The organism is Pseudomonas arabinosi (genome assembly GCF_047758675.1).
Lineage (GTDB): Bacteria > Pseudomonadota > Gammaproteobacteria > Pseudomonadales > Pseudomonadaceae > Aquipseudomonas > Aquipseudomonas arabinosi.
Genome location: NZ_CP180480.1, coordinates 288358 through 346028 on the forward strand (window position 1 = coordinate 288358; position 57671 = coordinate 346028).

Annotated in this window: 54 protein-coding genes (2 of these 54 only partly in view); 40 read left to right on the top strand and 14 right to left on the bottom strand. The window is 58.9% G+C overall.

Annotated features, from left to right (window positions below):
* Together choX and ACMXYJ_RS01255 are read left to right on the top strand one after the other, a co-directional pair.
* Positions 1–175, top strand: partial view of a choline ABC transporter substrate-binding protein gene (gene choX, locus ACMXYJ_RS01250; protein WP_415758513.1) — the 3' portion only. The gene continues 746 nt to the left of window position 1, outside the view; 175 of the gene's 921 nt are visible here — the last part of the coding sequence; the start codon falls outside the window, past its left edge; its stop codon occupies positions 173–175.
* Between the two features lie 91 nt (positions 176–266).
* On the top strand, positions 267–1835 hold the full coding sequence (locus ACMXYJ_RS01255; protein ID WP_415758514.1) for a SulP family inorganic anion transporter: 1569 nt from the start codon (positions 267–269) through the stop codon (positions 1833–1835).
* A gap of 116 nt (positions 1836–1951) precedes the next feature.
* On the opposite strand, the gene aroE is transcribed toward ACMXYJ_RS01255, so the two are convergent.
* Both aroE and hemF read right to left on the bottom strand, forming a co-directional pair.
* Positions 1952–2773 carry a shikimate dehydrogenase gene (aroE, locus tag ACMXYJ_RS01260; protein ID WP_415758515.1) on the bottom strand — a complete coding sequence of 274 codons (822 nt, stop codon included), beginning with the start codon at positions 2771–2773 and terminating at the stop codon, positions 1952–1954.
* A gap of 13 nt (positions 2774–2786) precedes the next feature.
* The gene (gene hemF, locus ACMXYJ_RS01265) at positions 2787–3701 is read right to left on the bottom strand and encodes an oxygen-dependent coproporphyrinogen oxidase (RefSeq protein WP_415758516.1); all 915 of its coding nucleotides are present in this window, start codon (positions 3699–3701) and stop codon (positions 2787–2789) included.
* A gap of 163 nt (positions 3702–3864) precedes the next feature.
* On the opposite strand from hemF, the gene ACMXYJ_RS01270 reads away from it, so the two are divergent.
* A complete protein-coding gene (locus tag ACMXYJ_RS01270; RefSeq protein ID WP_415758517.1) occupies positions 3865–4842 on the top strand; it encodes an NADPH:quinone reductase in 978 nt (325 codons plus the stop codon).
* 113 nt (positions 4843–4955) lie between these two features.
* Here ACMXYJ_RS01270 and ACMXYJ_RS01275 read toward each other — a convergent pair whose 3' ends face one another.
* The 3 genes from ACMXYJ_RS01275 to ACMXYJ_RS01285 all read right to left on the bottom strand — a co-directional run bounded on the left by ACMXYJ_RS01275 (position 4956) and on the right by ACMXYJ_RS01285 (position 7773).
* Entirely contained in the window at positions 4956–5513 is a 558-nt protein-coding gene (locus ACMXYJ_RS01275; protein ID WP_056738480.1) for an L-threonylcarbamoyladenylate synthase, read from the bottom strand.
* 54 nt (positions 5514–5567) lie between these two features.
* A complete protein-coding gene (gene dprA / locus ACMXYJ_RS01280; RefSeq protein ID WP_415758518.1) occupies positions 5568–6668 on the bottom strand; it encodes a DNA-processing protein DprA in 1101 nt (366 codons plus the stop codon).
* Positions 6669–6747: 79 nt separating this feature from the next.
* On the bottom strand, positions 6748–7773 hold the full coding sequence (locus tag ACMXYJ_RS01285; RefSeq protein ID WP_415758519.1) for a LysM peptidoglycan-binding domain-containing protein: 1026 nt from the start codon (positions 7771–7773) through the stop codon (positions 6748–6750).
* Positions 7774–7945: 172 nt separating this feature from the next.
* On the opposite strand from ACMXYJ_RS01285, the gene def reads away from it, so the two are divergent.
* From def to ACMXYJ_RS01310, 5 genes are all read left to right on the top strand, one after another.
* A complete protein-coding gene (def, locus tag ACMXYJ_RS01290; protein ID WP_008155676.1) occupies positions 7946–8452 on the top strand; it encodes a peptide deformylase in 507 nt (168 codons plus the stop codon).
* A 57-nt stretch (positions 8453–8509) separates the two neighbouring features.
* The gene (gene fmt, locus ACMXYJ_RS01295; RefSeq protein WP_415758520.1) at positions 8510–9469 is read left to right on the top strand and encodes a methionyl-tRNA formyltransferase; all 960 of its coding nucleotides are present in this window, start codon (positions 8510–8512) and stop codon (positions 9467–9469) included.
* Positions 9466–10776, top strand: coding sequence for a 16S rRNA (cytosine(967)-C(5))-methyltransferase RsmB (gene rsmB / locus ACMXYJ_RS01300; protein WP_415758521.1), 1311 nt, complete (start codon positions 9466–9468; stop codon positions 10774–10776). The genes fmt and rsmB overlap by 4 nt, the downstream gene beginning before the upstream one ends.
* A gap of 22 nt (positions 10777–10798) precedes the next feature.
* Positions 10799–12172, top strand: a complete 1374-nt coding sequence (trkA, locus tag ACMXYJ_RS01305) for a Trk system potassium transporter TrkA (RefSeq protein WP_056738489.1) — start codon at positions 10799–10801, stop codon at positions 12170–12172.
* A gap of 161 nt (positions 12173–12333) precedes the next feature.
* Positions 12334–12627, top strand: coding sequence for a tetratricopeptide repeat protein (locus ACMXYJ_RS01310; protein ID WP_415760663.1), 294 nt, complete (start codon positions 12334–12336; stop codon positions 12625–12627).
* Here the strand turns inward: ACMXYJ_RS01310 and ACMXYJ_RS01315 are convergent, their stop codons facing one another.
* From ACMXYJ_RS01315 to ACMXYJ_RS01325, 3 genes are all read right to left on the bottom strand, one after another.
* Positions 12628–12867, bottom strand: a complete 240-nt coding sequence (locus ACMXYJ_RS01315; protein ID WP_008155688.1) for a PilZ domain-containing protein — start codon at positions 12865–12867, stop codon at positions 12628–12630.
* A gap of 71 nt (positions 12868–12938) precedes the next feature.
* On the bottom strand, positions 12939–13826 hold the full coding sequence (locus ACMXYJ_RS01320; protein WP_415758522.1) for a lysophospholipid acyltransferase: 888 nt from the start codon (positions 13824–13826) through the stop codon (positions 12939–12941).
* 40 nt (positions 13827–13866) lie between these two features.
* Entirely contained in the window at positions 13867–14424 is a 558-nt protein-coding gene (locus ACMXYJ_RS01325; RefSeq protein ID WP_415758523.1) for a DNA-3-methyladenine glycosylase I, read from the bottom strand.
* 81 nt (positions 14425–14505) lie between these two features.
* Between ACMXYJ_RS01325 and glyQ the strand changes: the two genes are divergently transcribed.
* From glyQ to ACMXYJ_RS01345, 4 genes are all read left to right on the top strand, one after another.
* On the top strand, positions 14506–15459 hold the full coding sequence (gene glyQ / locus ACMXYJ_RS01330) for a glycine--tRNA ligase subunit alpha (RefSeq protein ID WP_008155694.1): 954 nt from the start codon (positions 14506–14508) through the stop codon (positions 15457–15459).
* A complete protein-coding gene (gene glyS / locus ACMXYJ_RS01335; protein WP_415758524.1) occupies positions 15456–17510 on the top strand; it encodes a glycine--tRNA ligase subunit beta in 2055 nt (684 codons plus the stop codon). Before glyQ ends, glyS begins: the two co-directional genes overlap by 4 nt.
* Positions 17511–17514: 4 nt before the next feature.
* Positions 17515–18054: a D-glycero-beta-D-manno-heptose 1,7-bisphosphate 7-phosphatase gene (gene gmhB, locus ACMXYJ_RS01340; protein WP_415760664.1), complete on the top strand. Its 540-nt coding sequence runs from the start codon at positions 17515–17517 to the stop codon at positions 18052–18054.
* Between the two features lie 82 nt (positions 18055–18136).
* The gene (locus ACMXYJ_RS01345; RefSeq protein ID WP_415758525.1) at positions 18137–18916 is read left to right on the top strand and encodes a lysophospholipid acyltransferase family protein; all 780 of its coding nucleotides are present in this window, start codon (positions 18137–18139) and stop codon (positions 18914–18916) included.
* 274 nt (positions 18917–19190) lie between these two features.
* Here the strand turns inward: ACMXYJ_RS01345 and gyrB are convergent, their stop codons facing one another.
* The 4 genes from gyrB to dnaA are packed head-to-tail and all read right to left on the bottom strand — an operon-like array spanning position 19191 to position 25407.
* A complete protein-coding gene (gene gyrB, locus ACMXYJ_RS01350) occupies positions 19191–21614 on the bottom strand; it encodes a DNA topoisomerase (ATP-hydrolyzing) subunit B (protein WP_415758526.1) in 2424 nt (807 codons plus the stop codon).
* Positions 21615–21619: 5 nt separating this feature from the next.
* Positions 21620–22723, bottom strand: a complete 1104-nt coding sequence (gene recF / locus ACMXYJ_RS01355; RefSeq protein ID WP_007969883.1) for a DNA replication/repair protein RecF — start codon at positions 22721–22723, stop codon at positions 21620–21622.
* A gap of 20 nt (positions 22724–22743) precedes the next feature.
* Entirely contained in the window at positions 22744–23847 is a 1104-nt protein-coding gene (gene dnaN / locus ACMXYJ_RS01360) for a DNA polymerase III subunit beta (RefSeq protein WP_008155702.1), read from the bottom strand.
* Positions 23848–23886: 39 nt separating this feature from the next.
* Positions 23887–25407 carry a chromosomal replication initiator protein DnaA gene (dnaA, locus tag ACMXYJ_RS01365; protein WP_415758527.1) on the bottom strand — a complete coding sequence of 507 codons (1521 nt, stop codon included), beginning with the start codon at positions 25405–25407 and terminating at the stop codon, positions 23887–23889.
* Between the two features lie 567 nt (positions 25408–25974).
* Here dnaA and rpmH point away from each other — a divergent pair.
* From rpmH to ACMXYJ_RS01495, 26 genes are all read left to right on the top strand, one after another.
* Entirely contained in the window at positions 25975–26109 is a 135-nt protein-coding gene (gene rpmH, locus ACMXYJ_RS01370) for a 50S ribosomal protein L34 (RefSeq protein WP_003213577.1), read from the top strand.
* Positions 26110–26125: 16 nt separating this feature from the next.
* Positions 26126–26527 (top strand): ribonuclease P protein component, encoded by a 402-nt coding sequence (gene rnpA, locus ACMXYJ_RS01375; RefSeq protein ID WP_031319201.1) that lies wholly within the window; start codon positions 26126–26128, stop codon positions 26525–26527.
* Entirely contained in the window at positions 26520–26765 is a 246-nt protein-coding gene (gene yidD, locus ACMXYJ_RS01380) for a membrane protein insertion efficiency factor YidD (protein ID WP_074872215.1), read from the top strand. Before rnpA ends, yidD begins: the two co-directional genes overlap by 8 nt.
* 2 nt (positions 26766–26767) lie before the next feature.
* Entirely contained in the window at positions 26768–28453 is a 1686-nt protein-coding gene (yidC, locus tag ACMXYJ_RS01385) for a membrane protein insertase YidC (protein ID WP_415758528.1), read from the top strand.
* 79 nt (positions 28454–28532) lie between these two features.
* A complete protein-coding gene (gene mnmE / locus ACMXYJ_RS01390) occupies positions 28533–29903 on the top strand; it encodes a tRNA uridine-5-carboxymethylaminomethyl(34) synthesis GTPase MnmE (protein WP_415758529.1) in 1371 nt (456 codons plus the stop codon).
* Between the two features lie 551 nt (positions 29904–30454).
* Positions 30455–32353, top strand: coding sequence for a tRNA uridine-5-carboxymethylaminomethyl(34) synthesis enzyme MnmG (gene mnmG, locus ACMXYJ_RS01395; RefSeq protein ID WP_415758530.1), 1899 nt, complete (start codon positions 30455–30457; stop codon positions 32351–32353).
* A complete protein-coding gene (gene rsmG, locus ACMXYJ_RS01400) occupies positions 32350–32994 on the top strand; it encodes a 16S rRNA (guanine(527)-N(7))-methyltransferase RsmG (RefSeq protein ID WP_033059687.1) in 645 nt (214 codons plus the stop codon). Before mnmG ends, rsmG begins: the two co-directional genes overlap by 4 nt.
* 18 nt (positions 32995–33012) lie before the next feature.
* Positions 33013–33810: a ParA family protein gene (locus ACMXYJ_RS01405; protein ID WP_415758531.1), complete on the top strand. Its 798-nt coding sequence runs from the start codon at positions 33013–33015 to the stop codon at positions 33808–33810.
* A 9-nt stretch (positions 33811–33819) separates the two neighbouring features.
* The gene (locus ACMXYJ_RS01410) at positions 33820–34692 is read left to right on the top strand and encodes a ParB/RepB/Spo0J family partition protein (RefSeq protein ID WP_008027541.1); all 873 of its coding nucleotides are present in this window, start codon (positions 33820–33822) and stop codon (positions 34690–34692) included.
* 148 nt (positions 34693–34840) lie between these two features.
* Positions 34841–35248, top strand: coding sequence for a F0F1 ATP synthase subunit I (locus tag ACMXYJ_RS01415; RefSeq protein WP_007948092.1), 408 nt, complete (start codon positions 34841–34843; stop codon positions 35246–35248).
* Between the two features lie 16 nt (positions 35249–35264).
* Positions 35265–36134, top strand: a complete 870-nt coding sequence (gene atpB / locus ACMXYJ_RS01420; protein WP_347803508.1) for a F0F1 ATP synthase subunit A — start codon at positions 35265–35267, stop codon at positions 36132–36134.
* A 133-nt stretch (positions 36135–36267) separates the two neighbouring features.
* Complete coding sequence (atpE, locus tag ACMXYJ_RS01425) at positions 36268–36525, top strand: F0F1 ATP synthase subunit C (RefSeq protein ID WP_002555987.1); 258 nt, start codon at positions 36268–36270, stop codon at positions 36523–36525.
* Between the two features lie 56 nt (positions 36526–36581).
* Positions 36582–37052 carry a F0F1 ATP synthase subunit B gene (locus tag ACMXYJ_RS01430; RefSeq protein WP_008027535.1) on the top strand — a complete coding sequence of 157 codons (471 nt, stop codon included), beginning with the start codon at positions 36582–36584 and terminating at the stop codon, positions 37050–37052.
* 12 nt (positions 37053–37064) lie between these two features.
* Entirely contained in the window at positions 37065–37601 is a 537-nt protein-coding gene (locus tag ACMXYJ_RS01435) for a F0F1 ATP synthase subunit delta (RefSeq protein ID WP_033059683.1), read from the top strand.
* A gap of 21 nt (positions 37602–37622) precedes the next feature.
* Positions 37623–39167 (top strand): F0F1 ATP synthase subunit alpha, encoded by a 1545-nt coding sequence (gene atpA / locus ACMXYJ_RS01440; RefSeq protein ID WP_008155713.1) that lies wholly within the window; start codon positions 37623–37625, stop codon positions 39165–39167.
* A gap of 50 nt (positions 39168–39217) precedes the next feature.
* The gene (gene atpG / locus ACMXYJ_RS01445) at positions 39218–40078 is read left to right on the top strand and encodes a F0F1 ATP synthase subunit gamma (protein ID WP_415758532.1); all 861 of its coding nucleotides are present in this window, start codon (positions 39218–39220) and stop codon (positions 40076–40078) included.
* Positions 40079–40105: 27 nt separating this feature from the next.
* Positions 40106–41485: a F0F1 ATP synthase subunit beta gene (atpD, locus tag ACMXYJ_RS01450; protein ID WP_149628570.1), complete on the top strand. Its 1380-nt coding sequence runs from the start codon at positions 40106–40108 to the stop codon at positions 41483–41485.
* A 45-nt stretch (positions 41486–41530) separates the two neighbouring features.
* Entirely contained in the window at positions 41531–41956 is a 426-nt protein-coding gene (locus ACMXYJ_RS01455; protein WP_033059677.1) for a F0F1 ATP synthase subunit epsilon, read from the top strand.
* Between the two features lie 116 nt (positions 41957–42072).
* Positions 42073–43440, top strand: coding sequence for a bifunctional UDP-N-acetylglucosamine diphosphorylase/glucosamine-1-phosphate N-acetyltransferase GlmU (gene glmU, locus ACMXYJ_RS01460; RefSeq protein WP_415758533.1), 1368 nt, complete (start codon positions 42073–42075; stop codon positions 43438–43440).
* A gap of 200 nt (positions 43441–43640) precedes the next feature.
* Entirely contained in the window at positions 43641–44417 is a 777-nt protein-coding gene (locus tag ACMXYJ_RS01465) for a DeoR/GlpR family DNA-binding transcription regulator (protein WP_415758534.1), read from the top strand.
* Between the two features lies 1 nt (position 44418).
* Entirely contained in the window at positions 44419–46251 is a 1833-nt protein-coding gene (gene glmS, locus ACMXYJ_RS01470; protein ID WP_415758535.1) for a glutamine--fructose-6-phosphate transaminase (isomerizing), read from the top strand.
* Positions 46252–46329: 78 nt separating this feature from the next.
* Positions 46330–47232: a LysR family transcriptional regulator gene (locus ACMXYJ_RS01475; RefSeq protein ID WP_415758536.1), complete on the top strand. Its 903-nt coding sequence runs from the start codon at positions 46330–46332 to the stop codon at positions 47230–47232.
* Positions 47233–47363: 131 nt separating this feature from the next.
* Entirely contained in the window at positions 47364–47990 is a 627-nt protein-coding gene (locus tag ACMXYJ_RS01480) for a glutathione S-transferase family protein (RefSeq protein WP_415758537.1), read from the top strand.
* Positions 47991–48053: 63 nt separating this feature from the next.
* Positions 48054–50084, top strand: a complete 2031-nt coding sequence (locus tag ACMXYJ_RS01485; protein WP_415758538.1) for a pyridoxamine 5'-phosphate oxidase family protein — start codon at positions 48054–48056, stop codon at positions 50082–50084.
* 50 nt (positions 50085–50134) lie between these two features.
* On the top strand, positions 50135–51331 hold the full coding sequence (locus ACMXYJ_RS01490; RefSeq protein ID WP_415758539.1) for a DUF3142 domain-containing protein: 1197 nt from the start codon (positions 50135–50137) through the stop codon (positions 51329–51331).
* Positions 51318–53432 (top strand): hypothetical protein, encoded by a 2115-nt coding sequence (locus tag ACMXYJ_RS01495; RefSeq protein WP_415758540.1) that lies wholly within the window; start codon positions 51318–51320, stop codon positions 53430–53432. The genes ACMXYJ_RS01490 and ACMXYJ_RS01495 overlap by 14 nt, the downstream gene beginning before the upstream one ends.
* A gap of 3 nt (positions 53433–53435) precedes the next feature.
* Here the strand turns inward: ACMXYJ_RS01495 and ACMXYJ_RS01500 are convergent, their stop codons facing one another.
* Positions 53436–54065, bottom strand: a complete 630-nt coding sequence (locus ACMXYJ_RS01500) for a LysE family translocator (RefSeq protein WP_415758541.1) — start codon at positions 54063–54065, stop codon at positions 53436–53438.
* Between the two features lie 145 nt (positions 54066–54210).
* Here ACMXYJ_RS01500 and ACMXYJ_RS01505 point away from each other — a divergent pair, with 145 nt between their 5' ends.
* Positions 54211–54687 (top strand): Lrp/AsnC family transcriptional regulator, encoded by a 477-nt coding sequence (locus tag ACMXYJ_RS01505; RefSeq protein ID WP_415758542.1) that lies wholly within the window; start codon positions 54211–54213, stop codon positions 54685–54687.
* 124 nt (positions 54688–54811) lie between these two features.
* Here ACMXYJ_RS01505 and lpdA read toward each other — a convergent pair whose 3' ends face one another.
* Positions 54812–56212: a dihydrolipoyl dehydrogenase gene (lpdA, locus tag ACMXYJ_RS01510; protein WP_415758543.1), complete on the bottom strand. Its 1401-nt coding sequence runs from the start codon at positions 56210–56212 to the stop codon at positions 54812–54814.
* Between the two features lie 215 nt (positions 56213–56427).
* Between lpdA and hflK the strand changes: the two genes are divergently transcribed.
* A protein-coding gene (gene hflK / locus ACMXYJ_RS01515) for a protease modulator HflK (RefSeq protein WP_415760665.1) crosses the window boundary here: on the top strand, positions 56428–57671 show its 5' portion. The gene runs 715 nt beyond the window's last position; the window shows 1244 of its 1959 coding nt (coding positions 1–1244); its start codon is at positions 56428–56430; its stop codon lies beyond the right edge, outside the window.

The window sequence follows — 57671 nt, forward strand, 5'->3', positions numbered from 1 at the left end:
CACCCAGGACATGGAGAACAGCATCATGGCCGACGTGGTGAACAAGAAAGTCAGCAATGCTGATGCGGCCAAGGCGTGGATCAAGGCTAATCCGGCGGTACTGGATAAGTGGCTGGACGGGGTGAAGACAGTGGATGGGAAGGATGCGTTGGGGGCGGTGAAAGCCAAACTCTGAACCCTCGCCACCGATCGTTCCCACGCTCTGCGTGGGAACGATCAACGGCTAGTCCTGCTACCCTTGCGCAAAATCCCACCCGAGAGGACCCATGGCCTTCCCAAGCCGCCATTCGCTCTTCCCCTTCCTCAGCTGGATGCCCCGGCAAACCCGCGCCAGCGTCGGTCGTGATCTGATCGTCGGCCTCAGCGGTGCGATTCTCGCGTTGCCGCAATCCATTGCCTACGCGCTGATCGCCGGTCTCCCACCTGAATACGGTCTGTACGCAGCGATTATCCCGGTGCTGATCGCCTGTCTCTGGGGTTCTTCGTGGCACTTGATCTGCGGTCCTACGGCGGCAATTTCTATTGTCTTGTACGCCAGCGTCAGTCCGCTGGCCGTTCCTGCGTCAGAGGACTACGTCACCCTGATCCTGTTGCTGACGCTGCTGGCCGGCATTTTCCAGTGGCTGCTCGGTTTGCTGCGCTTCGGCGCCTTGGTGAATTTCGTCTCGCACTCGGTGGTGCTGGGTTTCACCCTCGGCGCGGCGGTGGTGATTGCCATCGGCCAACTGCCGAATCTGTTGGGGCTGGAATTGCCCAACCAGGCAACAGCGCTGAACAGCTTGATGATGCTGTTCAGTCACCTCGGCGAAGTGGATAAACCGTCGCTAATGCTGGGCCTGGCGACGGTCGTCGTGGGCGTGATCCTCAAATTGCTCCTGCCGCGCTGGCCAACGCTGTTGATCACCCTGGCGCTGAGCGGATTGCTGGTCTGGTTCTGGCCATCGATGCTCGGCCATGTGAAGTTGGTCAGCGCATTTGTCGGCCGACTGCCGCCCTTAAGCCCATTGCCGCTGGATCTGGACCTGATTCTGCGCTTGCTACCCAGCGCGGTGGCGGTGGGCATGCTCGGGCTGGTCACCAGTCTGTCGATTGCCCGCTCCTTGTCGGCCCGCTCCCAGCAGTTGCTCGACGCCAATCAGGAAGTCCGCGCCCAGGGTTTATCGAACATGGTCGGTGCGTTTTTTTCCGGATCGCTGTCAGCCGGCTCCTTCACCCGCTCGGGCTTGAGCTACGAAGCAGGTGCCTGCTCGCCAATGGCCGGGGTTTTTTCGGCGGTGTGGGTGGCGCTGTTCGCCATCTTCGGTGCGAATTTGATCGCGCACATTCCAATCCCGGCCATGGCCGGCAGCATTCTGTTGATCGCTTGGGGGCTGGTGGATCATCGCGGCATTCGCGCGTTGTTGCGGGTCAGCCGCGCCGAGTTCCTGGTCATGGCGCTGACCTGTGTCGCCACGCTGCTGCTGGAATTGCAGACCGCGATCTACGCCGGGGTGCTGGCCTCGCTGTTCTTCTACCTCAAACGCACCTCGCAACCGCGGGTTCAGCATTGGCGAGATGGGGATGAAGACATTCTGCGGGTTGGCGGTTCGATCTTTTTTGGCGCCAGCCATTACCTGCAAGTACGCCTGCAACGGATGCACGGCGCGCGCGTGGTGATCGAGGCGCAACAGATCAACTTCATCGACTATTCAGGCGTGGAGATGCTGCATCAGGAAGCGCGACGGCTGCTGCGGCAGGATCGCAGCCTGACCCTGCGGCGCGCGCGGCCGCAGGTGGTGGAAGAGTTGCGGAAGCTGGAAGGGGCGGAGAAATGCCCGATCCGGTTTGAGGACTGATCCGAAATCGGTGTCGCGGCCATTCGCGAGCAAGCCCGCTCCCACATTTGATCTGTGGCGTTCACAAAACCAATGTGGGAGCGGCGGTGCGACGATTCGACTTGCTCGCGAAGCTTTTAACGGGCCAATTGGCGGCGAAGCTCGGCGAGCACCGGCGCGGTGTCCGGGCGTACGCCGCGCCACAGGAAGAAAGCCTCTGCCGCTTGTTCCGCGAGCATCCCCAAGCCATCCATCGACACCGCCGCGCCATGTTCACTGGCCCAACGGCAGAACGAGGTCGGCTCCTTGCCGTACATCATGTCGTAGCACACGGTCTTGCCCGGCTCGATCAAACTGCTGGCAATCGGCGGTACATCCCCTGACAGACTGGCGGACGTCGCGTTGATGATCAGGTCCACCGACTCCTTCAACCAATCAAAACCACTGGCTGACACCGGCCCCAGGTCCGCGAACAATTCAGCCAACAGTTCGGCTTTTTCCACCGTGCGGTTGGCGATAATGACCGAGGCGGGTTGCTCGGCCAGCAATGGCTCCAGCGCACCGCGCACTGCGCCGCCAGCACCGAGCAGCAGGATGCGTTTGCCCTTGAGGCTGAAACCGGCATTGACCGTCAGGTCCCGCACCAGTCCGGCGCCATCGGTGTTGTCGCCCAGCAGGCTGCCATCGGCCAGTTTGCTCAACGTGTTCACTGCACCAGCCCGCTGCGCCCGCGCCGTCAGACTGTTCGCCAGCCGATAGGCCTCTTCCTTGAACGGCACCGTCACATTTGCCCCGCGACCTTCGAGGAAAAACGTCCGGGCGCAGGTGGAAAAATCGTCGAGGGGCGCCAGCAACGTGCTGTAGTCCAGCTTTTGAGCCGTCTGCTCGGCGAACAGACGGTGGATCAGCGGCGACTTGCTGTGGCCAATCGGGTTACCGAATACGACGTAACGGTCCATCAGAATTCCTCGTTCAGGCCTTGGCCAACCAATCGCGGTCTTGCAGGAAGTACTCGGTCAGCCGTGCTTCTTCGCTGCCCGGCTCGGCTTTCCAGTCGTAGCTCCAGCGTACTTGCGGTGGCAGAGACATCAGGATCGACTCGGTACGCCCGCCCGATTGCAGACCGAACAGCGTGCCGCGGTCGTAGACCAGGTTGAATTCAACGTAGCGCCCACGGCGGAACTCCTGGAATTCACGCTGTTTGGCGGTAAACGCATCATTTTTGCGGCGCTGCACGATCGGCAGGTAGGCGTCGATGAACGCGTCACCGATGGCGCGCATGAAAGCGAAGCTGGTGTCGAAGTCCCACTCGTTCAAGTCATCGAAGAACAGGCCGCCGATGCCGCGCGGCTCGTGGCGATGCTTGATGTGGAAATAGCTGTCGCACCAGGCCTTGTAGCGCGAATAAACATCCGGACCGAACGGCGCGCAGGCCTGCTCGGCGACGCGGTGCCAATGCACGCAGTCTTCTTCATTACCGTAATAAGGCGTCAGATCAAAGCCGCCACCGAACCACCAGACCGGTTCTTCACCCTCTTTTTCAGCGATGAAAAAGCGCACGTTGGCGTGGGACGTCGGCACATACGGGTTGTGCGGATGAATGACCAAAGAAACGCCGAGGGCTTCAAAGCCACGGCCGGCCAGCTCTGGCCGATGGGCGCTGGCGGACGGTGGGAGACCGCTGCCGAAGACGTGGGAAAAGTTGACGCCGCCCTTTTCGATGACCGCGCCGTTTTCGATCACCCGGGTGCGGCCGCCACCACCGGCAGTCCGGGTCCAGGCGTCTTCGACGAACTGCGTGCCGCCGTCTTCAGCTTCGAGGGCCGCGCAAATGCGGTCTTGCAGGTCGAGCAGGTAGGCTTTTACGGCCTCGGTGCGGGTCGTCATGTCATCACCTTGAATCGGGCAAAGCTACGCGGCGCTCCATGGGAGCGGGGGCGGCGCAAATGGGCGCGTAGCATAACATCGCAGATGGACCTGCCGCAGTTGACGAAGATCATGGTTAGGAGTCCGATAGGGAGCTTCGCAAGACGACCTAAGGAGAGTTCTGATGGCTAAGCGTATCCAGTTCCGCGCCCATGGCGGCCCTGAAGTGCTTGAGTATGTCGATTACCAACCCGCCGAGCCTGGCCCGCAACAGGTTCGCGTGACCAACAAGGCCATCGGCCTGAATTTCATCGACACCTATTACCGCAGCGGTCTCTATGCGCCGCCAGCCCTGCCATCGGGCGTGGGCTCGGAAGGCGCGGGCGTGGTCGAGGCGGTGGGCAGTGAAGTCACCCGGTTCAAGGTCGGTGATCGCGTGGCATATGGCAGCGGTCCGTTGGGCGCCTACAGCGACGTTCACGTGTTGCCGGAGGCCAATCTGGTGCACCTGCCGGACGCGATCAGCTTCGAACAGGCCGCCGGCGTAATGCTCAAGGGCTTGACCGTTCAATACCTGCTGCGTCAGACCTATGATCTCAAGGGTGGCGAAACCATCCTGTTTCACGCTGCCGCGGGTGGCGTCGGCTCCCTGGCCTGCCAATGGGCCAAGGCGTTGGGCGTGAAGTTGATCGGCACGGTCAGTTCACCGGAGAAAGCCGCACTGGCCAAGGCCAACGGCGCTTGGGCGACCATCGACTACAGCCATGAAAACGTCGCACAGCGCGTACTGGAATTGACTGACGGGAAAAAGGTGCCGGTGGTGTACGACGGCGTGGGCAAGGACACTTGGCTGACTTCGCTTGATAGCGCGGCGCCTCGCGGTCTGGTGGTGAGCTTCGGCAATGCGTCCGGTGCGGTAGACGGGGTGAACCTGGGGATTCTGTCGGCGAAGGGTTCGTTGTACGTGACCCGGCCTACGCTCGCGACTTACGCCAACAACGCCGAGAACCTTCAGCGTATGGCGGATGAGCTGTTTGAGATGATCATCAGCGGGAAGCTGAAAGTGGACATCAGCCAGAAGTATCCCTTGGCCGAAGCGGCGAAGGCGCAGACCGAGTTGTCGGCGCGGCGCACGACTGGCTCAACTGTTTTGCTGCCTTGACGGACGCCATCGCGAGCAGGCTCGCTCCCACATTGGTTAGGTGTCGATCACAAATCCCCTGTGGGAGCGAGCTTGGTCCGGGCGGCGTTCCGACGATTGGCCGCGCCGCGGTGTCAGTCTGGGCGCACAACGTGGCCGGTCGCGAGATCCCGGATCACGCTCGGATTCTTGCGCCCACCCAGATTCCCACCCAACACGTAATCCACCTGCCCACGGAAATACTGCTCGACGCGAATCCGCGTCCGCGCCGCCGGTTGGCCCTGTGGGTTGGCCGACGTTGAAACCAACGGCCCGACCACCGCGCACAAATCCCGCACCAACGGGTGATCGCTGACCCGCAACGCCACCGTTTCATGCACGCCGGTAATCCACTGCGGCAACATATTCTGATGCGGCACCAGCCAGGTGTTCGGCCCTGGCCAGGTGCTGGCCATGCGGTCCATCCACAATTCAGGGAAGTCTTCGAAGAGGAAATCGAACTGGCGAATGTTGTCGGCCACCAGAATCAACCCTTTTTCCACCGACCGCCCCTTGATCGCCAGCAGACGATAGACCGCCTCTTCGTCCCACGGGTCGCAACCCAGACCCCAGACCGCTTCGGTTGGGTAGGCAATCACCGCGCCTGCGCGAATGGCTCGTGCGGCTTGTTGCACACGCCAACTGTTGACCATGAAAAACTCTCCGGAATAAGGCTCTGCGCAGTTTACCGATCTTCCTTATAAAACCTAGCTCACCCGCGCAAACCAGCGCCCGCTTTCGCAGACCGCACGGCCGTCCATTTCCAGCTCCGTCAGCGCTGCCAGCACTTTTGGCAGAGCCCAGCCGCTGGTGACGGACAACGCTTCACTGGTGTGGGGCGCGGCATGCAGGAGCATAAGCAACGGATGTGTCACCGCTGGTGTCGCTGTGGATAACGGCAACTGCTGCCAGCCACGCAAGGCTTCGAGGATATGCTCGATGGTTTCCACCAGCACCGCGCCGTCGCGGATCAGCTGATGACAACCCTTTGCGCCCGGGTGATGAATCGACCCTGGGATCGCATACACCTCTCGACCCTGTTCCGCCGCCAGCCTCGCGGTGATCAGCGAACCGCTGGCGATACTCGCCTCGACCACCAGCACGCCCAGGGATAAACCGCTGATGATTCGATTACGCCGGGGGAAGTTACTGGCGGTCGGTCCGGCGTCCAGCGGGAACTCCGAAAGCACCGCGCTGCCCGAGGCGATCATGGCGTCTGCCAGTCGTCGATTGCGCTGTGGATAAAACTTTTCAAGTCCCGTGCCAAGTACACCGACCGTTCGCCCGCCCACGTCCAGAGCGGCTTGATGCGCGGCGGCATCAATGCCCAGCGCCAGACCGCTGGTAATGACAAAACCGGCGCCGGCCAGACTGCGGGAAAAGGCGGCGGCGGTGTCCATGCCCGGTCGCGAAGCGCGACGGCTGCCGACCATCGCCAACTGCGGTTTTTCCAGAATGCCGGGATCGCCCGCCACAAATAACAGCGGCGGCGCATCACTGATTTCCGCCAACAGTGCCGGATAGTCAGGTTGGTCCCACATCAGTAAATGCTGGCCCGGACGCTCTAACCAGGCCAGTGCATGGCTCGCGCCATCACGGATTTCACTGGAGCGCCTGGCCTCAGCGCAAGCGAGGGGCAAACCCAACGAACGCCAGGCACTGGCCGGCGCGCTGATGGCCTTGGACGCCGAGCCGAAGGCCTCGAGCAATTTCTTGAAACGCGCAGGACCGAGTTCCGGCAGGCGATGCAAACGTAAACGAGCTTCCAGTTCCGCAGGGGAAACCGGTGCAAAAGCAGACAGCGACATGGATCATCCTTGATCGTTATGAGCCCCGTTCAAACGGGAATAAGCTGTGGATAACTCTGTTGGTAACTTGTGGAGCCTGTTAAGGATTTCGCACCTTGTCCAGCACCGCCAGGGAGCGTGATGCATTGAGCACCAGCCCGTAGCTGAGCTTGTCGTAGGTGCGGAAAACCATCAGCAAACCGGCGCGCTCATCCGGGATTTTCAGTGGCTGGCCGGTGATCCGGTCACGCACGGTCTCGCCGGTTTTCATCACCACCAACACGTTGCCTTCGGCCAGGCCATCGCGCTGGCCCTTGTTCAGCGTGACCACATCCAGCGCACCAATCTGTGTAACCCCGCGCGGCACGTCGATGATCAACCCGTTGATCTCGGTTTTTGGCGCACTGGGCATAAAGGTCGAGTTGATCGAGCGCTCTTCACCGCTGAACAAGCGGTCGCCGAGGCGGACTTCCTGGGTGGTGCGTTGCAGCGCCAGGGTGGCGACGTCGCCTTCCGTGGCCACAATCTCGCCGCCGCCGATGTCGTCGGCATTGATCCCCAAAAATTCTTTACTGACAGGATCGGTGTAGACCTTGCCCTGACGGAAGATGCCGTAGACCGGTTGGGCCGGGTCGAAGTGGCCGCGAGCGAAGATTCGGTCACCGGTGCCACTGAGCACGCGTTCGGCATCGCCGGCGACGATATAAGGCGCCTTGTCGAAGTCCTCGACCTTGTCGACGATGCGGTTGCTCAGCAGAAAGCTGTTGATCGATTGCAGCGGAATGCTCGGGATCGCATCGGCAACCGGGCTGCTGCGGATGCGTGGCGACAGCTTGATGGTGCCCCGGGAAGCGCCGCGGTTGAGGGTCAGGCGTGGCTGCCCGTTGACGTAGACCAGCGACAGCGAGTCGCCAGGGTAGATGAGATTGGGGTTTTCGATCTGTGGATTGGCTTGCCAGAGCTCCGGCCATTTCCACGGCTCACGAAGGAATTTCCCCGATATGTCCCAGAGTGTGTCACCGGATACCACGGTGTATTGCTGTGGAAAACCTTCCTTGAGTTGCACTTGCCCGTGCGCCAAACCGGCCGAGGCCAGAAGGAGCAAGGCGAGTAGTGATTTCCTCATGCGGTGAATCCCTTTATTATGTGCATTCGCGTAGAACGCCAGAGCCCTCGTGGCTCGCTCCCTACTCTTTATCAAAAAGAGACGGAAGCTACGTTTTACAACGGTAGCCTGCATCTTCGGACCCGCCAGGCCATCGACCCGACATTACCTCAAACGTGCAGCAATTAAGCTTATGGCCATTTTAGACATCCTCGAATTCCCCGATTCGCGCCTGCGCACTATCGCCAAACCTGTGGCCGTAGTGGACGACGAAGTGCGTCAGTTGGTCGATGACATGTTTGAAACAATGTATGAAGCGCCAGGCATCGGCCTCGCCGCGACCCAGGTCAACGTGCACAAACGTATCGTCGTGATGGACCTCTCCGAAGACCGCAGCGAACCACGGGTGTTCATCAACCCCGAGTTCGAAACCCTGACCGACGAGATGGAGCAATATCAGGAAGGCTGCCTCTCGGTGCCGGGCTTCTACGAAAACGTCGATCGCCCACAGAAGGTTAAAGTCAAGGCTCTGGACCGCGACGGCCAGCCTTACGAACTGATCGCCGAAGGCCTGCTCGCCGTGTGCATCCAGCATGAATGCGACCACCTGAATGGCAAATTGTTCGTCGACTACCTGTCCAATCTCAAACGCGACCGAATCAAGAAGAAACTGGAAAAGCTCCATCGCCAGAACGCTTGATGCCCTCCTTTCAAAGGCTTGCTGCGGCAAGCCTTTTTCTTTTGCGAGACCTTTTGAATGACTGAGCCACTGCGCATCGTCTTTGCCGGCACCCCGGAATTCGCCGCCGAACACCTCAAGGCCCTGCTCGACAGCCCTTACGAGATCGTCGCGGTCTACACCCAACCGGACCGTCCGGCGGGTCGCGGGCAAAAGTTGATGCCAAGTCCGGTCAAGCAGTTGGCTCTGGAAAACAACATTCCTGTGTTGCAACCGCCAACCCTGCGCAACGAAGATGCTCAGGCTGAACTGGCCGCGCTCAAGCCGGACTTGCTGGTGGTGGTTGCCTATGGCCTGATCCTGCCGCAAGTGGTGCTGGATATTCCACGCCTGGGTTGCATCAACAGCCACGCCTCCTTGCTGCCACGCTGGCGCGGTGCGGCACCGATCCAACGCGCCGTCGAAGCGGGCGACAGCGAAAGCGGCGTGACCGTGATGCGCATGGAACTGGGCCTCGACACCGGGCCGATGCTGCTCAAAGTCACCACCCCAATCACCGGTGAAGACACCGGCGGCAGCCTCCATGACCGTCTGGCCGAAATGGGCCCGTCAGCCGTGATCCAGGCGATTGCCGGTCTCGCTGCCGGAACGCTGGAAGGCCAAGTGCAGGACGACAGCCTCGCCACTTATGCTCACAAATTGAACAAAGACGAAGCGCGCATCGACTGGAGCCGCCCGGCGGTTGAGCTGGAACGGCTGGTCCGCGCCTTCAATCCATGGCCGATCTGCCACAGCACGCTGAATGGCGAAGCATTGAAGGTGTTGGCCGCGAGCCTCGCCGAAGGGCAGGGCGCACCGGGGGAAATCCTCAGCACCAGCAAGGACGGTTTGATCGTCGCCTGCGGTGAGCAAGCCCTGCGTCTGACTCGTCTGCAATTGCCCGGCGGCAAGGCGCTGAACTTCAGCGACTTGTTCAACAGCCGTCGTGAGAAATTCGCCGTCGGCACCGTCCTCGGTCAAGCGGCGGACACTCAATGAATCCACGTCTGGCCGCCGCCAAGGCACTTGCTGCTGTTCTTAACGGAAAAGCCTCACTCAACAGTTCCCTGCCAACACAGATGGACAAGGTCGAAGACCGCGACCGCGGCTTCACCCAAGATCTGGCGTTCGGCACCGCACGCTGGCAGCCACGCTTGTCGGCGCTAGCGGCCAAGTTGCTGCAGAAGCCGTTCAAGGCAGCCGACGCCGATGTCGAAGCGCTGTTGTTGGTCGGTCTCTATCAGTTGCTCTACACCCGGGTTCCGGCCCATGCCGCCATCGGTGAAACCGTGGGTTGCGCCGACAAGCTGAAAAAACCGTGGGCCAAGGCCTTGCTCAACGCCGTGTTGCGCCGCGCCCAGCGTGAAAGCGAAGCGCTGCTGGCCGAGCTGGAACACGATCCGGTGGTGCGCACTGCCCACCCGCGCTGGCTGCAAAAATCCTTAAAGGCATTCTGGCCTGAGCAGTGGGAAGCCATTTGCGCGGCGAACAACGCGCATCCGCCGATGATCCTGCGGGTCAACCGTCGTCATCACAGCCGCGACGCTTATCTCGGGTTGCTGACCGAGGCCGGCATCGCCGCCACGCCGTGTGTTTACAGTCAGGACGGCATCATTCTCGACGCCGCTGCCGACGTGCGCAGCTTGCCGGGTTTCGCCGAAGGCTGGATCAGCGTGCAGGACGAAGCCGCGCAACTGGCCGCCGATCTGCTCGACCTGGCACCGGGTCAACGGGTGCTGGACGCCTGCTGTGCACCGGGCGGCAAGACCTGCCACATCCTTGAAGCCGAGCCAGCACTCGCCGGCGTGGTGGCGGTTGACCTGGAAGCCAAGCGTCTGGTGCGAGTGCGGGAAAACCTCGCACGCCTGGGCCTGAGCGCCGAACTGATCGCCGCCGACGGCCGCGACACCGCGACCTGGTGGGATGGCAAGCCGTTCCAACGCATTCTGCTGGACGCGCCATGCTCGGCCACCGGTGTGATTCGTCGTCACCCGGACATCAAGTTGACTCGCCAACCCGATGACATCGCCGCACTCGCGGTTCTCCAGGGCGAACTGCTCGATGCCATGTGGATAACTTTGGAGGTCGGCGGCATCCTGCTTTACGCCACCTGCTCGACGCTGCCGACCGAGAACACCGAAGTCATCGAAGCCTTCCTCGCTCGCACGCCAGGCGCCCGTGAACTGGACCTCGCGACTCAAGCCGGTATCAAGCAACCTCACGGTCGCCAACTGCTGGCCCAGGACGGCGGCCACGACGGGTTCTACTACGCCAAGCTGATCAAGATCGCCGCCGCGCGCGGTTAATGGGTTTTAAGGGAGTGACTGGATGAAAATCATCATCCTCGGCGCAGGGCAGGTCGGCGGTTCGCTGGCAGAACACCTGGCCAGCGAAGCCAACGACATCACCGTGGTCGACACGGACGGCGAACGCCTGCGCGACCTCGGCGATCGGCTGGACATTCGCACCGTGCAAGGCCGCGGCTCGCTGCCGACGGTGCTGCGTCAGGCCGGCGCCGACGACGCCGACATGCTGGTGGCGGTGACCAACAGCGACGAAACCAACATGATTGCCTGCCAGGTGGCCCACTCCCTGTTTCACACGCCGACCAAGATTGCCCGGGTTCGCGAAGCTGCCTACCTCACTCGCTCCGAGCTGTTCGACAACGAAGCGATTCCGGTGGACGTGCTGATCAGCCCGGAGCAAGTGGTTACCAACTACATCAAGCGCCTGATCCAGCATCCGGGCGCCTTGCAGGTGATCGACTTCGCCGAAGGCAAAGCCCAATTGGTGGCGGTCAAGGCGTACTACGGCGGCCCGCTGGTGGGCCAGCAACTGCGGCAGTTGCGTGAACATATGCCAAATGTCGAAACCCGTGTCGCGGCGATTTTCCGTCGTGATCGGCCGATCCTGCCGCAGGGCGATACGGTGATCGAGGCGGACGACGAAGTCTTTTTCATCGCCGCCAAGGCGAATATTCGCGCGGTGATGAGCGAAATGCGCCGCCTCGATGAGAGCTACAAGCGCATCGTCATCGCGGGCGGCGGGCAGATCGGTGAACGTCTGGCCGAGGCTATCGAAAGCCGTTACCAAGTGAAGATCATCGAGATGAACCCGGCGCGCTGCCGTCATCTCTCGGACACCCTCGACAGCACCGTGGTGTTGCAGGGCAGTGCCTCCGACCGCGACTTGCTGATGGAAGAGAACATCGCCGACGCCGACCTTTTCCTGGCGCTGACCAACGACGACGAAGCCAACATCATGTCTTCGCTGCTGGCCAAGCGCCTGGGTGCGAAGAAGGTGATGACCATCATCAACAACCCGGCCTACGTCGACCTGATCCAGGGCGGCGACATCGACATCGCCATCAGCCCGCAACTGGCGACCATCGGTACCTTGCTGGCCCACGTGCGCCGCGGCGATATCGTCAGCGTGCATTCATTGCGCCGGGGCGCGGCGGAAGCCATCGAGGCGATAGCACACGGTGATGAGAAGTCGAGTAAGGTCATCGGCAAGTCCATTGAGAATATTGGCTTGCCGCCGGGCACCACTATTGGCGCGATCATTCGCGACGAAGAGGTGATCATTGCCCACGACGACACGGTGATCGCGGCGGGTGACCATGTGATTCTGTTCCTTGTGGATAAGAAGCATATTAGGGATGTGGAAAAGCTGTTCCATGTGGGATTGAGCTTCTTCTGATCTCGCAACCAGATCGTTCCCACGCTCCGCGTGGGAATGCCTCAACGGACGCTCCGCGTTCGGCTTTTGGGACGCAGAGCGTCCCGGGCTGCATTCCCACGCAGAGCGTGGGAACGATCACTGACTGAGGGGAAACACCCGTGCTCGAATCCCTGGAAAAAATGCTCGCCAAGGGTGTGGATAACTCATTGCTGCGCTTCGGGCTGGGCAAGGGTTATCTGGATCTTGGGGAAAACGCCAAGGCCGCTGAGCATTTCCAGCGTTGCGTCGAATTTGATCCGAAGTATTCAGCCGCCTGGAAGCTATTGGGCAAGGCCCATCTGGGGCTGAAGGATTTCGCAGCCGCACGTCAGGCGTGGGAACAGGGCCTGGAAGCCGCTCGCGTCCATGGCGACAAGCAGGCCGAAAAGGAAATGACGGTATTTCTGAAAAAGCTTGAGCGTCAGACTCACTGATCAGAGGTAGCGCAGGCCAATGCCCTCTGCATCCACCAGCACCACTTCCATGCGCACCCGCGGCGCGCCTGTGGGTAAGTCCTGCACCTGACCGTACACCACCGCGCCCTTGGGCAATGCCGACAAGCCCGGATGCTTGACGTAGACGCCTGTCGTCGACAGGTTACGCGTCTGGCCCAGGCATTCGCCGAAGCTGTGGTGACTGATCTTGATGCGAAACGATTTGCGGTGTTCGGACATCTTCTGCGCCCTTTATTGAACGGTTGTGGATAACCCTGGCCCTAGGTTATCCACAGATCATGCCAATCGACTCAGTACCAGCGTTCTTCACCCGGCGGACGCTTCTTGAAGCGCTTCATGCTCCACATATACTGGCTCGGATACGCCCGCACATAGCGCTCGACCACCTGGCTCATGGCTGCGCAGGACGTCTCGGTATCGGTGCTGTACATGGCCTCTGGCGCGGCTTCGAGGATCACTTTGTAACCCGAACCGTCCGGCAACCGCAGGGCATGCAGGAACACGCCGACCGCTTTGCCGCCGGCGAGCATGTTCGGTACGAACTTGCTGGTCAGGGCCTGGGTGGCGAAGAACGGCACGAAAATCCCGGCGGATTCGGACGGTTCCGGGTCAGCGGGAATGCCCACTGCACCACCTTTGCGCACTTCCTTGATGACGCTGAGGATGCCTTCCTTGGTGGAGGCGGCAACCCGGTTACCCAACTGCACCCGCTGTTTGCGCAGCAAATCATCCACAGCCTTCAGCTTTGGCGGACGATAAAAGATGATCGGTTTGCACTGGTTGCAATAGAAGTGGTTCAACACTTCCCAGTTGCCCAGGTGACTGGTGATGCCGACGACACCTTTGCCGGAGGCGAGGGCGTCCTTTAATACGTCAAGACCTTCGACTTCACGCACCAGGTCGATGGAGCGCTGGGCCGGCCAGATCCAGGCGCAGGCACTTTCGGTCAGGGACTTGCCGATGTCTTTCAGGCTCTGGCCTACCAGCTGCTCACGCTCGGCCGGGTCCATGTCCGGGAAACACTTGGCGAGATTGATCCGCACCACATCGCGGGAACGGTTGGGGGTTTTCCACATGACCCAGCCAATGGCCGAGCCCACTGCCTGCACTGCCCGCCACGGGAGCAGGGCAAACAGCCGCAGAGCGCCTACCAGCAAGGCGCCTTTCAACTTATCCACAGGTCACTCCTGATTTTGTGCTGTGCGCGAGGCGGCTATTCTAACCGCCGATCGCCAGCTCCGCGTAACGATCACAATCCTGGGTGTGGTCCATGACCATGCCCGAGGCCTGCATCAGCGCGTAACAAATAGTCGGGCCGACGAATGTGAAGCCGGCCTTTTTCAGGCCTTTGCTCATCTCCACGGCGGTCGGCGTCACGGCCGGCACTTCGCTGCGGTCCTTGAAATGGTTGATCACAGGCTTGCCGTCGACGAAGGACCAGAGAAACTCCACCGGATCTTCCAGCGCCAGCCAGGCCTGGGCATTGCGCCGGGCCGCATTGAGTTTCAGGCGATTGCGAATAATGCCCGGATCGAGCATCAATTCTTCGATTTCGGCGTCGCTCATTTGCGCCACGCGTTGTACGTCGAAGCCGAACATTACCTGACGATAGTGCTCACGTTTGCGCAGCACGGTGATCCAGGAAAGGCCGGCCTGGAACCCTTCGAGCAAAAGCAACTCGAACAATCCCTGCGCATCGCGTAGCGGCGTACCCCACTCCTGATCGTGATAAGCCATGTACAGCGGATCTTCGGAACACCAAAAGCAGCGTGGCATAAGGCTCCAGGGGGCGTGCGCAGGACCGAATCGGGTATACTCCCGCTCTTTAAATCGCAGCCCAAGAAACAGGTGAATTTCGTGAGCCAGCCTACGCCAGCCGTGCGTACCTTCCAAGACTTGATCCTCGCCCTCCAGCAATACTGGGCCGAGCAAGGTTGTGTGGTACTTCAGCCCTACGATATGGAAGTAGGCGCCGGGACTTTCCACACTGCCACGTTTCTGCGCGCCATTGGCCCGGAAACCTGGAACGCCGCTTATGTGCAGCCCAGTCGTCGCCCGACTGACGGCCGCTACGGCGAAAACCCGAATCGTCTGCAGCACTACTACCAGTTCCAGGTCGTGCTGAAGCCGAACCCGGACAACTTCCAGGAACTGTACCTGGGCTCCCTCAAGCATGTCGGCCTGGACCCGCTGGTCCACGACATTCGCTTTGTTGAAGACAACTGGGAATCGCCGACCCTCGGCGCCTGGGGTCTGGGCTGGGAAGTCTGGCTCAACGGCATGGAAGTGACGCAGTTCACTTACTTCCAGCAAGCGGGCGGCATCGAGTGCTACCCGGTGACCGGCGAGATCACTTACGGTCTGGAACGTCTGGCCATGTATCTGCAGGGCGTGGACTCGGTCTACGACCTGGTCTGGGCTGACGGTCCGATGGGCAAAGTGACCTACGGCGACGTGTTCCACCAGAACGAAGTGGAGCAGTCGACCTACAACTTCGAACACGCCAACGTCGAGAAGCTGTTCGAACTGTTCGATTTCTACGAAAGCGAAGCCAAGCGCCTGATCGAACTCGACCAGCCGCTGCCGTTGCCGAGCTACGAAATGGTGTTGAAGGCCTCCCATACCTTCAACCTGCTGGATGCGCGCCGGGCAATCTCGGTGACCGCGCGTCAGCAATACATTCTGCGTGTCCGCACCCTGGCGCGTTCCGTTGCGCAAGCCTACCTGCTGGCTCGCGCCAAGCTGGGCTTCCCGATGGCGACCCCGGACCTGCGTGACGAAGTACTGGCCAAGCTGGAGGCAGCACAATGAGTGCTCAAGATTTTCTGGTTGAACTGGGCACCGAAGAACTGCCACCCAAAGCCCTGAACACCCTGGCCGAAGCGTTCCTGGCCGGTATCGACAAGGGCCTGCAAGCCGCGGGCCTGAACTACGAGACCAAAACCGTCTACGCCGCGCCACGTCGTCTGGCTGTGCTGATCACCGATCTGGCGACTCAGCAGCCGGATCGCAGCATCAACCTCGACGGTCCGCCACGTCAGGCCGCGTTCGATGCCGAAGGCAACCCGACTCAAGCAGCCCTGGGCTTCGCCAAGAAGTGCGGCGTCGACTTGAGCGAAATCGATCAGAGCGGCCCGAAACTGCGTTACAGCCAAAGCATCGCCGGCAAGCCGACCGCGAGCCTGCTGCCGACCATCGTTGAAGATTCCCTGAACGACCTGCCAATTCCAAAGCGCATGCGCTGGGGTGCTCGCAAGGAAGAATTCGTTCGTCCGACCCAGTGGCTGGTGATGCTGCTCGGTGACCAGGTCATCGATTGCACCATCCTCGCCCAGAAGGCGGGTCGCGACTCCCGTGGTCACCGCTTCCATCACCCGGAAAGCGTACGCATCACCTCGCCGGCCAACTATTTGACCGACCTGCGTGCCGCCTACGTGTTGGCCGATGCCAATGAGCGTCGCGAGTTAATCAGCAAGCGCGTCGAAGAGCTGGCGACGATGCAGGAAGGGACGGCGATCGTGCCGCCAGCCCTGCTCGACGAAGTGACCGCGCTGGTTGAATGGCCGGTGCCGCTGGTGTGCTCGTTCGAAGAACGTTTCCTCGACGTGCCGCAAGAAGCCCTGATCACCACCATGCAGGACAACCAGAAGTATTTCTGCCTGCTGGATGCCGACGGCAAGTTGCTGCCACGTTTCATTACCGTGGCCAACATCGAAAGCAAAGACCCGCAGCAGATCATCGCCGGTAACGAGAAAGTGGTTCGCCCACGCCTGACCGACGCCGAGTTCTTCTTCAAGCAAGACAAGAAGCAGAAACTCGAAGACTTCAACCTGCGTCTGCAGAACGTGGTGTTCCAGGAAAAACTCGGCAGCGTCTACGACAAGGCCGAGCGTGTTTCCAAACTCGCTGCGTTCATTGCTCAACGCATTGGTGGTAACGCCGCATGGGCTTCCCGTGCCGGCCTGCTGTCCAAGTGCGACCTGTCGACCGAGATGGTCGGTGAGTTCCCGGAGATGCAAGGTGTCGCCGGTTACTACTACGCCCTCAACGACGGCGAGCCGGAAGAAGTCGCTCTGGCGCTGAACGAGCAATACATGCCGCGCGGTGCCGGTGCTGAACTGCCGACCACCCTGACCGGTGCGGCCGTGGCCATCGCGGACAAGCTCGACACCCTGGTCGGCATCTTTGGTATCGGCATGCTGCCAACCGGTAGCAAAGACCCGTACGCCTTGCGCCGTGCTGCACTCGGCGTGTTGCGCATCCTGATCGACAAGAAGCTCGACCTCGACCTGAACGACGCCGTGGCTTTCGCCGTGAATGCCTTCGGTACCAAGGTCAAGGCTGCCGGCCTCAACGATTCGGTGCTGGAGTTCATCTTCGACCGTCTGCGTGCCCGTTACGAAGACGAAGGCGTTGATGTCGGGACTTACCTGTCGGTGCGTGCCCTGAAGCCGGGTTCGGCGCTGGACTTCGATCAGCGCGTACAAGCGGTAGAAGCTTTCCGCAAATTGCCGGAAGCCGCTGCCCTGGCCGCGGTGAACAAGCGCGTTTCGAACTTGCTGAGCAAGGTCGAAGGGTCTGTTCCTTCGGTCGTGGAAGCCAAGTACTTCGACAACGCCAACGAGTTCTCCCTGTACTCGGCGATCCAGCAGGCTGACCAGGCTGTTCAGCCGATGGCTGCGGCGCGTCAGTACAGCGAATCGCTGGCACGTCTGGCAGCGTTGCGCGAGCCAGTGGATGCGTTCTTCGAAGCCGTAATGGTCAACGCGGAAGATGCCAAGGTCCGCGCCAACCGTTATGCGTTGCTGGCGCGTCTGCGTGGACTATTCCTCGGCGTCGCCGACATTTCGCTGCTGGGCTGAGGGGCTGCTGTTGAAACTGCTGATTCTCGATCGGGACGGGGTGATCAATTACGACTCCGACGCTTACATCAAGTCGGTGGATGAGTGGATTCCGCTCCCGGGTTCGATCGAAGCCATCGCGCAGTTGAGCAAGGCCGGCTGGACGGTAGCGGTGGCTACCAACCAGTCGGGCATCGCTCGCGGCTATTACGACATCGCCACCCTGGACGCCATGCACGAGCGCTTGCGCTCGTTGGTGGCGGAGCAGGGCGGTGAAGTCGGGCTGATCGTCTATTGCCCGCACGGGCCGGACGATGGCTGCGATTGCCGCAAACCAAAACCCGGGATGTTGAAAACCATCGCCGCGCATTACAACGTATCGCTGACCAATCTTTGGTTCGTCGGCGATACCCTTGGTGACCTGGAGGCCGCCAAAGCCGTCGATTCTCAGCCAGTTTTGGTAAAGACCGGGAAAGGCGAAAAGACTTTGGGCAAGACCCTACCGGTAGGCACCTTGATTTTTGACGATCTGGCGGCGATTGCCGCAGAACTTATCCACAATTAGAGTGCTTCGATTGTTCCTGACCAAGGATTGATCGGGAGTGCGCTTTATATAGACGGGCAGAGCCCGCACGGTAAACGTCGCCATGTCGATATTGCAGGCCATCAGAACTTTCCTCTTTTATCTGTTGCTGGGCACCACCTCTTTGCTCTGGTGCAGCCTGAGCTTTTTTATCGCGCCTTTTCTGCCGTTCAAGGCACGCTATCGCTTCATCAATGTGTACTGGTGCCGCTGCGCCTTGTGGCTGAGCAAAGTCTTTCTGGGCATCAGCTACGAAGTGAAGGGCGCCGAGAACGTGCCCGACCAGCCCTGCGTGATTCAGTCGAACCACCAGAGCACGTGGGAGACGTTCTTTCTTTCCGCCTACTTTGAGCCTTTGAGCCAGGTACTTAAGCGCGAACTGCTCTTCGTTCCGTTTTTCGGCTGGGCCATGGCCATGCTGCGACCGATCGCCATCGACCGCGACAACCCGAAAGCGGCGCTCAAGCATGTGGCGAAGAAGGGCGATGAACTACTGAAGGATGGTGTCTGGGTTCTGATCTTCCCTGAGGGAACACGCGTTCCTTACGGCACCATCGGAAAATTCTCTCGCGGTGGTACCGCTTTAGCCGTCAACGCCGCACTTCCCGTGCTGCCGATTGCGCACAATGCTGGCAAGTTCTGGCCGAAAGCCGGTTGGGCGAAGAAGCAGGGCGTCATTACCGTGATCATCGGCGTGCCCATGTATGCCGAGGGTAGCGGGCCACGCGCGGTTGCCGAGCTCAATGATCGAGTCCAGGCCTGGAACGAGCAGATGCAACGTGAAATGGGTTCGCTACCACCCGCCCCGCAAGCCCCGGCTGCTACCGATCAAGTGGCTGTCTGAGATTTTGTGGATAACCTGTGTACCGTTTTGTTGAAATGCGTCGGATTTAGTTCATAGGTTTATGATTTATATACATATTTTATAAACCCATAAAAAACCGAAAAAAGTGCATAAGTTTTTTTCGGACGTAAAAAAACCGGCTGATATAGCCGGTTTTTTTATGCCTTCGATTTAGGTGTTTCAATCTTTGTTGGAGAGTGTAGGCAGCATCTCCGACAATAAAAAAAGGCCAACGCTTGAGCGTTGGCCTTTTTCGTTTGGCAGGTTCGCTGGATCAGAAGTCCAGGTTGGAAACCGCCAGGGCGTTGCTTTCGATGAAGTCACGACGAGGCTCGACCGCATCACCCATCAGGGTGTTGAAGATCTGATCCGCGCCAATGGCGTCTTCGATGGTTACTTTGAGCATCCGGCGCTGGCTTGGGTCCATGGTGGTTTCCCACAGCTGATCCGGGTTCATCTCACCCAGACCTTTGTATCGCTGGATGGTGTGACGCTTGGTGCTTTCGGCCATCAGCCATTCAAGGGCTTCCTTGAACTCGGTGACCGGCTTCTTGCGCTCGCCACGCTGAATATACGCGCCGTCGTCCAGCAAGGTGCTCAGTTGAGCGCCCAGAGAAACAACAGTCTTGTAATCGTTGCTGCCGAAGAAGTCGCGGTTGAAGGTGACGTAGTTCGACAAGCCGTGGGAGATCAGTTCGACCTCAGGCAGCCAGACGTTACGTTCACGGTCCTCACGCAGGCTGGCTTTGTAGACCAGGCCGGACTTCTCGACGGTGCGCAGACGAACTTCGTACTGGGCCATCCAATCCTGCATCGCAGCGTGATCGGACAATTGCTCCAGGCTAACGGCAGGCAGGTAGATAAAGTGCTCGGTCAGCTCCTGTGGGTACAGGCGCGACAGACGCTTGAGCGTCTTCATTACCAGACGGAAATCATTCACCAGACGCTCGAGGGCGGGTCCGGAAATCCCCGGGGCTTCCTCGTTCAGGTGCAGGCTCGCATCTTCCAGGGCCGACTGCGTCATGTACTCTTCCATGGCGTCGTCGTCTTTGATGTATTGCTCTTGCTTGCCTTTCTTGACCTTGTACAGCGGTGGCTGAGCGATGTAGATGTAGCCGCGCTCGATCAGCTCCGGCAACTGACGGAAGAAGAAGGTCAGCAGCAGAGTACGGATGTGCGAACCGTCGACGTCAGCATCGGTCATGATGATGATGTTGTGGTAACGCAGCTTCGCGATGTTGTACTCATCGCGGCCAATGCCACAGCCCAGCGCGGTGATCAAGGTGCCCACTTCTTGCGAAGAGATCATCTTGTCGAAGCGCGCCTTCTCGACGTTCAGGATCTTGCCCTTGAGAGGCAGGATGGCTTGGGTCCGACGGTTGCGTCCCTGCTTGGCGGAGCCGCCAGCAGAGTCACCTTCCACGAGGTACAGTTCGGAAAGGGCAGGGTCTTTTTCCTGGCAGTCAGCCAGTTTGCCCGGCAGGCCGGCGATATCCAGCGCGCCTTTACGACGGGTCATCTCACGGGCTTTACGCGCCGCTTCACGAGCGCGAGCCGCATCGATCATCTTGCCGACGACCAGTTTGGCTTCGTTCGGGTTTTCCAGCAGGAAGTCGGAGAAGTGCTTGCCCATTTCCTGTTCGACCGCGGTCTTCACTTCGGAAGAAACCAGCTTGTCTTTGGTCTGGGAGCTGAACTTCGGATCCGGCACTTTTACCGAGATGATCGCGGTCAGGCCTTCACGGGCATCGTCACCGGTGGTCGCGACTTTGTGCTTCTTCGCCAGACCTTCGGCTTCGATATAGGTGTTCAGGTTACGCGTCAGTGCGGAACGGAAACCCACCAGGTGAGTACCGCCATCGCGCTGTGGAATGTTGTTGGTGAAGCACAACAGGTTCTCGTTGAAGCTGTCGTTCCACTGCAAGGCGATTTCCACGCCGATGCCGTCTTCGCGCTGGATGTTGAAGTGGAACACCTGGTTGACCGGAGTCTTGTTGGTGTTCAGGTATTCAACGAACGCACGCAGGCCACCTTCGTACTTGAACAGCTCTTCCTTGCCGCTGCGCTCATCCTTGAGGACGATGCCGACACCGGAGTTGAGGAAGGACAGTTCACGAATCCGCTTGGCCAGGATGTCCCAGCTGAAGTGGATGTTCTTGAACGTCAGGTCGGACGGTTTGAAGTGAATCTGGGTACCGGTGGTTTCGCTTTCACCGACGATTTTCATCGGTTCTTTTGGAACACCGTGAATATAGGTCTGTTCCCAGATCTTGCCGCTGCGGCGAACGGTCAGGACCAGCTCTTCGGACAGGGCGTTCACAACCGACACACCTACACCGTGCAGGCCGCCAGATACTTTGTAGGAGTTGTCGTCGAACTTACCACCAGCGTGCAGCACGGTCATGATGACCTCGGCTGCCGAGACGCCTTCTTCTTTGTGCACGTCTACCGGGATACCACGACCGTTGTCGCGAACGGTGATGGATTCGTCCGGGTGGATGATGATGCTGATGTCGTCGCAGTGGCCAGCGAGCGCTTCATCGATGGAGTTGTCGACTACCTCGAAGACCATGTGGTGCAGACCGCTACCATCGTCGGTGTCACCAATGTACATACCGGGACGTTTGCGTACGGCATCCAGGCCTTTCAGCACTTTAATGCTCGTTGAGTCGTAGGTATTCGTATTTTCTTCGCTCAATGCCTTCACTCCCGATGGTCGTGGGTCTGGGTGATACGGCCCTGTTCCACGTGGAACAGAGCGACTGGCGTTTCCGTCTGCCAGCCTTCCCTCAATAATTCGTGATCTACACAGGTGATAAACACCTGGCAGCGTAAGTCTTCCAGCAAACGGCAAAGCGCGCGGCGGTGGTGCTCGTCCAGTTCGGACGGCAGGTCATCCACCAGATAAATACACTGGCCGCGTCGGGCCTGGCTGACCAAGTGCCCTTGGGCAATCCGCAATGCACAGACCACCAACTTCTGCTGACCGCGAGACAAGATGTCCGCGGCGTTATGTGCGCCCAATCTAAGACGCAAATCAGCACGCTGTGGTCCGGCCTGGGTATGACCCATTTGCTGATCCCGCTGAAGGGACCCGGCGAGCACTGCACTCAGTTCGCGGTCTTTGTCCCAACCTCGGTAATAGCTGAGCGTTAAGCCCTCGAGCTCAACCAGTTCACTCAAGGTCTGTTCAAAGACTGGTTTCAAGGCTTTGATATAAGCGCGGCGGTATTCATCAATTTCAGCGCTGGCCTGGCACAGTTCCCTGTCCCAAACCGCTTGCGAAACGGCGTCAAGTGTACCATGCCGCAGCCAAGAGTTTCTCTGGCGCAGGGCCTTCTGCAAGCGCTGCCAGGTGGACATGAATCGTGGTTCCACGTGGAACACGCCCCAGTCGAGAAACTGCCGGCGAATCTTCGGTGCGCCTTCCAGCAAGCGGAAGCTATCAGGGTTGATCAGCTGCAGCGGCAGGATTTCCGCCAGTTGCGCCGCGCTGCGAGCGTTCTGCCCGTCGATGCGGATCTGGAACTCCCCTTGACGGTCGCGGGAGATCCCCAAGGCGCTGTGCCCACCCTCGGCCAACTCCACTTGCCCAAACACCGTACAGGCGAGCTGCTCGTACTGAATGACGGGTAACAGGCGGGTGCTACGAAACGAACGGGCAAGCCCCAGCAGATGAATGGCTTCCAGAACACTGGTTTTGCCGCTGCCGTTGGCGCCGTAAAGAATGTTGATTCGGGGGGAGGGGGAGAAGGTCACCGGGTGCAGATTGCGCACCGCGGTGACCGAGACGCGACTTAAGGACATCTAGCTTCTGCTGAGCATGATTACAGACGCATCGGCATGACAACGTAGGCCGAGTCATCATTGTCAGACTCTTGCACCAGCGCACTGCTGTTGGAGTCGGACAGGATCAGGCGAACCTGCTCAGTCGTCATGACGCCCAACACGTCGAGCAGGTAGCTCACGTTGAAGCCGATTTCCAGATTGCCGCCGTTGTACTCGACGCCCACTTCTTCTTCCGCTTCTTCCTGTTCCGGGTTGTTCGCCTGGATCTTCAACTGACCGTTGGCCAGTTGCAGACGGATGCCGCGGTACTTTTCGTTGGACAGAATCGCGGTACGGCTGAAGGCTTCACGCAGGGCCTGACGATCACCGAGTACCAACTTGTCGCCACCTTTCGGCAGAACACGCTCGTAGTCCGGGAATTTTCCGTCGACCAGTTTCGACGTGAAGGTGAACTCGCCAGTGGTCGCACGAATGTGGTGCTGACCCAGTACGATACTGACGATGCCGTCCGGCTCGGTCAGCAGGCGCGCCAGCTCAAGGATACCCTTGCGCGGCACGATCACCTGGTGACGATCCGGCTGACCGATATCGGCCTTCATCGAGCACATGGCCAGACGGTGACCGTCGGTGGCCACGGCGCGGATGATGCCTTCGGAAACTTCCAGCAGCATGCCGTTGAGGTAGTAACGCACGTCTTGCTGGGCCATGGCGAAGCTGGTGCGTTCGATCAGACGGCGCAATTTGCTTTGCTCGAGGCTGCACGTCAGCGAGCCTGGGCCTTCTTCCACTGTCGGGAAATCATTCGCCGGCAGGGTCGACAGGGTGAAGCGGCTACGGCCGGCCTTCACCACGAGCTTCTGCTCGTCGACCTTGATGTCGATCAGCGCATCGTTCGGCAAGCTTTTGCAGATATCCATCAGCTTGCGCGCAGGCACAGTGATTGAACCTGGATCGGCAGGCTCTTCGAGTTGTACACGACCGACCAGCTCGACTTCCAGGTCGGTACCGGTCAGCGACAATTGCTGGCCTTCGACAACCAGCAGCACGTTGGAGAGCACCGGCAAGGTCTGTCGGCGCTCGACGACGCCTGCGACCAGTTGCAGGGGTTTCAACAGGGCTTCGCGTTGAATGGTGAAATGCATGGTCTAGTCCCTTGCCTTAATAAGCTGCGCTGGTGTTCATCAAGTGGTCAGTGTACGCAGCAGGTTCTTGTAGTCCTCGCGGATGTCCGCGTCGGATTCCTTAAGTTCGTTGATCTTGCGGCAGGCGTGCAAAACAGTCGTGTGGTCCCGGCCGCCAAACACATCGCCGATTTCCGGCAGGCTGTGGTTAGTCAACTCTTTGGACAATGCCATTGCAACCTGACGCGGACGTGCGACCGAGCGTGAACGACGCTTGGACAGCAGGTCGGAGATCTTGATCTTGTAGTACTCGGCGACCGTGCGCTGAATGTTATCCACAGAGACCAGTTTGTCTTGCAGCGCCAACAAGTCTTTCAGGGATTCGCGGATCAGCTCGATGGTGATGTCGCGGCCCATGAAGTGCGAGTGGGCGATCACGCGTTTCAGCGCGCCTTCCAGCTCACGGACGTTGGAACGAATACGCTGGGCAATGAAGAACGCCGCGTCATGGGGCAGATCGACTTTGGCCTGGTCGGCCTTTTTCATCAGGATCGCCACGCGGGTTTCCAGCTCCGGCGGCTCGACGGCTACCGTCAGGCCCCAGCCGAAGCGGGATTTAAGGCGCTCTTCAAGGCCTTCGATTTCTTTCGGGTAGCGGTCACTGGTGAGAATGACCTGCTGGCCACCTTCAAGCAAGGCGTTGAAGGTGTGGAAAAACTCTTCCTGGGAACGTTCCTTTCGGGCGAAGAACTGAATGTCATCGATCAACAACGCATCCACCGAGCGGTAGAAGCGCTTGAACTCGTTGATGGCGTTCAGCTGCAGGGCCTTGACCATATCGGCCACGAACCGCTCGGAATGCAGGTACACAACCTTGGCATTCGGATTCTTCTTTAATAGGTGGTTACCCACCGCGTGCATCAAGTGGGTTTTACCCAAGCCGACGCCACCATAAAGGAAGAGCGGGTTGTAACCGTGCTTGGGATTGTCCGCCACTTGCCAGGCCGCAGCCCGAGCCAGTTGGTTGGACTTGCCCTCGACGAAGTTTTCGAAGGTGAAGGTGCGGTTCAGGTAGCTGGTGTGCTTGAGCGCGCCTTCAACCTGCACCGTACGCTGTTCGGCGCGAATCGGAGCTTGTTGCGAACTGGCCCCGGCCATCGGGTCGAAGCTGTCGCGCGATGGCTCTTCATTAACCTCGGCAACTTTTTGCGTCGCACGCTTGGTCGTTGCGGCTACTTGGGCTGGCGCCGGGGCGCTGACAGGTGCGTGAGCGGCCTGAGCCTGTGAAGCCGCGGCGGCCAACGGAGCATTCGGGGCAGCACGTGGTGCCGAACTGCGTTTGCTGCCTATTAATAAGGACAGCGCCGGCGCCATGCCATTGCCATGCTCATCCAGCAGTTCAAGAACGCGGCCCAGGTACTTTTCGTTGACCCAGTCGAGAACAAAACGATTCGGTGCGTAGACACGCAACTCGTCGCCTTCGGCTTCGACCTGTAGTGGACGGATCCAAGTGTTGAATTGTTGGGCAGGCAGCTCATCGCGCAAAAGCTCCACGCACTGCTGCCAAAGTTCCACTGACACGGATATCCCCTAAGTTGAAAGCCGGTGAGGCAAAAACAAGCCGCCATTGTAGCCGACCAAGCCCCGACTTATCCACACGTAGGTTGTGCACCGCCCATGAAGTATCAGTGATCTATACGAAAAAAAGACGACCAGCGGTCTGTGCATAAGCTCTGTGGATAACCGGGTCTAAGGTCGTTGTACAAGTGGGGGGGAAACTCGGTGGATAACCACCCTGTGGATAAGTACCTCTTTCACCCACAGCTTATCCGACAGCGCAGCACAGGGTTACCACCGTTTTCCACCGTAGTTGTCATTCTCTGTACATCACGACTTTAAAGGGCTGATGCCAGTTATCCACAGAAGATCGTGCCCCTAGCTTTTATAAGCTTTACAGAAAAGCTTTAAATACTTTCCTTCTTAATTTCTATATCTAGCCAAGGAGCTCGACAGGAAAATCGCCTGGAGATCTATTTATAAGGAAACGCTGGTTGGAAATTGACCTAGAGGCTTGCTTTCTCTAGAATCCCCGGTCTCTTAAAACGGGGGCCATTCCGGCCCGTTGTGGACGAACCAGGTAACACGACAATGAAACGTACTTTCCAACCAAGCACTATCAAACGCGCTCGTACCCACGGTTTCCGTGCTCGCATGGCTACCAAAAACGGTCGTGCCGTCCTGTCGCGTCGTCGCGCCAAAGGTCGTGCGCGTCTGGCAGTTTGATAATCCGGCACTGGAGGTGAGTCAGGACTTCAGTCGGGAAAAGCGTCTGCTTACTCCCCGGCATTTCAAGGCAGTCTTTGACTCCCCTACCGGCAAGGTTCCGGGGAAAAATCTCCTGCTCCTTGCGCGCAACAACGATCTTGATCACCCCCGTCTCGGGCTGGTTATCGGGAAAAAGAGCGTAAAGCTCTCCGTCGAGCGCAATCGCCTCAAACGTCTGATGCGCGAATCGTTCCGTCTGAACCAGGACTCACTGGCCGGCTGGGACATCGTAATCGTCGCGCGCAAAGGTTTGGGTGACGTAGAAAACCCCGAATTGATTCAGCATTTCGGCAAACTCTGGAAGCGTCTGGCACGTAGCACGCCGGTACCAGCAGTCAAAACCGAAACTGTAGGGGTAGACAGTCCCGATGCGTAAACTGGCACTCGTTCCGATCCAGTTTTATCGCTATGCCATTAGTCCTCTGATGGCCAGTCACTGTCGTTTCTACCCCAGTTGTTCCTGCTACGCGTATGAAGCCATAGAAAATCATGGCCTTCTGCGCGGTGGCTGGCTGGCCTTTCGTCGTTTAGGTCGCTGTCATCCGTGGAATCCCGGTGGTTATGACCCGGTTCCATCTATCCCTACCTCCCGTTCTTCTTCGATGGCCGAGTAATCATGGATATCAAACGCACGATCCTGATCGTCGCCCTGGCAATCGTGTCCTACGTTATGGTTCTTAAATGGAACCAGGACTATGGCCAGGCTGCCCTGCCGACTCAGAATGTTGCTTCCAGTACTACCGCACCGGGCCTACCGGATACGGCGACTGGCAATAATGCTTCTGTCAGTGACGACATTCCACGCGCCGCAAGCGATACCAGTGCAACTGCACCTGCTGAAACACCAGTAGCTGCAAGCAAAGACCTCATCCAGATCAAAACGGATGTGCTCAACCTGGCAATCGATCCACAAGGTGGTGATGTTGCGCAGTTGACGCTGCCGCTGTATCCACGTCGCCAGGACCATCCGGAAATTCCATTCCAGTTGTTCGATAACGGCAACGAGCGGACTTATCTGGCTCAAAGCGGTTTGATCGGCACCAACGGTCCGGACGCAAGTCCTGCCGGTCGTCCGGTTTACTCCTCGGAGAAGAAGATTTACCAACTGGCTGACGGTCAGGACCAATTGGTCGCAGACCTGAAGTTCAGCAAGGACGGCGTCAACTACATCAAGCGTTTCACATTGAAACGTGGCCTGTATGACGTAACCGTTTCCTACCTGATCGATAACCAGAGTGCTCAGCCCTGGTCCGGTGCAATGTTCGCGCAATTGAAGCGTGACGCCAGCGGCGATCCTTCCTCAACTACCGCCACCGGTACCGCGACTTACCTGGGCGCAGCCCTGTGGACAAGTAACGAGCCGTACAAGAAAGTGTCCATGAAGGACATGGACAAGGCGCAGTTGAAGGAAACGGTCAATGGTGGTTGGGTTGCCTGGTTGCAACACTACTTCGTCACCGCATGGATTCCGGCCAAGGGCGAAAACAACGTCGTCCAGACCCGTAAAGACAGCAAGGGCAACTACATCATCGGTTATACCGGCCCGGCAATGAGCGTTGCGCCAGGTGCAAAAGCCGAAACCAGTGCCGTTCTGTACGCCGGTCCGAAAAGCCAGGCCGTGCTGAAAGAGTTGTCCCCAGGTCTGGAACTGACCGTCGATTACGGCATTCTTTGGTTCATCGCCCAACCCATCTTCTGGTTGCTGGGACACATCCACGCAATCGTCGGTAATTGGGGCTGGTCGATCATCTTCCTGACCATGCTGATCAAAGGGATCTTCTTCCCGCTGTCGGCTGCCAGCTACAAATCCATGGCGCGCATGCGTGCAGTGGCACCGAAACTGGCGGCGCTGAAAGAGCAACATGGCGACGACCGGCAGAAAATGTCGCAATCCATGATGGAGCTGTACAAGAAAGAGAAGATCAATCCGCTGGGTGGTTGCTTGCCAATCCTCGTGCAGATGCCGGTTTTCCTTTCGCTGTACTGGGTTCTGCTGGAAAGCGTTGAAATGCGCCAAGCGCCGTTCATGCTGTGGATTACTGACCTGTCGATCAAGGATCCGTTCTTCATTCTGCCGATCATCATGGGCGTAACCATGTTCATCCAGCAGCAGTTGAACCCGACTCCTCCGGATCCGATGCAGGCCAAGGTGATGAAGCTGATGCCAATCATCTTCACCTTCTTCTTCCTGTGGTTCCCGGCTGGTCTGGTGCTGTACTGGGTAGTGAACAACTGCCTGTCGATCGCTCAACAGTGGTACATCACTCGTAAGATCGAAGCAGCTACCAAAGCAGCTGCCTGATTTACACTGTGAATAACCACTCAAAACGCCCCCTAGTGGGGCGTTTTGCTATCTGTCACTTTTGTCTGGATAACGGTTTATGAGCGTTCCTCGTGAAACCATCGCCGCCGTCGCCACCGCTCAAGGTCGCGGGGGTGTGGGCATCGTCCGTATTTCCGGGCCGCTGGCGAGTGTTGCGGCCAAGGCCTTCAGCGGTCGTGAACTCAAGCCAAGGTTTGCCCACTACGGCCCGTTCCTCAGTGAAAACGATGAGGTGCTGGATCAAGGCATCGCGCTGTATTTTCCCGGCCCGAACTCGTTTACCGGTGAAGATGTGCTGGAACTCCAGGGCCATGGCGGTCCGATAGTTCTGGATATGCTGCTCAAGCGTTGCCTGGAACTGGGCTGTCGGTTGGCCCGGCCGGGTGAATTCAGCGAGCGCGCGTTCCTCAACGACAAACTCGACCTGGCTCAGGCCGAGGCAATCGCTGACTTGATCGAAGCGAGTTCTGCACAGGCTGCAAGAAATGCCCTGCGTTCCTTGCAGGGCGCATTTTCCGAACGTGTGCATAACCTCACCGAGCAATTGATTGGCCTGCGCATCTATGTCGAAGCGGCGATCGACTTCCCTGAAGAAGAAATCGACTTCCTCGCCGATGGTCATGTACTGAGCATGCTCGACAAAGTACGTGACGAGTTATCCACCGTACTACGAGAAGCCGGGCAGGGTGCCTTGCTGCGTGACGGGATGACCGTGGTGATCGCCGGCCGGCCAAATGCCGGTAAATCCAGTCTGTTGAATGCACTGGCCGGTCGTGAAGCCGCGATTGTCACCGAGATCGCCGGCACCACCCGGGACATTCTTCGTGAACATATCCACATCGATGGTATGCCGCTGCACGTGGTCGACACCGCTGGTCTGCGAGATACCGACGACCAGGTAGAAAAAATCGGTGTCGAACGGGCGCTGAAAGCAATCGGCGAGGCTGATCGAGTCCTGTTGGTGGTCGATGCTACCGCTCCTGAGGCACTTGATCCGTTCGCGTTATGGCCCGAATTTCTGGAAATCCGTCCCGATCCGGCGAAAGTCACGCTGATCCGAAACAAGGCAGACCTCACGGGCGAAGCCATTGCCCTGGAAGTCAGCGAGGATGGCCACGTCACCATCAGCTTGAGCGCCAAGTCTGCAGGCGAAGGGCTGGAATTGCTGCGCGACCACCTCAAGGCCTGCATGGGCTACGAACAGACCTCTGAAAGCAGCTTCAGTGCTCGCAGGCGTCACCTTGAAGCGTTGCGTCACGCCAGTGCTTCCCTTGAGCACGGCCGTGCACAGCTGACCCTGGCGGGTGCCGGTGAACTGTTGGCCGAGGATTTGCGACAAGCCCAACACTCTTTGGGTGAAATTACCGGTGCATTCAGCTCCGATGACCTGCTGGGACGGATCTTTTCCAGCTTCTGTATCGGTAAATAATCTTCCCCGTTGTCCACAGACAGGCCATTCGTGCCTGTCTGTCCCCTCCTTTTCCTGAATTCTCTTCCAGTGCTGAGCAGATTCTTTCTGTTTGAGCGGATTTTCCGTGCCCGGGATTTGCTTATTCAGCAGTTTTCTGTGGATTAAGCCCTGTGAATAACTGCCTCTAAGGGCAGTTGATAACAGGGCCTCAAAACTGAAGATATCCGCCCCTGTGGATAAGCATCCATTTCATCCACAGGCTTAAACCGGTTATCCAAGGGCCTCCTTGGCACATGACCACAGGGTTTTGAATCTCTGTACATATTGAATATAAAGGCCTGTAGAGATCTATCCACAGAAATGTGCCTCAGTAGAAATAAACATAAAAACAAAGATTTAATAAATTTCTTTCTTTTTAATTTCTATAACCGCGACTTCTCCACAGCTGGTTAAATTTTGTGCAAAGGGTTCTTTAGGAAGGGCGAAGTCCCTATACTTGCCGACCAGGTCCAAAAACCTGAGCTCAAACTATTCCTGATTACCTAACTGAAGCAGGCACGAGGTGCGTGGTGGATTTCCCTTCCCGTTTTGAAGTGATCGTCATCGGCGGCGGTCATGCCGGTACCGAGGCAGCACTGGCCTCAGCACGTATGGGTGCAAAAACCCTGTTGCTGACGCATAACGTGGAAACCCTCGGTGCCATGAGTTGCAACCCCGCTATCGGTGGGATCGGCAAAAGCCATCTGGTCAAGGAAATCGATGCCCTCGGCGGCGCGATGGCCATGGCTACCGACAAAGGTGGTATTCAATTTCGCGTATTGAACAGCCGCAAAGGCCCGGCCGTGCGGGCAACCCGCGCTCAGGCTGATCGGGTTCTGTACAAGGCCGCTGTCCGCGAAATCCTCGAAAACCAGCCGAACCTGTGGATATTTCAACAGGCCGCCGACGATCTGATCGTCGAGCAGGAACAAGTGCGCGGTGTTGTCACCCAAATGGGCCTGCGTTTCTTCGCGGATTCCGTGGTGTTGACCACTGGCACCTTCCTCGGTGGACTTATCCACATCGGAATGCAGAATTTTTCCGGTGGCCGTGCCGGTGATCCGCCGTCGATTGCGCTGGCTCACCGTCTGCGTGAATTGCCATTACGCGTTGGTCGCCTGAAAACAGGCACGCCACCGCGTATCGACGGTCGTACGGTGGATTTCTCGGTGATGACCGAGCAAGCAGGCGATACACCGATCCCGGTGATGTCGTTCATGGGTTCCAAAGAGCAGCATCCGAAACAGGTCAGCTGCTGGATTACCCACACCAACGCCCGTACCCACGAAATCATTGCCGCCAACCTGGATCGGTCGCCGATGTATTCCGATGCCGGTGTGATCGAAGGTATCGGCCCGCGTTACTGCCCGTCGATCGAAGACAAGATCCATCGCTTTGCCGACAAGGAAAGCCATCAGGTCTTCATCGAACCGGAAGGCCTGACGACCAACGAGCTGTACCCGAACGGGATATCCACATCTCTGCCATTCGACGTGCAACTGCAAATCGTGCAATCGATTCGCGGCATGGAAAATGCGCACATCGTTCGTCCGGGTTACGCCATCGAATACGACTACTTCGACCCGCGTGACCTGAAATACAACCTGGAAACCAAAGTTATCGCCGGTCTGTTCTTCGCCGGGCAAATCAACGGCACCACCGGTTACGAAGAAGCCGGCGCCCAGGGTTTGCTGGCCGGGGCCAACGCCGCATTGCGTGCTCAGGGCAAAGACGCCTGGTGCCCGCGTCGCGACGAGGCGTACATCGGGGTGTTGGTCGATGACCTGATTACCCTGGGTACCCAGGAACCGTATCGGATGTTCACGTCCCGCGCCGAGTACCGCCTGATCCTGCGCGAAGACAACGCCGACCTGCGCTTGACCGAAAAAGGTCGCGAACTGGGTCTGGTGGATGACGCGCGTTGGGCTGCGTTCTGCACCAAACGCGAAAGTATTACGCTGGAAGAGCAACGTCTGAAAAGTACCTGGGTTCGCCCGGGCACTGAGCAAGGTGATGCGATTTCCGAAAAGTTCGGCACGCCGCTGACCCACGAATACAACTTGCTCAACCTGCTGAGCCGTCCGGAAATCGACTACGCTGGTCTGATCGCCGTAACCGGTGGCGGCGCAGAAGATCCACAAGTCGCCGAGCAGGTCGAAATCAAGACCAAATACGCCGGTTACATCGATCGCCAGCAGGATGAAATCGCACGGCTGCGGGCCAGCGAAGACACAAAACTGCCTGTGGATATCGATTACACGAACATTTCCGGTCTCTCCAAAGAGATTCAGAGCAAGCTCGGTGCGACCCGTCCAGAGACTTTGGGCCAGGCGTCACGTATCCCGGGTGTGACGCCGGCAGCGATTTCGCTGTTGATGATTCATTTGAAAAAACGCGGCGCGGGCCGTCAGTTGGAGCAAAGCGCTTGAGTTCGTTGGTCACCTCGCAACACGCAGAAGAGTTATCCACAGGTGCTCGCCAGCTCGGTGTCACGTTGACAGAAACCCAGCATGCTCAGCTGCTGGGTTATCTGGCCCTGTTGATAAAATGGAACAAGGCTTACAACCTGACTGCCGTACGCGATCCGGATGAAATGGTTTCCCGTCACTTGCTCGATAGTTTGAGCGTGATGTCGTTCGTCGAAAACGGCCGCTGGCTGGACGTCGGCAGCGGTGGCGGCATGCCGGGTATTCCGTTGGCCATCCTGTTTCCAGAGTCCCAAGTGACCTGCCTGGACAGCAACGGCAAGAAGACCCGCTTCCTGACCCAGGTCAAACTCGAACTCAAACTGGATAACCTGCAAGTTATCCACAGTCGCGTCGAAGCTTTTCAGCCTGATCAGCCATTCAACGGGATCATTTCCCGGGCGTTCAGCAGCATGGAGAACTTCAGCAACTGGACTCGACACCTCGGCGACACCGAAACACGTTGGCTGGCAATGAAGGGCGTTCATCCCGCCGATGAGCTGGTAGCATTGCCGGCAGACTTCCACCTCGATAGCGAACACGCCCTGGCCGTACCCGGTTGCCAAGGCCAACGCCATCTGCTGATACTGCGCCGCACGGCATGATTGGGAACACAAGCAAGAATGGCTAAGGTATTCGCGATAGCGAACCAAAAGGGTGGTGTGGGCAAGACCACCACCTGTATCAACCTCGCAGCTTCCCTGGTCGCTACCAAGCGCCGGGTGCTGTTGATCGATCTCGATCCACAGGGCAACGCCACCATGGGTAGCGGTGTGGATAAACACGGCCTGGAAAACTCGGTCTACGACCTGCTGATCGGCGAATGCGATCTGGCCCAGGCCATGCACTATTCCGAGCACGGTGGTTACCAACTGCTGCCGGCCAACCGCGACCTGACCGCGGCCGAAGTGGTTCTGCTGGAAATGCAGATGAAGGAAAGCCGCCTGCGCAGTGCGTTGGCGCCGATCCGTGAAAACTACGATTACATTTTGATCGACTGCCCGCCGTCGTTGTCGATGCTCACGCTGAACGCTTTGGTCGCCGCTGATGGGGTGATTATCCCCATGCAGTGCGAGTACTTCGCGCTCGAAGGCTTGAGCGACCTTGTGGATAACATCAAGCGCATCGCTGAGTTGCTGAACCCGAACCTGAAAATCGAAGGCCTGTTGCGGACCATGTATGACCCGCGCCTGAGCCTGATGAACGATGTTTCGGCGCAGCTCAAGGAACACTTCGGCGAGCAGCTCTACGACACGGTGATTCCGCGCAACATCCGCCTGGCTGAAGCACCAAGCTATGGCATGCCGGCGCTGGCGTACGACAAATCATCGCGGGGCGCCATTGCCTATCTGGCATTGGCCGGCGAGATGGTTCGTCGTCAACGCAAAAACTCACGCACTGCCGCTGTTCAGGCAACCTAAGGAATCCCCATGGCCGTCAAGAAACGAGGTCTCGGACGTGGACTGGATGCACTGCTGAGTGGTCCGACTGTCAGCTCGCTGGAAGAACAGGCGGTGCAGGCTGATCAGCGTGAGCTGCAGCACCTGCCCCTGGACCTGATCCAGCGCGGCAAGTACCAGCCGCGCCGGGACATGGATCCTCAGGCGCTGGAAGAGCTGGCGCAGTCGATCAAGGCTCAGGGCGTGATGCAGCCGATCGTGGTTCGTCCGATCGGCAGCGGTCGCTTCGAAATCATCGCCGGTGAACGCCGCTGGCGCGCCAGCCAGCAGGCCGGTCAGGAAACCATCCCGGCGATGGTTCGCGATGTGCCGGATGAAACCGCGATCGCCATGGCGCTGATCGAGAACATTCAGCGTGAAGACCTCAACCCGATCGAAGAAGCGGTGGCTTTGCAGCGTTTGCAGCAGGAATTCCAGCTGACGCAGCAACAAGTGGCCGAAGCCGTGGGCAAATCCCGCGTGACCGTGGCCAACCTGCTACGCTTGATCGCGTTGCCGGAAGTCATCAAAACCATGCTGTCCCACGGCGACCTGGAAATGGGTCATGCCCGTGCTTTGCTCGGGTTACCGGAAAATCAACAGGTTGAAGGGGCGCGACACGTTGTCGCACGGGGGCTGACTGTACGCCAGACTGAAGCGCTGGTTCGCCAGTGGTTGAGTGGTAAACAGGAACCTGCTGAACCGGTAAAGCCGGACCCGGATATCGCTCGACTCGAACAGCGTCTGGCTGAGCGCCTAGGCTCTGCGGTGCAGATTCGCCACGGGAAAAAGGGGAAAGGGCAGTTGGTAATCGGTTACAACTCCCTGGATGAGCTTCAAGGTGTACTTGCGCACATCCGCTGAAACATTTCCTCATGTAGCGAGCAGTCGGAAATCACTACCTGACAGTTGAATAGGGGCAGAACCGCCCCTATACTCTGCGCGCATTTTGTCGGCACAAATTATGCCAAGTTATTGAATTCTGGCAGCCGATCATTGGGGAGCAAAAACGATGGAGAGCCGCACGCCAAACCGCTTGCCGTTCCATCGCCTGGCAGTTTTTCCGGTCTTACTGGCTCAATTTGTCGTTTTGGTACTGGCCGCTTTGGCGCTCTGGTACTGGCATGGAGTCGTAGCCGGGTACTCAGGACTCTGCGGAGGCCTGATAGCCTTGCTACCCAATGTTTATTTCGCTCACAGGGCATTTCGGTTTTCCGGCGCCCGAGCAGCTCAAGCCATCGTCCGGTCATTTTATGCCGGCGAGGCGGGCAAACTAATTTTGACGGCAGTGCTCTTTGCATTGACGTTTGCAGGTGTGAAGCCATTGGCGCCGCTAGCTGTATTCGGCGTCTTCGTGTTGACCCAACTGGTCAGCTGGTTCGCGCCCCTGCTGATGAGAACAAGACTTTCGAGACCTTAGGGCGTTTGAGGCAACCATGGCAGAGACAACCGCTTCGGGCTATATCCAGCACCACTTGCAGAACCTGACCTTCGGTCAGCACCCAACTGGCGGGTGGGGTTTTGCCCACACCGCAGCAGAAGCCAAAGAAATGGGCTTCTGGGCTTTCCACGTCGATACTCTCGGCTGGTCGGTCGCGTTGGGTCTGATCTTCGTTCTTCTTTTCCGCATGGCGGCAAAGAAGGCGACTTCCGGTCAGCCTGGTGCTTTGCAGAACTTCGTTGAAGTATTGGTCGAATTCGTCGATGGCAGCGTGAAAGACAGCTTCCATGGCCGTAGCCCAGTGATTGCACCGCTGGCACTGACCATCTTCGTCTGGGTCTTCCTGATGAACGCCGTCGACCTGATCCCGGTCGACTGGATTCCTCAGCTGGCCATCCTGATTACTGGCGATTCGCACATTCCGTTCCGTGCCGTATCGACCACTGACCCGAACGCTACCCTGGGCATGGCCCTGTCGGTGTTCGCGTTGATCATTTTCTACAGCATCAAGGTCAAGGGCATCGGCGGCTTCATCGGCGAACTGACCCTGCACCCTTTCGGCAGCAAGAACATCTTTCTTCAAGCCCTGCTGATTCCGGTGAACTTCCTGCTGGAGTTCGTGACACTGATCGCCAAGCCAATCTCTCTGGCACTGCGTCTGTTCGGCAACATGTACGCCGGCGAACTGGTCTTCATTCTGATCGCTGTGATGTTCGGCAGTGGTCTGCTCTGGCTTAGCGGCCTGGGCGTAGTTCTGCAGTGGGCGTGGGCTGTGTTCCACATCCTGATCATCACCCTGCAGGCGTTTATCTTCATGATGCTGACCATCGTTTACCTCTCGATGGCGCACGAAGAGAACCATTAAGACCAGTCTCGACTAGTCTGATGTCCCACTCGGTCAAACGAGTGGGTGCCCGAACAGGGCTATGAAACGATTTGTTTTACCGCTTTAAAATCTAAAAAACCTAAACCATACGACGTAAAAGTCGGGAGGAAAGATGGAAACTGTAGTTGGTCTAACCGCTATCGCTGTTGCACTGTTGATCGGCCTGGGCGCACTGGGTACCGCAATTGGTTTCGGCCTGTTGGGTGGCAAGTTCCTGGAAGGCGCAGCGCGTCAGCCAGAGATGGTTCCAATGCTGCAAGTCAAAATGTTCATCGTTGCCGGTCTGCTCGACGCCGTAACCATGATCGGTGTTGGTATCGCTCTGTTCTTCACCTTCGCGAACCCATTCGTTGGTCAACTCGCTGGCTAATCACTCGAACCTTCGAGTGATTGGTTTGATGTGCAACGAACGAGCGAGGTGTTGGCGTGAACATTAATGCAACCCTGATTGGCCAGTCCGTTGCGTTCTTCATTTTTGTACTGTTTTGCATGAAGTTCGTGTGGCCTCCGGTCATCGCGGCTTTGCACGAACGTCAGAAGAAGATCGCGGATGGACTGGACGCTGCCGCCCGAGCAGCTCGCGACCTGGAGTTGGCCCAAGATAAAGCGGGTCAACAACTGCGCGAAGCTAAAGCTCAGGCAGCCGAAATCATTGAGCAAGCCAAGAAACGCGGTAACCAGATCGTCGAAGAGGCTGTTGAAAAAGCCCGTATCGACGCTGACCGTGTGAAGGTTCAGGCTCAGGCCGAGATCGAGCAGGAACTGAACAGTGTCAAAGACGCGCTGCGTGCCCAATTGGGTGCTCTGGCCGTTGGCGGCGCCGAGAAGATCCTGGGTGCCACAATCGATCAAAACGCGCACGCGGAGCTGGTAAACAAACTGGCTGCTGAAATTTAAGCGAGGGCGATCATGGCAGAATTGACCACGTTGGCCCGACCTTACGCTAAGGCAGCCTTCGAGCACGCCCAGGCCCACCAGCAACTGGCCTCTTGGTCAGCCATGCTCGGCCTGGCTGCAGCAGTGTCGCAAGACGACACCATGCAGCGCGTGCTCAAGGCCCCGCGACTGACGAGCGCAAACAAGGCCACCACGTTTATTGACGTGTGTGGCGACAAGTTCGATGCCAAGGCACAGAATTTCATTCACGTCGTTGCCGAAAACGACCGTCTCCCGCTTTTGCCGGAGATCGCCGCTCTGTTTGACCTGTACAAGGCCGAACAAGAGAAATCGGTAGACGTGGACGTAACCAGTGCTTTTGCATTGAACCAAGAACAGCAAGACAAACTCGCCAAGGTTCTCAGTGCACGGCTCGGCCGGGAAGTGCGACTGCACGCTGCGGAGGATGCCACCCTTATTGGTGGTGTCATCATCCGCGCCGGCGACCTGGTAATCGATGGCTCGATTCGCGGCAAACTCGCGAACCTTGCCGAAGCATTGAAATCTTGAGTTTGAAGGGGCAGCAGAGCAATGCAGCAACTCAATCCTTCCGAAATAAGTGAAATTATCAAGGGCCGCATCGACAAGCTCGATGTGACCTCCCAAGCCCGTAACGAAGGCACTGTCGTCAGCGTATCTGACGGTATCGTGCGGATTCACGGTCTGGCCGACGTAATGTACGGCGAGATGATCGAGTTTCCGGGCGGCGTCTTCGGTATGGCTCTCAACCTTGAGCAAGACTCTGTAGGTGCTGTTGTATTGGGCTCCTACCAGTCTCTGGCTGAAGGCATGAGCGCCAAGTGCACTGGCCGCATCCTCGAAGTTCCGGTTGGTAAGGAACTGCTGGGTCGCGTAGTCGACGCACTGGGTAACCCAGTTGACGGCAAAGGTCCGCTGAACAACACCGAGACCGATGCGGTCGAGAAAGTTGCTCCAGGCGTGATCTGGCGTAAGTCGGTAGACCAGCCTGTACAGACTGGCTACAAGGCTGTCGATGCCATGATTCCTGTCGGCCGTGGCCAGCGTGAGCTGATCATCGGTGACCGTCAGATCGGTAAAACCGCTCTGGCGATCGACGCGATCATCAACCAGAAAAACAGCGGTATTTTCTGCGTCTACGTAGCGATCGGTCAGAAACAATCGACCATCGCTAACGTGGTTCGCAAGCTGGAAGAAAACGGCGCACTGGCTAATACCATCGTCGTTGCCGCGAGCGCTTCGGAATCTGCAGCACTGCAGTTCCTGGCACCGTACTCCGGTTGCACCATGGGTGAATTCTTCCGCGACCGCGGTGAAGACGCGCTGATCGTTTATGACGATCTGTCCAAGCAAGCAGTGGCTTACCGCCAGATTTCCCTGCTGCTGCGCCGTCCACCAGGCCGTGAAGCTTACCCAGGCGACGTGTTCTATCTCCACTCCCGTCTGCTGGAGCGCGCATCCCGCGTTTCGGAAGAGTACGTAGAGAAGTTCACCAACGGCGCAGTGACCGGCAAAACCGGTTCCCTGACCGCACTGCCGATCATCGAAACCCAGGCTGGCGACGTTTCCGCGTTCGTTCCGACCAACGTGATTTCCATCACCGACGGTCAGATCTTCCTGGAATCGGCCATGTTCAACTCCGGGATCCGTCCTGCTGTGAACGCCGGTGTTTCGGTATCCCGTGTGGGTGGTGCCGCTCAGACCAAGATCATCAAGAAGCTCTCCGGTGGTATCCGTACCGCTCTGGCTCAGTACCGTGAACTGGCGGCATTCGCCCAGTTCGCTTCTGACCTGGACGAAGCGACCCGTAAGCAACTTGAGCATGGTCAGCGCGTTACCGAGCTGATGAAGCAGAAGCAATACGCACCAATGTCGATCGCTGACATGGCGCTGTCGCTGTATGCCGCTGAGCGTGGGTTCCTGACTGACGTTGAAATCGCCAAGATCGGCAGCTTCGAACAAGCGCTGATTGCTTTCTTCAACCGCGATCACGCCGATTTGATGGCGAAGATCAACGTGAAGGGTGACTTCAATGACGAAATCGACGCTGGCATGAAAGCCGGTATCGAGAAGTTCAAGGCCACCCAAACCTGGTAAGCCGCAGCGGGAGCCGCAAGGCTCCCGCTTGCTAACCTGATAGGTGTTACATGGCAGGCGCAAAAGAGATTCGCAGTAAGATTGCGAGCATCAAAAGCACGCAAAAGATTACCAGCGCCATGGAAAAAGTGGCGGTCAGTAAAATGCGCAAGGCACAAATGCGCATGGCTGCTAGCCGTCCTTACGCGGAGCGCATCCGCCAGGTTATTGGTCATTTGGCCAACGCCAACCCGGAATATCGCCACCCCTTCATGATCGAGCGTGAAATCAAGCGCGTCGGTTATGTCGTAGTGAGCAGTGACCGTGGTCTGTGTGGTGGCTTGAACACCAACCTGTTCAAGGCCCTGGTCAAGGACATGGCGGTAAACCGCGAAAACGGCGTCGAGATCGATCTGTGTGTTGTTGGTAGCAAGGGTGCGGCTTTCTTCCGCAACTTCGGCGGTAACGTCGTTGCAGCTATCAGCCACCTGGGTGAAGAGCCGTCGATCAATGATCTGATTGGCAGCGTCAAGGTGATGCTGGATGCCTACCTGGACGGCCGTATTGATCGCCTGTCCGTGGTATCCAACAAGTTCATCAACACCATGACGCAACAGCCTACTGTGGAGCAGTTGATTCCACTGGAGGCAACCGCGGATCAATCGCTCAAGCACCACTGGGACTATCTCTACGAACCGGATGCCAAAGAGCTGCTTGACGGCTTGATGGTCCGCTACGTTGAGTCGCAGGTCTACCAGGCGGTGGTCGAGAACAACGCGGCTGAACAAGCTGCGCGGATGATCGCGATGAAGAACGCTACCGACAACGCCGGTGATTTGATCAGCGATTTGCAGCTGGTCTACAACAAGGCGCGTCAGGCTGCGATCACCCAAGAGATCTCGGAAATCGTCGGCGGCGCTGCCGCGGTTTAACGGTTCAAATATTCAGAGGATCCAGCTATGAGTAGCGGACGTATCGTTCAAATCATCGGCGCCGTTATCGACGTGGAATTTCCACGCGACAGCGTACCGAGCATCTACAACGCGCTGTTGGTACAAAGCGCGGCCGGGACTACTCTCGAAGTTCAGCAACAGCTGGGCGACGGCGTGGTTCGTACCATTGCGATGGGTTCCACCGAAGGCTTGAAGCGCGGTCTGGAAGTCAAGGACTCCGGCGCAGCCATCTCCGTACCGGTCGGTAAAGCGACCCTGGGCCGGATCATGGACGTACTGGGCAACCCGATCGACGAAGCTGGCCCGATTGACACCGAAGAGCGCTGGGGCATTCACCGTCCTGCGCCAACCTTCGCTGAACAAGCTGGCGGCAACGACCTGCTGGAAACCGGCATCAAGGTTATCGACCTGGTTTGCCCGTTCGCCAAGGGTGGTAAAGTCGGTCTGTTCGGTGGTGCCGGTGTAGGCAAAACCGTAAACATGATGGAACTGATCCGTAACATCGCCATCGAGCACAGCGGTTATTCCGTGTTCGCCGGTGTGGGTGAGCGTACTCGTGAGGGTAACGACTTCTACCACGAGATGAAGGATTCCAACGTTCTGGACAAAGTGGCACTGGTTTACGGTCAGATGAACGAGCCGCCGGGTAACCGTCTGCGCGTAGCACTGACCGGCCTGACCATGGCCGAGAAGTTCCGTGACGAAGGTAACGACGTTCTGCTGTTCGTCGACAACATCTATCGTTACACCCTGGCCGGTACTGAAGTATCCGCACTGCTGGGCCGTATGCCTTCCGCAGTAGGTTACCAGCCGACCCTGGCCGAAGAGATGGGTACTCTGCAAGAGCGTATCACTTCGACCAAAAACGGTTCGATCACTTCGATCCAAGCGGTATACGTACCTGCGGATGACTTGACTGACCCGTCGCCAGCGACCACTTTCGCCCACTTGGACGCCACCGTCGTTCTGTCCCGTGACATCGCTTCCCTGGGTATCTACCCAGCGGTCGATCCACTCGACTCGACTTCGCGCCAGCTGGACCCGAACGTAATCGGCCAGGACCACTACGACACCGCTCGCGGCGTACAGTATGTTCTGCAACGTTACAAAGAACTGAAGGACATCATTGCGATCCTGGGTATGGACGAGCTGTCGGAAACCGACAAGCAGTTGGTAAACCGTGCTCGTAAGATCCAGCGTTTCTTGTCGCAGCCGTTCTTCGTGGCTGAAGTCTTCACCGGTGCTTCGGGTAAATACGTTTCCCTGAAAGACACCATTGCTGGCTTCAAAGGCATCCTCAACGGTGACTACGACCACCTGCCAGAACAAGCGTTCTACATGGTCGGCGGCATCGAAGAAGCGATCGAGAAAGCCAAGAAACTGTAATCCCGGCGCCCGGCAACGGGCGCTAATTTAGGTTGAGGCAATCAGATGGCTATGACAGTCCATTGCGATATCGTCAGCGCGGAAGGGGAAATCTTCTCCGGCCTGGTCGAGATGGTGGTTGCGCACGGTGCACTGGGTGATCTTGGTATCGCCCTGGGTCACGCGCCGCTGATCACTAATCTCAAGCCGGGCCCGATCCGCCTGATCAAGCAGGGCGGGGAAGAGGAGGTGTATTACATCTCCGGCGGTTTCCTCGAGGTTCAGCCGAACATGGTCAAGGTACTTGCCGACACTGTGCAACGTGCTGCCGACCTGGACGAAGCCTCCGCTCAGGAAGCCGTTAAGGCTGCCGAGAAGGCCTTGCATGACCGTGGCGCAGAATTCGATTACGGTTCTGCCGCCGCACGTCTGGCCGAGGCGACAGCTCAGCTGCGCACCGTCCAGCAGATCCGCAAGAAGTTCGGCCACTAATAGGCCACCGCTTGTTGTGCGATTGATTAAAAAGGGTAGCCTCGGCTACCCTTTTTTCTTTTTAGATACTCAAAACCTGGTCGCAGCCGCTGACCTCCCAGGATTGGTAGCCAGTCATGTCTTTAGAAATCGTTATCCTCGCTGCTGGTCAAGGCACTCGCATGCGTTCGGCATTGCCGAAAGTTCTGCATCCGATTGCCGGCAACTCGATGCTCGGCCATGTTATCCACAGCGCCCGGCAACTTGATCCACAGCGCATCCACGTAGTGATAGGCCATGGCGCCGATGCAGTGCGCGAGCGTCTGGCGGCTGATGATCTGAATTTCGTCTTGCAGGACAAGCAGCTTGGGACTGGCCACGCCGTTGCTCAAGCGGTGCCTTTCATTGAGTCCGACACCGTCCTGATTCTTTATGGTGACGTGCCATTGATCGAAGTCGAGACCCTGCAGCGTCTGCTCAAGCAAGTAGCGCCGCAGCAACTGGGTTTGCTGACTGTAGAACTGGACGACCCAACCGGCTATGGCCGTATCGTCCGCAACGCCGATGGCCAAGTCACCGCCATCATCGAGCAGAAAGACGCCAACGAAGCTGAACGAGCGATTACTGAAGGCAACACCGGCATTCTGGCGCTGCCGTTCGCGCAATTGGCTGGCTGGATGAGCCGTCTTTCGAACAACAACGCCCAAGGCGAGTACTACCTGACCGACGTGATCGCAATGGCAGTCAGCGACGGTCTGGTGGTGGCCACCGAGCAACCGCATGACGCCATGGAAGTGCAGGGCGCTAACGACCGCAAGCAGCTTTCCGAGCTTGAGCGCCACTATCAGCTGCGCGCTGGTCGTCGGTTGATGGCCCAGGGCGTGACCCTGCGTGACCCGGCTCGTTTTGATGTGCGCGGTGAAATTACCGTCGGCCGCGACGTGCTGATCGACATCAACGTGATCCTCGAAGGCAAGGTCGTTATCGAGGACGACGTGGTGATCGGCCCGAACTGCGTGATCAAGGACAGCACCCTGCGCAAAGGTGTGGTGATCAAGGCCAACAGCCACATCGAAGGCGCGATTCTCGGCGAAGGCAGCGATGCCGGCCCGTTCGCTCGTTTACGCCCGGGCACGGTGCTCGAAGCACGCGCCCATGTGGGTAACTTTGTTGAGTTGAAAAACGCTCACTTGGGCGAGGGCGCCAAGGCCGGTCATCTGACCTATCTGGGGGATGCCGAGATCGGCGCACGTACCAACATCGGCGCGGGCACCATCACCTGCAACTACGACGGTGCCAATAAGTGGAAAACCGTGCTGGGTGAAGATGTGTTCATAGGTTCCAACAACTCGTTGGTTGCGCCTGTGGATATCTCTTCCGGTGCAACTACGGCGGCGGGTTCGACCATTACGCAGAATGTGGATAACGCGCAGTTGGCTGTGGGTCGTGCGCGGCAGAAGAATATCGATGGCTGGAAGCGGCCTGAGAAAATAAAGAAGAGCTGAGTTATCCACAGATCTTGAAGATCAAAAGATCGCAGCCTGCGGCAGCTCCTACAGGGTGAACAAAAAACCCATTTGTGAGCGGCCGCAGGCTGCGATCTTTTTTGGTTATCCACAGGTCTTTTTATCGCCCCACGCTTGACGAAGTTTCGACAATAGGTTTTGATTGCTTCCGTTATCTTTCGAATCGAAACTTACAAGCCATGTCGAAACGCAACACACCTCAACGCCGTCACAACATCCTCGCCTTGCTCAATGAGCAGGGCGAAGTCAGTGTGGATGAGCTGGCCAAGCGCTTCGAAACGTCGGAAGTCACGATCCGCAAGGATCTTGCGGCGCTTGAGACCAATGGTTTGCTGCTGCGCCGTTATGGCGGAGCGATCACCCTGCCTCAAGAACTGGTGGCCGACCTTGGTCAGCCGGTGTCCAAATACAAGCAGGCTATCGCCCGCGCCGCCGTTACGCGGATTCGCGAGCATGCGCGGATCATCATCGACAGTGGCAGCACTACGGCGGCGATGATTCCGGAACTCGGCCAGCAGCCGGGCCTGGTCGTGATGACCAACTCCCTGCATGTTGCCAATGCCTTGAGCGAACTTGAACATGAGCCTGTGCTGTTGATGACCGGCGGCACCTGGGACCCGCATTCCGAGTCCTTTCAGGGGCAGGTGGCCGAGCAGGTCCTACGCTCTTACGATTTCGACCAGTTGTTCATCGGTGCCGATGGCATCGACCTGGTTCGCGGTACCACCACCTTCAACGAGCTGCTGGGGCTGAGCCGAGTCATGGCTGAAGTCGCCCGGGAAGTGGTTGTCATGGTGGAGGCCGACAAGATCGGCCGCAAGATCCCCAACCTGGAGCTGCCCTGGAGCAGCGTCCATACCCTTATTACCGATGATCGCCTGCCGCTCGAGGCACGGGATCAGATTCAGGCCCGCGGAATCAACTTGATCCTCGCGGCTGTCAGTCAGGAGAAATAACATGTGTGGAATTGTCGGCGCAGTCGCAGAACGTAATATCACCGCCATCCTGCTCGAAGGCCTGAAGCGCCTGGAATACCGTGGCTATGACAGTGCAGGTGTAGCGGTCTACACCAATGACCAACAGCTTGAGCGCCTGCGTCGCCCGGGCAAGGTCAGTGAATTAGAACTGGCGCTGGCCGAAGAACCGCTGGTCGGCCGCCTGGGTATCGCCCACACCCGCTGGGCCACTCACGGTGCGCCGTGCGAGCGCAACGCTCACCCGCATTTCTCCGGTGATCTGGCGGTGGTGCACAACGGCATCATCGAGAACCACGAAGCCCTGCGCGAGCAACTGAAAGCCTTGGGTTACGTGTTCACCTCGGACACCGACACCGAAGTCATTGCTCACCTGTTGAACCACAAACTCAAGGATCTGCCTGATCTGACCGTGGCCCTGAAGGCTACGGTCAAAGAGCTGCACGGTGCATACGGTTTGGCGGTCATCAGCGCTCAGCAACCGGATCGTCTGGTCGCGGCCCGCAGCGGCAGCCCGCTGGTCATCGGTTTGGGCATGGGTGAAAACTTCCTGGCTTCCGATCAACTGGCCCTGCGCCAGGTCACTGACCGCTTCATGTACCTGGAAGAAGGCGATATCGCCGAAATTCGCCGTGACAGCGTGCAGATCTGGGACGTTAGCGGCCAAGTCGTCGAACGTGAGTCGGTGCAGTACCGCGATGGTGCCGAAGCCGCCGACAAGGGCAAATTCCGCCACTTCATGCTCAAGGAAATTCACGAGCAACCGGCTGTGGTGCAGCGCACTCTGGAAGGTCGTATTAGCCAGAATCAAGTGCTGGTGCAAGCGTTCGGTCCACAAGCTGCCGAGCTGTTCGCCAAAGTGCGTAACGTGCAGATCGTCGCGTGCGGCACCAGTTACCACGCCGGCATGGTTGCCCGTTACTGGCTCGAAGAACTGGCCGGTATCCCGTGCCAGGTCGAAGTCGCCAGCGAGTTCCGCTACCGCAAGGTAGTGGTGCAGGCCGACACGCTATTCGTGACCATCTCCCAGTCCGGCGAAACCGCCGACACCCTGGCAGCCCTGCGCAACGCCAAGGAGTTGGGTTACCTCGCCAGCCTGGCGATTTGCAACGTCGGCATCAGCTCCTTGGTGCGTGAATCCGATCTGACTCTGCTGACCCAGGCCGGTCGCGAAATCGGCGTGGCCTCGACCAAAGCCTTTACCACTCAGTTGGTCGGTCTGCTGTTGCTGACCCTGTCCTTGGGCCAGGTTCACGGCACGTTGGCCAAAGGCGTCGAAGCCACATTGGTTGAAGAGCTGCGTCGCCTGCCGACCCGCCTCGGCGAAGCCCTGGCCATGGACGGCACCGTCGAAAAAATCGCCGAACTGTTCGCCGAGAAAAACCACACCCTGTTCCTCGGTCGTGGCGCGCAATTCCCGGTGGCAATGGAAGGGGCGCTCAAGCTCAAGGAAATCTCCTACATCCACGCCGAAGCCTATCCGGCCGGCGAGCTGAAACACGGCCCGTTGGCGCTTGTGGATAACGACATGCCAGTGGTCACCGTGGCACCGAACAACGAACTGCTGGAGAAGTTGAAATCCAACCTCCAGGAAGTCCGTGCCCGTGGCGGCGAGCTGATCGTCTTTGCAGACGAGCAGGCCGGCATGACCAATGGCGAAGGCACGCACGTTGTGCAAATGCCACATATCCACGACATCCTGTCGCCGATCCTCTACACCATTCCGCTGCAGTTGCTCTCGTATTACGTTGCCGTATTGAAAGGCACCGACGTTGACCAGCCGCGAAATCTGGCGAAGTCGGTGACGGTGGAATAAGTTATCCACAGGTGATGGAAGCATTAAAAATCGCAGCCTACGGTTGCGATTTTTTTTATCTGAATTGAGGACACGCCCATGGACCGATTCCAGGAAATGCAGGTCTTCGCTGCTGTCGCCCAAGACCAAGGCTTCTCGGCGGCGGCGCGGCGTCTGGGCTTGTCGGCCGCCAGCGTCACTCGCGCCGTGGCGGCGCTGGAGAAACGCATCGGCACGGTGCTGCTGACGCGCACTACCCGCAGCGTGCATTTGAGCGAGGCGGGTCAGCGTTACCTGGAAGACTGTCGGAGGATTCTCGCCGAGGTGCAGGAAGCCGAGGACTCGGCGGCGGGCAGCCATGCCCAACCGCGTGGGCAATTGACGATTACTGCGCCGGTGTTGTTCGGTGAGCTGTTTGTCACGCCCGTGATGGTGAATTATCTGACGCAATTTCCTGAGGTCAGCATCAATGGGTTGCTGGTCGATCGAGTGGTCAGCATGGTCGAGGAGGGCATCGATGTCGCCGTGCGGATCGGTGAGTTGCCCGACAGCAATCAGCACGCGATTCGCGTGGGTGAGGTTCGGCGGGTGATTTGCGGCTCGCCGGAATTCCTGGCGGCCTATGGTCGACCTTTACATCCTCAGGATCTGGCTCAGGCACCGGTTATTGCGACGTCCTCTATCGGTCAGTCGAGAACCTGGCCGTTCCTCGAAGGAGGAGAGTCGCTGAGTGTTCGCCCAGCGCCGCGCCTGGTGGTGACTGCCAATCAGGCAGCTATTACGGCGGCGTGCCTGGGTTTGGGGCTGACCCGGGTTCTGTCTTATCAGGTCGCGAGCAAAGTCGCGTCCGGTGAGCTGGAAATCGTTCTGGCGGACTTCGAACTTCCACCCTTGCCTATCCATGTGGTCTATCAGGGCGGGCGCAAAGCCCCTGCGCGGATTCGCAGTTTTGTGGATTTTGCGGTGAGCGCGCTGCGTGAGCACCCGTCCTTGCAGGGGTGATGATTTATTTCACTGGGTGAAATAATGGATTGCGTTGGCTGGTTATTCTGTTGTTTTGGTGGCGGGTGGAAGATAGCGCCCCATCGGTGCTGAACACTGTTCAACAGCGCCACCACCCAGCGGAGTCGACCATGCAAGCGATCAAACTCTACAACTTCCCACGTTCCGGCCACGCTCACCGTGTAGAGCTGATGCTGTCCCTGTTGCATCTGCCGACTGAGCTGATCTTTGTCGACTTGCCGAAGGGCGCGCACAAACAGCCGGACTTCCTCGCGCTCAACGCTTTTGGTCAGGTTCCGGTCATCGATGATCAAGGCGTGGTGCTGGCCGACTCCAACGCGATTCTGGTTTATCTGGCGCAAAAATATGGCAACGGCCGTTGGCTGCCAGCCGATCCGGTCGGGGCAGCCAAGGTTCAGCGCTGGTTGTCGATTGCTGCTGGGCCGATCGCCTTTGGCCCCGCCAGAGCGAGGCTGATCACGGTGTTTGGGGCGGCTTACAACGCTGAAGAGGTGATCGCTTACTCCCACACTGTGCTCAAAGTGATCGATCAGGAACTGGCAACAACGCCGTATCTGGCTGGCGCCGAGCCAACCATTGCCGACGTTTCGGCCTACAGCTACATCGCCCATGCGCCAGAAGGCAACGTGTCCCTTGAGGACTACGCCAACATCCGCGCCTGGTTGGCGCGGGTCGAAGCGTTGCCAGGGTTTGTCGGCATGCCGCGCACCATTGCCGGTCTGCAAAAAACTGCCTGATGCTTACGGCCCGACACTCTCGGGTCGTTCACACTGCGCCGAGGGCGCAGGGGAGAAGTCGTTGTGGACCGTTCACCCTGGCACGCCGGTGAGAAACAATTGCAGGCTCATGTGGGCATTGCCGAACGAATGGAGGTGCTCGGTCGTAAGGTGATTCGCAGCGAGATGCCGGATCAGCACCGCACGTTCTATGAGCAACTGCCGTTCATGCTGTACGGCGCGGTGGATGCCGACGGTAATCCCTGGGCCAGTATTCTTGAAGGGCCACCGGGTTTCGCTCACTCGCCCACACCGGGTGCGCTGCAATTTAGCAGCCTGCCGGGCGCTGATGATCCGGCGCAATTGACGGAGCGCGCGGCGATCGGCCTGCTGGGGATCGAACTGCACACCCGTCGCCGCAACCGCCTCAATGGGCGAGTCGGCGCGATCACGGCAAGCGGCTTCGATGTGGCGGTGGAACAATCCTTCGGCAATTGCCCGCAATACATCCAATTGCGCCAGTTTCGCTCGGTGCCGTTGGCGGATCCGTCGACTCGCCTCGCGCAACACCTCAACGGGCTGGATGAGGCGGCCAACGCCCTGATCGCGGGAGCCGATACGTTCTTTGTCGCCAGTTACGTGGACGTTGATGGACAACGTTCGGTGGACGTTTCTCACCGCGGCGGCCAGGCCGGTTTCGTACAAGTAGAAGGCAATCGCCTGACCATTCCGGATTTCGCCGGCAACCTGTTTTTCAACACCTTGGGCAACCTGCTGCTCAATCCCCGGGCCGGTTTGCTGTTTATCGATTTCAATTCGGGAGACCTGCTGCACCTCAGCGGTCGTGCCGAAGTCATTCTTGAAGGCCCACTGGTCGAGGAGTTTCAAGGGGCTGAGCGCTTGTGGACAGTCGAGGTGGAAAGTGTGGTGCGTCGGCCCGCCGCGCTTGCTCTGCGCTGGCGCTTCGACGGTGTGTCGCCCACCAGTTTGCTAACCGGCACCTGGGAGCAGGCCAACGCCCGTCTGCAAGCCCAGGCCTTGGGCGATCGTTGGCGGCCGCTGCGGGTGGCGCGCATCAAAGAGGAAAGCCACAACATCCGCTCGATCTATCTGGAGCCTGCCGATGGCGCGGGGTTGCCAGTGTTTCAGGCCGGGCAGCATTTGCCGCTGCGGTTCAACATTGCCGGCGAGGTGCATATCCGCACTTACAGCCTGTCGAGTGCGCCGTCCGATGATTTTTTCCGCATCAGTGTGAAGCGTGAAGGTTTGGTGTCTTCGCACCTGCATGAACAGGTGCGCGTCGGTGATCTGTTGGAGGCCCGTGCGCCTCAAGGGCATTTCACCGTGGCGCCCAATGAACGTCGGCCGCTGGTGTTGTTGGCTGCCGGTGTCGGCATCACGCCGCTGCTGTCGATGCTGCGCGAAGTGGTTTACCAAGGCCTGCGCACTCGCCGCATTCGGCCGACCTGGTTGTTCCAGAGTTCGCGCACGCTGGCCGATCAAGTGTTTCGTCCTGAGCTGGATCGCTTGCTCGATGGCGCAGGTGATGCGGTCAGGGTGCTGCGTCTGGTGAGTCAGCCGGAAGCCGGGGCCTTGGAGGGTGAGGATTTCGACCTGACGGGGCGGATCGACACCGCGCTGCTCAAAACCCTCCTTGAAGTGGAGGACTACGATCAGCTGGATTTTGTCCTCTGCGGTCCGGGCAGTTTTACCCAAGGGCTGTACGACGGCCTGCGGGAACTGGACATCCGTGATGCAAGGATTCACGCCGAAACCTTCGGCCCCTCGACCTTGCGCCGGGTGCCGGACCCCGATGCGGTGGTTATCGAGCAACCGCCCGCTGCTACGACCTCGGTGCCGGTGGTGTTTCAGCGCTCGGCTAAAGAGGCCCGCTGGCAACCCGACGGTGGCAGTTTGCTGGAGTTGGCGGAAAGCCGTGGGTTGCGCCCGGAATTCAGCTGCCGCGGTGGTTCCTGCGGGACCTGCAAGACTCGCCTGATCAGCGGCCAGGTGAGTTATCCACAGCCGCCCGCCGAAGTGCCGGACGACGGACACGTGCTGATTTGTTGTGCGATTCCGGCGCAGGGGTCGCAGCCTTTGGTCCTCGACCTGTAGCATCTGCCGAACGCAGCTCCTGACCGCTGCGATAAGGGATCAGATTCGGTATGTATTTTTTTGCTCGTCTGTCGGCGTTGATTGTCGCGGTGGCGTTGCTCAGCGGTTGCGAACGACAGGACGCGCCACCGCTCGATCAGCAACTCTACGTCTGGCAACGGCAATGGACACCGGCCCACGAAGCGGCGCTGAGGGACAGCCGCGCTGACTTTTCCACCCTGCGGGTGCTGGTTTTGCAGGCATTCCCTGAGGCGGGGTGGAGCCGGGCGCGGATTGATCCGGCACTGCTCAAGCGTGATGGTCGGCCGCTGATCGCGGTAGTTCGTCTCGACGGCCAACTCAAGTCGCTGGATCGCGACGAAGTCACCGCGCAGATCCAGCAGCTGCTCGGCGATTGGCAAGGGCAGGGGTTGAATCTCTCCGGCGTGGAAATCGACCACGATGCCGGTAATGCTCGGCTACTGGCCTACCGCGAATTTCTTACGCACTTGCGCGCAGTTTTGCCGGCCTCTATTGCGCTGAGCATCACCGCATTGCCGGCCTGGCTCGACAGTCCAGAATTACCGGCGTTGTTATCCACAGTCGATAGCAGCGTGTTGCAGGTGCACGCGGTGAGCGATCCGCGTCTTGGTTTGTTCGACCCGGATCAGGCCCGACAATGGACCAAGGCCTGGAGCCGCATCACTTCGAAACCCTTCTATCTGGCGCTGCCGGCCTATGGTGTGGCGTTGTTGCCGGGAGACGGCGGTGCGCCGGTAGTGGAAAGCGAAGTGCCGATCGAACGGGGCGGCAAACGCCGGGAATTGCTCGCCGATCCGCAGCAACTGAGCCGGCTCGGGAGCGAGTTGCGCAACGATCCACCGGCGCATCTGGCGGGCCTGATCTGGTTTCGTCTGCCGCTGGCCAGCGACCGTCGGGCCTGGAGTCTGACAACCTTGAGCGCCGTGGCGCGTGGCGATGCACTCGACAGTCGCCTGGCGCTGAAACTCTCGGTGCAAAACGACCTCTATGACATCAGCCTCAGCAATCAGGGCAACCTCGACAGCGCCTGGCCCGAACGCCTGACACTCGCGGTGCAGGGTTGTGACGGTGCCGATGCACTGGCCGGTTATGCGTTGCAACAGCGCCCGGATCTGCTTACCTTCACCCGCCTGCGCGACGGTCGAATACCGGCCGGCGGGCAACGCGCCGTGGGTTGGGCTCGTTGCGCACATATTGATCAAGGAGGTTCGAATGTTGACCCGTAACTGGCCCCGCCATCTGCTTTGCCTGAGCCTCAGTCTGCCACTGGGTTCGGCGCTGGCCTGTGGGCCGGACTTTCCGATGCGTCTGCTGGACAACCGCGGCCAGTCGCTGGCGGAACTGCCGGAAGGTAACTTCAGATTTGAAATCAGTCGCCTCGGGCATGCGGTCGCCGGGCTGAAGAACGTCGCCGAAACCGCCTATAACATGGATGCCCCCGACTACGCGGAACAGCGGGATCAGGCTGAACAATCCGGTTTGACGGCTGAGCAGCAGGGGCTGGTGAAACAGTTACGCAGCCTGACTGATGCGCATGAAGTCGAGAGTCAGGGCGCGAACCTGCCGGCTGAGCTCAAGCTCTATCTGGCCGGCGCTGTGGCATTCAATGCCGGTGATCATGGACTGGCAGCCGAGTACTTCCAGAAGGTGCTGGCATTGCCGGCGGATCAACGGGCGTTGCGCAGCACTTGGGCGGCTTACTCGTTAGGCCGGGCGCTGTTTGCCATGAGCTCCGAAGCGGACGCTGGCCCTGACCTGCTGGCCCAGTCTCGAAAGGCTTTCGAGCAAACCCGTCAGCTAAGCATCGACGGTTTCAGCGATCCACTGGAACTGGGCGTCGCCAGCCTCGGTGAAGAGGCTCGCGTGGCCCGCACCGCCGGCGACTGGAACCGCGCCATCGAACTCTACGCCGCGCAAAACCTTCAGGGTTCGGCGGTGGGTTACACCTCGCTGAAACTGTTGGTAGCCGACCTCGCGGCGATGCCTGACGATCAACTGGCCGTGTTGCTCAAGGGCAAACCGGTGCAGCAACTGGTGACGGCGTCGTTGATCAGCCGACTCGGCTGGTCATTCGGCGATCAACCGCCGAACGAATTGAAACTGATCAAACTGCTGCAAAACAGCACCCGCGGTAGTCTCGACAACGCGGATCGTCTGGCGGCAGTGAATTATCAACAGGGTGATTACGCCAGCGCCAAGGCGTTCCTCGAACACGCCGGTGATGGCGGACTGGCGTGGTGGCTGCGGGCCAAACTGGCCGTGCGCGATGGCGATAAAAACGCGGCTGCTGCTGCGTATGCCAAGGCTGCGCAAGCCTTCCCGCAGAATGAGTCGTGGGGTGAGCGGCGCACGCCAGACTGGGACTTCGAAACGCTTCAGCCCAAGTGCCGGGTGGAGGGTGAAAGCGCGATCCTGGCGTTGCAACGCGGGGATTATCTGCAAGCGTTCGATCAGCTTTATCGCAGCAAAGATATCTACTGGTTCGACGCCGCCACGGTCGCCGAGCGGGTGTTGACCGTCGATGAGCTCAAGCAATACGTCGACACTCAAGTGCCGGCGCCGCCCCCTCTGACTCAGCAGGATCGCGATAACTATGTGCAGTTGCCGGTGGCGGCGAAACTGCGCAATTTGCTCGGGCGGCGTTTGCTGCGCGAAGAGCGGTATGACGAGGCGCCGGCGTACTTCGACAACGTCGAGTTGCAACATAAGGCCACTTGGTACGGGCAGTTGCGTCACGACGCCGAATCCAAATGGTGGCCGACCAAACGGGCATTCGCTTACTACCATGCCGCGACACTGGCGCGTTTCGACGGAATGGAGTTGTTGGGCTATGAGCTGTCCCCGGATTACGCCACCTTCGGCGGCAATTACAGTCTCGAAAGTGCAGAACTCAAGGTCGGACCGCTAATCGCCGAGGGTGAAGTGCAGCGCCAGCACGCCACGGTGGCGAAGCCTGATGAGCGTTTCCACTACCGTTTTGTCGCCACGGCGCTGGCAAGCAAGGCCGCGGATCATCTGCCCCACAGCAGTCAGGCGTTTGCTTCGGTGCTGTGCAAGGCTTCGTCGTGGGGCACCAGCCTGCAAGAGCAAAGCGCGTTCTACCGTCGGTATGTCGAGGAAGGTCCATATGTGGTCTGGGCCGGCGATTTTGGTCATCAATGCCAGGATCCGGACTTTCAGAGCGCCGACAAGCGCTATGTGACCCAGGTCTCCGACGCCGCGCGCTCGCAGCTGCGGCCCTACAAAACACCGTTGCAGATTGGCGGTGTGATAGCGGTCACGGCAGCGGCGTTGTTGCTGATCAATCGCCGCCGCAAAACGCGGTAAGGCTCAAGCCTGTTGCACAAAGGTCAGCCGCACGGCGAAGCCGATCAGCAGACTGCCAAACAGCCACTGCTGCAGGCGCTGGGCCGAAGGACTGCGTTGCAGCCAACGGCCCAGCGCTGCGCCGGTCAGTGCGTAAGCGCTGTCGAACAACAACCCCACGCCAACCAACACCACGCCCAGGGTCGCAAATTGCGCGAGCACCGGCCCGGCGTGTGGATCGATGAACTGGGGCAGCAGCACCGAGCAGAACAGCAACGCCTTGGGGTTGAGCAGGTTGGTCAGCAAACCGCGCTGGATCGCTGCGCGCCAACGAGGTTTCTCGGTGGTGGCGTCTGCTCCGTTCAAGTTCGGCAGCATGGTGGTTCGCAGGCATTGAATGCCGATCCATAGCAGATACGTGGCCCCGGCCAGGCGTACCACGTCGAACGTCCAGGGCGCAGCCTTGAACAGTGCCGCCAACCCCAACGCTGCCAACGCCACATGGCATCCCCGGGCAACACCCAGACCCACCGCCGTCGCCAGCGCCGCGCCTTTGCCCTGGCGGGCGCCGGTCTGCAACAGCAGGATCATGTCCGGGCCCGGCAACAGATAGACCACCGCCAGCGCCATGAAAAACACCCAGAGTCCTGCCACGTTGCACCCCATTCGTTGTCGATTCGGTACGGCCAGTCTAGGGCTGAAGGGCAGGGCAGGTGGTTGCGTAGTTCGCTTCTAAAATGCTTCCGGTTGGCATAACCTGCCACTCAATTGCGGGAAAACCATCAGGATCTGCCAAACCATGAAACTCGACGCCTACGACCGCAAGATTCTCGCAGCGCTGCAACGGGACGGTCGCCTGAGCAACGTGCAACTGGCTGACGAGATCGGTCTGTCCGCCTCGCCTTGTTTGCGCCGGGTACGGATGCTCGAAGACGCCGGGGTGATACGCGGTTACCAGGCCAATCTGGATCGCGACGAAGTAGGGCTTGGGCTGACGGTGTTTGTCGGGGTCAAGGTTGAGCGGCATAACGATGAGCAGGCCGAATCCTTTCGCCTGGCCGTGACTGCGTTACCCGAGGTGATTTCGGCTTTTCTGGTGTCAGGGGAATCGGATTTTCTGCTGCAAGTAGTGGTACCGGACCTGCGCGCCTATGACCGATTTCTCACGGGGCGTTTGTTGAAGTTGCCGGGTGTAAGCGACATCCGCAGCAACTTTGCGATTCATACGGTGAAGACACCGGGGGCATTGCCGCTGGAGCATTTACCGGCGAACTAAGATCGTACCCACGCTCTGCGTGGGAATGCAGCCCGGGACGCTCCGCGTCCCATCCAGAGCCGAACGCGAAGCGTCCGTTGAGGCATTCCCACGCAGAGTGTGGGAACGATCAGGGGCGACACCATTACATCTGCGTCGCCATCCCCTCCACATTCATCGCCGCCTGACGCAAAGCCTCGGAGCGGGTCGGGTGTGGATGGCAGGTCAGGGCGATGTCTTCGGCGGAAGCGCTGAACTCCATGGCCACGCAATATTCGCCAATCATTTCACTGACGCTTGGTCCCACAAGGTGCACACCGAGAATCTCGTCGGTGCACTCATCGGCCAGCACTTTGGCGAAGCCTTCGGTCTCGTGATTGATCTTTGCCCGGCTGTTAGCGGTGAAGGGGAATTTGCCAACCTTGTAGGCGCGACCTTCGGCCTTGAGCTGCTCTTCGGTCTTGCCGACGCTGGCCAGTTCGGGTTTGGTGTAGATCACGTTGGGGATCAGGTCGTAGTTGACCTCGGCCGCCTTGCCGACAATCTGCTCGATGCAGACCATGGCCTCGTCTTCGGCCTTGTGGGCGAGCATCGGCCCGGACGTGACGTCGCCAATCACCCAGATGCCAGCCGCTTCAGTGCGATGGCCTTTGTTGGCAAGCATGCCGCGCTTATCCGTGGCGAGGCCGACGTTTTCCAGCCCCAGGCCTTGGGTGTAAGGCCGGCGTCCGATGGACACCAGCACGTAATCCGCTTCAATCGTTTCGGCCGCACCACCGGCGGCGGGTTCGACGCTGAGCTGAACGCCGGTCGCCGAGGTTGTGGCGCTGGTAACTTTGGAACTCAATTTGAAGTTGATGCCCTGTTTACTCAACGAACGTTGCAGGGTTTTGCCGGCTTCACCATCCACACCGGGGCAGATCCGGTCGAGAAACTCGATCACCGTCACCTGCGCGCCCAAACGCCGCCACACCGAACCCAGCTCGAGACCGATCACTCCAGCGCCAATCACCACCAGATGCTTGGGCACTTCAGTCAGTGACAGCGCGCCTGTCGAATCGAGGATGCGTTTGTTGTCGATGTCCAAACCGGGCAGGGGAGTGGGCTCGGAACCGGTGGCTATGATGATGTTCTTGGTGTTCAGTTCGGTCTTTTCGCCCTGGCTGTCGGTCACCGTGACTTTGCCGGGCCCGTCGATGTGGCCCCAGCCCTTGACCCAATGGACTTTGTTTTTACGAAACAGAAACTCGATGCCCTTGGTCAACCCGGCAACGCTTTCATCCTTTTGTTTCATCATCTGCGCGAGGTTAAGCGTGGGTTTGACGTCAATCCCCAGGTTGGCGAATTCCGCGCCCATGGCGGCGTCGTAGAGTTCGGAGGCGTGCAGCAGCGCTTTTGATGGCATGCAACCGACGTTCAGGCAGGTGCCGCCGAGCGTGGCGCGTCCTTCGACGCAAACCGCTCTGAGGCCCAACTGACCGGCGCGGATCGCCGCGTTATAACCACCGGGGCCTCCGCCCAGAATCACGACGTCATAGTTGCTCATGGTGTACTCCTGGAGTGAATCGGATCGGAATGGGTAAACGTAGTTCTTGAGTAAAATTACGAACGTAATATGTGCGTTCCGCAGCATTTCGGTCAAGGTTTCAGCCAAGCGACAGGTTGAGCGCCTTTAGATACAGCATTTAAGAACGGAAATTTCACGGCTTTCGTTATATCGTAACGAATTGCGATATGAGCAACGATAAACACTGGGGTGGTATGCAAGTCGATCTCGATGTCGATGGGACGCAAGTAGCCGGGCTGCCGCGTTTCCAGCAGGCGGTTTTTCAAGGGCGACGATTACGTCAGTTCGCAATCGGTCTGGGCGCTCTTGCGGCGACAGGTGGGTTGCTGGCGTTTTTTGTCGGGCTGTTTGCGCCGCAGTCGCTCTGGCCCGCGTTGCTGGTCAATCAGAGCGCCGGTTTGCTGGTGCTGGTTGCCGGGTTGCAATCGGCCTGGTGGGTGACGCAATGGCGCGCGCGGGCGTTGAACCCGGTCGTGCAGGTCGTCGTTGCTGACGAAGTTGTTGCCCCGGTGGGCTGGTACGAGCAGTTGCTGGATCGGCTCAGCCAGCGATGGCTGCGAATGCTGGTGCAGATCGGCGCTCCCACGCTGTGGCTCGCGGGTTGGTCGCTGTTGACGTTGTTGAGCATCGAACAAGTCTGGAACCTTGCACTGCCGCCGACCGCACTGGGATTGTCGGCCAGTGTCGGTGCGGCGCTGTCCTTGTTGCTGGCCTTCGGTTTACTGGTGCTGGAGCGTCAACTGGCGCAGGAAAACGTCGCGCAATGGCCCGAGGCAGCGTCGTTGGCGCAGATGACCCGGGTGGCGATCATTTGTCTGGTGCTCAGCGCGTTGTGCTTGTTGTTGGGTAGCGAATCCTCGGTATGGCCGGCGCGTCTGGCGGTACTGATCGGCCTGCTGCCGGGGCTCGTCGCCGCCGAGCTACTGTTGCGCGCGATGCTGTCGTTGTTCAGTCCGCAGCGCGAACAACTCGAACCTGCCTTGCTGGCGCGCAGCTTCGTCGCCGACATGCTGCGCTGGCCGCCGCAACCTTTGCTGGCCTTACAGCACGAATTGCACAACCGCTTCGGCATCGACCTTCGACAGATCTGGGCCTTCACCTACATGCGTCGGGCATTTCTGCCGGTGTTCGCCGTGGTCTCGATAGTGGGTTGGTCACTGACCGGCATTCACGAAATCCCCATGCAAGGGCGGGGCATCTACGAGCGATTCGGCAAACCGGTGGAGGTGTTCGGTCCTGGTTTGCACGCGGGTTTGCCCTGGCCTCTGGGCCGAGTGTTGAGCGTCGAGAACGGTGTGGTTCACGAATTGGCCACCAGTGTTGGCGACACACCGGCGCCGGTCGTGGCCGAACCCGCCGAAGGCCCCGCACCGGCGATTGCCAATCGCTTGTGGGACGCCAGCCACGTGAACGACAAATCTCAAGTCATTGCCAGCAG

Excerpts from the sequence above, each read along its gene's own strand:
- ACMXYJ_RS01255 (WP_415758514.1), top strand. The coding sequence starts at position 267 with ATGGCCTTCCCAAGCCGCCATTCGCTCTTCCCCTTCCTCAGCTGGATG.
- aroE (WP_415758515.1), bottom strand. The coding sequence starts at position 2,773 with ATGGACCGTTACGTCGTATTCGGTAACCCGATTGGCCACAGCAAGTCG.
- hemF (WP_415758516.1), bottom strand. The coding sequence starts at position 3,701 with ATGACGACCCGCACCGAGGCCGTAAAAGCCTACCTGCTCGACCTGCAA.
- ACMXYJ_RS01270 (WP_415758517.1), top strand. The coding sequence starts at position 3,865 with ATGGCTAAGCGTATCCAGTTCCGCGCCCATGGCGGCCCTGAAGTGCTT.
- ACMXYJ_RS01275 (WP_056738480.1), bottom strand. The coding sequence starts at position 5,513 with ATGGTCAACAGTTGGCGTGTGCAACAAGCCGCACGAGCCATTCGCGCA.
- dprA (WP_415758518.1), bottom strand. The coding sequence starts at position 6,668 with ATGTCGCTGTCTGCTTTTGCACCGGTTTCCCCTGCGGAACTGGAAGCT.
- ACMXYJ_RS01285 (WP_415758519.1), bottom strand. The coding sequence starts at position 7,773 with ATGAGGAAATCACTACTCGCCTTGCTCCTTCTGGCCTCGGCCGGTTTG.
- def (WP_008155676.1), top strand. The coding sequence starts at position 7,946 with ATGGCCATTTTAGACATCCTCGAATTCCCCGATTCGCGCCTGCGCACT.
- fmt (WP_415758520.1), top strand. The coding sequence starts at position 8,510 with ATGACTGAGCCACTGCGCATCGTCTTTGCCGGCACCCCGGAATTCGCC.
- rsmB (WP_415758521.1), top strand. The coding sequence starts at position 9,466 with ATGAATCCACGTCTGGCCGCCGCCAAGGCACTTGCTGCTGTTCTTAAC.
- trkA (WP_056738489.1), top strand. The coding sequence starts at position 10,799 with ATGAAAATCATCATCCTCGGCGCAGGGCAGGTCGGCGGTTCGCTGGCA.
- ACMXYJ_RS01310 (WP_415760663.1), top strand. The coding sequence starts at position 12,334 with ATGCTCGCCAAGGGTGTGGATAACTCATTGCTGCGCTTCGGGCTGGGC.
- ACMXYJ_RS01315 (WP_008155688.1), bottom strand. The coding sequence starts at position 12,867 with ATGTCCGAACACCGCAAATCGTTTCGCATCAAGATCAGTCACCACAGC.
- ACMXYJ_RS01325 (WP_415758523.1), bottom strand. The coding sequence starts at position 14,424 with ATGCCACGCTGCTTTTGGTGTTCCGAAGATCCGCTGTACATGGCTTAT.
- glyS (WP_415758524.1), top strand. The coding sequence starts at position 15,456 with ATGAGTGCTCAAGATTTTCTGGTTGAACTGGGCACCGAAGAACTGCCA.
- ACMXYJ_RS01345 (WP_415758525.1), top strand. The coding sequence starts at position 18,137 with ATGTCGATATTGCAGGCCATCAGAACTTTCCTCTTTTATCTGTTGCTG.
- recF (WP_007969883.1), bottom strand. The coding sequence starts at position 22,723 with ATGTCCTTAAGTCGCGTCTCGGTCACCGCGGTGCGCAATCTGCACCCG.
- dnaN (WP_008155702.1), bottom strand. The coding sequence starts at position 23,847 with ATGCATTTCACCATTCAACGCGAAGCCCTGTTGAAACCCCTGCAACTG.
- rpmH (WP_003213577.1), top strand. The coding sequence starts at position 25,975 with ATGAAACGTACTTTCCAACCAAGCACTATCAAACGCGCTCGTACCCAC.
- yidD (WP_074872215.1), top strand. The coding sequence starts at position 26,520 with ATGCGTAAACTGGCACTCGTTCCGATCCAGTTTTATCGCTATGCCATT.
- yidC (WP_415758528.1), top strand. The coding sequence starts at position 26,768 with ATGGATATCAAACGCACGATCCTGATCGTCGCCCTGGCAATCGTGTCC.
- mnmE (WP_415758529.1), top strand. The coding sequence starts at position 28,533 with ATGAGCGTTCCTCGTGAAACCATCGCCGCCGTCGCCACCGCTCAAGGT.
- ACMXYJ_RS01405 (WP_415758531.1), top strand. The coding sequence starts at position 33,013 with ATGGCTAAGGTATTCGCGATAGCGAACCAAAAGGGTGGTGTGGGCAAG.
- ACMXYJ_RS01410 (WP_008027541.1), top strand. The coding sequence starts at position 33,820 with ATGGCCGTCAAGAAACGAGGTCTCGGACGTGGACTGGATGCACTGCTG.
- ACMXYJ_RS01415 (WP_007948092.1), top strand. The coding sequence starts at position 34,841 with ATGGAGAGCCGCACGCCAAACCGCTTGCCGTTCCATCGCCTGGCAGTT.
- atpB (WP_347803508.1), top strand. The coding sequence starts at position 35,265 with ATGGCAGAGACAACCGCTTCGGGCTATATCCAGCACCACTTGCAGAAC.
- atpE (WP_002555987.1), top strand. The coding sequence starts at position 36,268 with ATGGAAACTGTAGTTGGTCTAACCGCTATCGCTGTTGCACTGTTGATC.
- ACMXYJ_RS01435 (WP_033059683.1), top strand. The coding sequence starts at position 37,065 with ATGGCAGAATTGACCACGTTGGCCCGACCTTACGCTAAGGCAGCCTTC.
- atpA (WP_008155713.1), top strand. The coding sequence starts at position 37,623 with ATGCAGCAACTCAATCCTTCCGAAATAAGTGAAATTATCAAGGGCCGC.
- atpG (WP_415758532.1), top strand. The coding sequence starts at position 39,218 with ATGGCAGGCGCAAAAGAGATTCGCAGTAAGATTGCGAGCATCAAAAGC.
- atpD (WP_149628570.1), top strand. The coding sequence starts at position 40,106 with ATGAGTAGCGGACGTATCGTTCAAATCATCGGCGCCGTTATCGACGTG.
- ACMXYJ_RS01455 (WP_033059677.1), top strand. The coding sequence starts at position 41,531 with ATGGCTATGACAGTCCATTGCGATATCGTCAGCGCGGAAGGGGAAATC.
- glmU (WP_415758533.1), top strand. The coding sequence starts at position 42,073 with ATGTCTTTAGAAATCGTTATCCTCGCTGCTGGTCAAGGCACTCGCATG.
- ACMXYJ_RS01465 (WP_415758534.1), top strand. The coding sequence starts at position 43,641 with ATGTCGAAACGCAACACACCTCAACGCCGTCACAACATCCTCGCCTTG.
- glmS (WP_415758535.1), top strand. The coding sequence starts at position 44,419 with ATGTGTGGAATTGTCGGCGCAGTCGCAGAACGTAATATCACCGCCATC.
- ACMXYJ_RS01475 (WP_415758536.1), top strand. The coding sequence starts at position 46,330 with ATGGACCGATTCCAGGAAATGCAGGTCTTCGCTGCTGTCGCCCAAGAC.
- ACMXYJ_RS01480 (WP_415758537.1), top strand. The coding sequence starts at position 47,364 with ATGCAAGCGATCAAACTCTACAACTTCCCACGTTCCGGCCACGCTCAC.
- ACMXYJ_RS01490 (WP_415758539.1), top strand. The coding sequence starts at position 50,135 with ATGTATTTTTTTGCTCGTCTGTCGGCGTTGATTGTCGCGGTGGCGTTG.
- ACMXYJ_RS01495 (WP_415758540.1), top strand. The coding sequence starts at position 51,318 with ATGTTGACCCGTAACTGGCCCCGCCATCTGCTTTGCCTGAGCCTCAGT.
- ACMXYJ_RS01505 (WP_415758542.1), top strand. The coding sequence starts at position 54,211 with ATGAAACTCGACGCCTACGACCGCAAGATTCTCGCAGCGCTGCAACGG.
- lpdA (WP_415758543.1), bottom strand. The coding sequence starts at position 56,212 with ATGAGCAACTATGACGTCGTGATTCTGGGCGGAGGCCCCGGTGGTTAT.